Origin of the sequence: Desulfobacter curvatus DSM 3379 (assembly GCF_000373985.1) — a bacterium.
GTDB lineage: Bacteria > Desulfobacterota > Desulfobacteria > Desulfobacterales > Desulfobacteraceae > Desulfobacter > Desulfobacter curvatus.
In genome coordinates, this window is sequence record NZ_KB893051.1 from 1 (window position 1) to 57671 (window position 57671).

The window sequence follows — 57671 nt, forward strand, 5'->3', positions numbered from 1 at the left end:
TTTAAAAGCAAGGCGCTCAGTCGATTCGTATACCCAAGTATTTCACGTTCTACCTGCTCCAATTCTTGAGCATTGCGAACCAACCTCGGATCGTCCTCCAGTTCTTTCAGGCAGGCATAGACTTCTTCAACAGTATTGCAATCTTCAGCTTTTTTCATCAGCACAGTCCAATTTTATAGTCGTCTCAGCGAGAAGAAACTATCACGTTTTTTGTTCTCAAAGATAGGCTTTTTTCAAACCGGGAAAATGGGAATGCGCCCAGGAGTATTGTCCCAGGTGTCAATCTGATTTAAAATGATTTCTCTGATTTTGGATTGGTAATTTTTACGAAATGCAAGAAAATTAGGGATATAGCGTTGGGATGTGCCCACAATTTTAAGTTGACGTGAAATCTGGGGATTGAGTTCCGCCATAATGTCAAAGCTCTTTCGGGTCACCAGGCAGGCATCTTCCTTGCCGAAAAAAACAGGTAGAAGGGCCTCATTGACCTTGCCCACCGGCACCATCCGGCTAAAAAAATACGCCGCTGCGGACAGCCCTGCCCGTGCCAGTGTAACATCCAGCCAAATAACAGACAAAACGGTTCTTGGATTCTTCGGATATATCAGGGAGCAGCCTTTGAGATCTTTGATCTGGGCAATAGAACTATTATTGCGGGCAATCAAAAGATATTCTTCGGTCATGCTCTGTCCAAGCACGGGAAAAATGAATTTTTCCTGGTACAACAAATGCTGCAAATCAACAAACTCCATTATGGTAAAGCAGAGAAAATCAGTCCTGTTCTCTTTAAGCGCGGTTTCCATTTCCCTGACATCCCCATAAATTTGGGGCTGAACGTTAACCAAAAGATTGGCAGACACCATCAATTCCGTGGCCCAGACCTTTATCACGGCCATGGCATCGTTCTCGTTAACCGCACCGATAATCGACCGGGAAAACCCGATATTAAGACGCTCATTAGACTGTGCCATACCGGCCTGGAGGCAGACGGCGGAGACCAGCAGCGCTATGATCCACCGTTTGAATCTCACAGGTTTTATTGCGTCATTTCTCTGCATTTTGCTCTTTCATCAAATCAGGGCATCGACCAATCTGCTGATCGCATCGCCCCTTGGGCAGCAAATGAAAATGGGGAAGTCTTCTTCTGGCCGTTTAGAAAAGGGAGCGTTGGCCCTGGTTTGATTCAACTTATTTCTTTTGGTTTTTACGTCCAAAAGGTTGGTTCTGGAGGTTAGAAATTCGAAAAAAAGCCCCCATCTTGTTCGTCCATAGCATGTAAACGCGGTACTGACGTCAGCACCGCGATTTGTTCGGCAATTATTATCCTTTTTGTATTAAATTTTGAGGCAAAATTATTCGGCCATTGCTTCCATGGCTCTATCGGGATTTGCCTCAACTTTCTTTAGGATTTCCATGGTTTTTGCTTCAGGCAACCAATCGATTTTTCCATTTGATACGTCATAAATCGCGCCGACAACTTTGGCTTTCCCTGCGTTCACCAGATCGCGGGAAGAAGGGCTTGCCATGAACAGGTCTTCAATGCCCTTCCAGATATTTTCCTCAATTGCATAAGGTATTATATCCGTACCATGGACATGTGGGTTGTCTGACATCGCCTTTTTCACTGCCGGAATGATGTTATCAACCAGCGGGGGGATATTTCTTTCCAATGGGTGGCCGTGACCTTGAACCGCCTTTGTCACAGCGGTTACAGCACCACATTGGGTATGTCCAAGCACGACAAATACCGGGGTCTTTACATGGGCAAGGCCATATTCAACAGACCCGATCTCATCAACATCCAAAACATTACCGGCAACACGAATCACAAAAATGTCCATAACACCGGCATCAAACAGAATTTCAACCGGAACCCTGGAGTCCGAGCAGGTGATTACGGTTGCATAGGCGTGATCGCCTTGATCTTCTTTGCCGGCAAGTGCAAGGCGGGCAACGTCCGTATGAGGCTGGGTTGCTTTACCGGTTACAAAACGCTCATTACCCGCTTTCAGCATGGCTATTGCTTCATCCGGACTGGGTTTGGCTGCTTTGCTGCCACTGGCGAAAACAGGGCCACTGGTTAAAGCTAAAAAACAGCTGACAGCTACAACAAATTTCAAAATTTTTTTCATCATTGTACGTCCTCCTCTGAAAGAATAGATTTTGTGGCAAACACTTAGCCTCCAATAGGCTATCTCACCTGTTAAAAAACGGTGTATGGGAGATTATCTTGACCGTTGCCGGGATGACAAGGAAAAATTTAATATATTAAAATTTTTCCTTGTGTCTTTACCAGGAAAAAAAATTATAATATAGCTCACTTACCTACGGTACCCCCGCCGTCCGGCCTTGAAGCCATTGACTTTTTACCCAGGCCCGCTGTAATAAAACCACATGAATATCCAAATAACGATCAGCCGGGATACCGGCCTTAAAGAAAACCAGGTGGCCGCAGTTCTGGATCTACTGGACCAGGGCTCCACAGTGCCGTTTATAGCAAGATACCGAAAAGAACGCACAGGCAGCCTGGACGAGGTAGCCATATCCGATATCCGGGACCGGGCAACGGCGTTAAAAGAGCTGGAAGCCAGAAAACAGGCCATTATCAAATCGTTGGAGGAAAGGCAGCTTTATACCAAAGCATTAGGCCAACTCATCGAAAATGCCGATTCCATGACCCGGTTGGAAGATGTGTATGAAAAATATCGGCCCAAGCGGCGGACCCGTGCCACCATCGCCCGGGAAAAAGGGTTGGAGCCCCTGGCCCGGCTGATTCTGGAACCTAAAAGCGGCATCGACCTTCAAAAAGAGGCAACCGGATTCATCGGGCCGGATGTGGCAAACCTGGAAGCGGTATGGGCAGGTGCCAGGGATATTATTGCCGAAATCATTAACGAAGATGCGTCCATCCGGTCAGGGATCAGGGATCTGTTCGTCAAAACCGCCATAATCCGCACGACGGTAATCAAAAGCAAAGCCGAAGACGGTGCCAAATTCAAGGACTATTTTGACTGGGGGGAACCGGCATTTAAAGCGCCGTCCCACAGGATACTTGCCATGCTCAGGGGCGCTGCTGAAAAAATTTTGCGTGTCCATGTCCTGCCCGATGAAAAAAAGGCGTTGAATATCATCCATGGACTTTACCCGGGTAAAAGAAACATCACGCCCCAAAGCCGGGAACAGATCCTTGACGCCGCCGAAGATGCCTACAAACGCCTGCTGTCCAAATCCATTGAAAATGAGGTATTGAGAATGCTCAAACAAAAGGCCGATGAGAAGGCCGTGGCGGTTTTCTCGGACAATTTACGGCAGGTGCTTCTTTCCCCTCCCCTTGGCGGCAAGCCCGTGCTGGCGGTTGACCCGGGATTCCGAACCGGCTGTAAAATCGCCTGCCTGGATACCACGGGAAAGCTGGTTCACCATGATGTCATCCACCCCCATACCCCAAACGGGAAAGCATCCGCCGCACAACTCATCCCCAAACTTGTCTCCAGATACGAAATCCGGGCCGTCGCCGTGGGAAACGGCACAGCCGGCCGGGAAACGGAAAACTTCATCAGAGAGCTGGCGCTGCCCGAAGATGTGGATGTGATCATGGTGGATGAAAGCGGGGCCTCTATCTATTCAGCATCTGAAACAGCCAGAGAAGAATTTCCTGACCATGACATCACGGTCCGTGGAGCTGTTTCAATCGGCAGACGGCTCATGGACCCCTTGGCGGAACTTGTCAAGGTGGAGCCCAAGTCCATTGGGGTGGGACAGTACCAACACGATGTGGACCAGAACATGCTTCAAGCAGCCCTGGACGATGTGGTAGTTTCCTGCGTCAACCAAGTGGGTGTGGAAGCCAACACCGCATCAAAGCAGCTTTTATCCCGGGTATCCGGCCTGAACGCCGGCATCGCCGCCAACATGGTCAAATACAGGGACGAAAATGGTGCATTTGACTCCAGAACCGATTTTCTCAAGGTGCCCCGCCTGGGCAAAAAAGCATATGAACAGGCCGCAGGATTTTTAAGGATCCAAAACGGAAAAAATCCCCTGGACCGCAGTGGCATCCATCCCGAATCCTACGCCGTGGTTAAACAGATGGCCAGAGAGCTTGGCTGTCGTGTGGAAGAGATGATGACGGCAAAAGCGTCGGTGCAAACTATGGACCTTACCCCCTATGTGACGGAGACCACAGGACTTCCCACACTCAAGGACATTGTTGCCGAGCTGGCAGCCCCGGGCCGGGACCCAAGAGAGCCGTTCCAGGCGTTTTCCTTTGACAAAAATATCCATGAGATGAAAGACCTGGCGCCTGACATGGTTGTTCCCGGCGTTGTAACCAATGTCACGGCATTTGGCGCTTTTGTGGATATCGGAGTCCACCAGGACGGACTTGTCCACATCAGCCAGTTAGCAGACCGGTTTGTCAAGGATCCCAATGAGGTGGTCAAAGTGCGGCAGCAAGTAAAGGTTCGCATCCTTGCGGTGGATATCCCCAGAAAAAGGATATCCTTATCCATGAAAACACGCTGATTAGAACACTTAGGCACCCAGGTACGCCTTTTTCACCTCCGGATCGTCAAGCAGTTGATCTGCCGGGCCTTCAAGCACAAGCTTGCCATGTTCAATCACATACCCCCTCTGGGCAAACTTGAGCGCCAGCCGGGCATTTTGCTCCACAAGAAGGATGGTGGTGCCGTATTTATTGATCTCTTTGAGGGCATCAAACATTTCAAGCATGAGCAAGGGTGCAAGTCCCATGGAGGGCTCATCCAGGATCATGAGTTTTCGACCGCTCATATAACCGCGGCCCACGGCAAGCATCTGCTGCTCTCCGCCGGACAGGGTGCCGGAAATCTGATTTTTTCGTTCTTCAAGGCGGGGAAACAGATCAAATACCCACTTTTTATCCTTTTCAATCTGCTCGGTATCTTTTCTGGCAAAACAGGCCAGGGTTAAGTTCTCGGTTACCGTGAGGTTGCCGAAGATTCTTCGGCCTTCGGGCACATGGGAGATGCCCAGCCGGCTGACCACCTTGTCAGTGTTATAGGACAACACATCTTCGCCCTCAAATTCAATGACGGAACCCGGCTCACTGGGCACCATCCTGGAAATGGCCCGGAGGGTGGTGCTTTTGCCGGCACCGTTGGCACCGATAATGGTGACGATTTCACCGGCATTAATGCTGAAATCCAGCCCGTGAAGCGCCTTGATATTGCCGTAGGACACTTTAAGATTTTTAACTTTCAGCTGCATCAGGTCAAATCCTCCTTGCCCAGATAGGCTTCAATCACTTGGGGGTTGTTCTGGATCTCTTCGGGAGGTCCCTGGGCGATCACTTCGCCGAACACCAGGGTCTGGATATGCTGGCAAAGTTCCATCACAAATTTCATACGGTGTTCAATCAAAAAAATCGCCACCCCGAAATCCCGGTGTACCTGCCTGATAATTTTAATCATCTGGATCAGCTCGTCAGGGGTCATGCCTGCAGTGGGTTCATCCAGAAAAAGCACCTTGGGATTAGTGGCCATGGCCCGGGCCATCTCCACCCGCCGCTGGGCCCCGTAAGGCAGGCTGGTCACCAGCTGGTCGGCATGCTGCTTAATATCAAACAGTTCCAGAAGCCGGTAGGCATTCTCTTCGGCTTTGGCCTCCTGCCTGCGGCATTTGCCGGTGTTGAAGAATGCGTCGAACAGGCTGTAGGAGAGTTGGGAATAGTGGGCCATTTTAATATGATCCAGAACATTCATATGCCGCCACAGGGCTAAATTTTGAAACGTTCTGCCAAGCCCCTTGGCCGCAATCTCATTGGTTTCAAGTCCTACAATATTTTCATCTTCAAGTGTAATCCGGCCTTCGGTGGGGGTATAGACCCCGGTGATCAGGTTGAAAACGGTTGTCTTGCCCGCCCCGTTTGGGCCGATCAAGCCGACAATCTGATTTGGCCCAACCGAAAGATTATAGTTGTGGACTGCCCGTAATCCACCGAAATAGTGGGTCATTTTATCTACATGAAGCAAAGGCGTCATGGTGCCCTCCTTATTTGTTCTTTTTGGCCGCAAGCAGTTTTCCGGCGTTGATCTCCCTGAAAGAGATCAAGCCGTAGGGCCTGAAGATCATGACAAAAATCAGTATCAGCGGAATAATGATCCACTTGAACAGCTCCAGGGGCCGCAGGGCTTCGCCTAAAATATTGATGGAAACGGCGCCCACAATGGAACCCACAATTGAATTCAGGCCACCGAAATAAACCATGGCAAGGATTTCGGCAAGCCGGTTAATGCTGAACATGCCCGGGTTTATATAGGTCAGCACATGAGCAAAAAGACCGCCGGCCACACCGGCCCAGAATGCACCGAACATAAACGCAGTCATCTTGGTTTTCCGGGTTTTTACAGTCATGGACTCGGAAGCGGCCTCATCATCGCGCACGGCATTCAGGGCCTTTCCCATGATGGAGGTGACGAAATTATGAATCACCCAGATGCACAGCATGGTCCAGATAAAAATCACAGGGAGCGGGGCCAGATCAGGTTGCCCACCCATGCCTCTGGCACCGCCGATGACATTAAGATTTTCCACCGCACTTTTGACGATGAACATGAATGCCAGGGAGATGATGGCCAGGTAATCCCCCCGGGTCCTAAATGAGGGTATGGCCACTAAAAGCGAAGCAATGGCCGCTGCGATCCCACCCATGATTAGAGCAAAGGGGAAAAGCCACGGCCCGAGGGTTGGCGGCAGCACGGCAGCCCCGAAAATCTTGTCATTGGCAAACAAAACCAGGGTAATCACGGACGAGACATAGGCCCCCACCGCCATGAAGCCTGGATGGGAACAGGAGAACTCACCCTGGTAGCCGTTGATAACGTTGATGCTGATGGTCAGAATAATGGAGATCAGCGTCAATTTCACCACAAGCACGCGATAGTCGTTGATTCCGGCCCAAAGGGACAAGATGCCGTAAAAACAGCACAAATGAATCAGCACAGAGAGCCATAAAGGCAGCTTCTCCATGGCACCTGCCAATGGGTTGGTAAAAAATGCAGACGCTTTTCCCACAATACAGACCGGCAGCATATAAACAACCAGGTCATAGGCCAGGGCCCCGGGAATCATCACCGGATCTTTGAGCATGATAATGGCACCGAATAGCACCGGGATCTTGGGCAGGCCCAGGTAGTAGGAAATATAGTCGTATCCCCAGAAATATTCAATCAACACGGCAGCCAGCATCCCTAAAAGCCAGCCTGCCATGGGTATGTTCGATAGGAAATTTTTTATTGATTGTACAATCTTCATGGCAACGTTTCTTTCTAAAAAACGGGTAAAGAAAAAATATTACAGCCTCAGTTTGGTGCTGTGCTCCATGCCGAAAAATCCCCTTGGCCTGAAGGTCAGGATCAAAAGGATAATGGAATAGGCAATGAGATCACGTAAGGTTGACGGAAATATGGTGGCGACGAATATTTCAATAAACCCGAGAAGGTAACCTGCCAACGCTGCGCCCTTAATGGAACCGCGCCCGCCAAGAATTGCGGCAACAAAGGCTTTCCAGCCAATCAGCACTCCCATGTACGGATCCAGGATGGGATATGCCTGGCCGTAGAGAATGCCGGCCACCGCCGCCAGCCCCGCACCAATGGCAAAGGTTAAAGGCGCCATGATGTTGATGGAGACCCCCATGAGGGGTACGGCAAGAAAATCAAAGGACATGGCCCGCATGGCCATCCCCCATTTGGTTTTCTGGATAAAGGTGTGCAGCGCCAGCATGAGCAGCAAGCTGATGATAATGATCATCACCTTGATATTGGTAAAATAGACCCCGCCCACATTGTAGGAGACCGATTCAATGAGCGGTGGAAAGCTTAAGCGTTTGGCACCCAGAAGAATCAAAATACCGGTTTCGAAAATAATGCCGATCATAAGGCCCGTGATGGCGGCAGAGGCCCGGGGTGCTTGGCGCAAAGGGCGGTAACCTGCCACTTCCACAAACACCCCGATCCAGGAGGCTAAAAACATGGTCACCACAATGGTGGCTACAAAAATAACAGGCCCGGGTAAAACGCCTGCAAACAACGCAAGAAAAAGCGTTGCAATACCAAAACCGATATAGGTGCCCAGCATGAAGATATCACCATGGGCAAAGTTAAAAAGCATCAAAACGCCGTAAACCATGGAGTACCCGATGGAGATCACGGCGTAAAAACTTCCTCGCTGGAGTGCATTGATAAAGTTCTGAATAAAAAACGGTATCAGATCTGTAAACGATTCCATGCAGCAGTTCCTGTTAAAACACTGGAAATTAAGTTCAAAAAATAACTGCCGCAACATATGGCGGCAGTTATTTTTTTTCCAACTAAAAACGTATTAACGAATATCTCCCATACGCCTGTTAGGGGCATACGGATTTGTAGAACTCGTATTCACCCTTATCGTTAATTTTTACGATAACCGCACATTTAACCGGGTCACCCTCTTCGGTAAAGGTCATGTTGCCGGTGATACCTGCAAAATTTTTAATTTTTGCAAGGGCATCCCGGACAGCTTGACGGTCTTTTTCAATTTTGCCGGTCAATTTGCCGGTATCTTGAATGGCCTGCTGGGCCAGACGAAGGGCATCCCAGGTCAGGGCTGCCACATCATCGGGGATATATCCGTATTTTGCATTGTAGCGGTCAATGAATTCCTTGGTTGCGCCTTTGGCACCGGCGGCTGCGTAATGGGAAGAGAAAAACTGGCCGTAGCAGGCTTCGCCACACAGCTCAACGGTCTCGGCAGATCCCCAGGAGTCGGAACCCACAATGGGTCCTTTCCATCCAAGCTCTTGGGCCTGTTTGGCAATCAGGGGCACTTCATTGTAGTACTGCGGGGTAAAAAGGACCTGGGCACCGGACTGGATGATTTTGGTCAGCTGGGAAGAAAAATCCGTATCTTTTGTGGTGAAGCTTTCAAAGGCAACGACGGCGCCTTCACCATGTTTTTTCTCCCATGCTTCCTTGAATACCTCGGCTAACCCTTTTGGATAGTCAGAGGCCACATCATAAAGGACAGCCGCCTTGGTGAACCCGAATTCATCGGTAATAAAATTAGCCACAACAGGACCTTGGAAGGGATCCAGGAAACAGCCGCGAAATACAAAGGGGCGGTTCATGGTGGTGTCCGGGTTGGTGGACCAGGGGCTGATCATGACGGTTTTGTATTTGTTTGCCACTTCACCGGCCGGCACAGCCTGTTTGGAAGACTGGGGACCTACAATGGCCAGAACGTCATCCTGGCTGATCATTTTAGTGTTGGCTTTTACCGCAGACTCCGCTTTGGATTCATTGTCTTCAACGACCAGCTCAACCTTGTACTTCTGGCCGCCGACTTCAAGTCCGCCGGCCTTTTCAATGTCTGACAGCCACATTTCAGCGGCATATTTTGTGCCTTCACCAACCTTTGGAATATCGCCGGTCAGGGGCGCATTAATGCCGATTTTAATGACAGTCTCTCTTTTGCAGAACGCAGATGAAGAAAAAACCATGGTCATTGCAATGACAGCCGCCAGACAACAAATAATTTTTTTCAATGTTTCCTCCTATATTTAAACCTTTTAACAATAGAATTAATGTATAAGAAAATAAAAAAGCGAAGTAAAGCAGAATAATCTATTGTTTGTATTTCTAAACATACAATAATGTAAAAAACAAATCAGACGTTTAATTTTTTCGGTAAGCGTAAAAAATTAAAAAGGAGTGCCGATCATGGAAATAACAGACCATATGTATGATGTCGCAGCGGATATTCCCACCCCTTGTTTGATCATTGATGAAAACAGACTTGAAAAGAACATCGGCCGCATCCATGACTATGCTGCCCGCCACAGTTTCATGGTCCGGCCCCATGTTAAAACCCATAAATGCATTTATATTACAAGGATGCAGATGGCGGCCGGGGCAAAAGGGATTGCTGTGGCCAAGGCAGGCGAAGCACTGGCATTGGCAGAAAACCCCGGCACAGACATTACCGTGGCCTATCCTGTGCTGGGAAAACAGCAGATAAAAATGATTGCAGATATGGCAGCCCGGCACACGATTCGGGTGGCGGTTGATTCCCGGCATTTGATGGCGTGCCTGTCAAAAGCCGCACAGGCAAACCAAACCCGGATCGGCATCCACATCATTTTTGATGCCGGGCTCCACCGATGCGGCACTTCAGATCCCGAAGACGTGGTGGCACTAGCCCGGTATGCAACAAAAGCACCCGGCCTGCACTATGAGGGGGTTCAGCTTTATCTTGGCCACCTGTACGGGGATGCGGCCCGGGATCCAGCGCATTTTAGACAGATTAATACGCTGTGGGATCCCACATATAAGGCACTGTGCCGGGCAGGACTCACACCGGAAACCGTATCGTCAGGATCTAGCCCCTCCCTTTTCAATACCCATCTGGTCAATCATGTCAACGAAATCCGGGTGGGGACCATGTATCTCAACGACTATTTTGAATTAAAATTCAACCATTGCGAAATTTTAGACTGCGCGGCCCGGGTTGTGGCTACGGTCATCTCAGACAGGGTTGAAGGCCAGGTGATCATTGATGCAGGCTCCAAAGCCCTTTGTGCCAAACAGCTGCTTGCCGGTAAAAATCTTGAAATGGGTTATGTGTGTGAATACCCCGAAGCGAAAATTTTCAGACTCCATGAGGAGCATGGATGGGTGGACGTCAGTCAGTGTAAAAAGCCGCCCTCCCTTGGTCAGCGCATCAGCATCATCCCCGTAAACATTGCTTTATGCATGAACTTATTCAATGTGTTTTTTCTTGCCGGAAAAGACGGTTCCCTTCGCCGGGAACCCATCCAAGCCAGGGGGTGTTGTGTTTAGCTTTTTATTATCCGGAAAGTATTCCTCTTGACTATTAGATATTGGATTTAATATAGAGGCATGAAATTTTGCCTGAAGGCGACTATTTCACAGCGGTTTTTACCTGTGACATTTCCGGAAGAATCCCGGAAAAAAAATAATAAGGCAGTATAAAACTGCCTTAATACAACCACATAAACAACAATAACCACGAAGGTTCAACGTGCTTAGCTGCATGCCGGACCTTTGTGGTTTTTTTTTGGCATGCGGCTCAAAACAGACCCGAAAAAGGAGAGATCAATGGCAGCCGGCGGCATGAACCTGCTCAAAAAACGCATTGAAAAATACTGGAACTGGAGAAGCTCAAGTTACGAACTGGATCAGGCAAAATCCATTGAAACGGTAAACGACTGGGAATCCACCATCAACGCCTTGGTGACCCATGTAAAAGGAAATGACATGCGGGCACTTGATGTAGGTACAGGGCCGGGGCAGTTGGCCTTTTACCTGGCCAAAGCAGGTTTCAAAACGACCGGCATAGACATCTCACCGGGCATGATTACGCGTGCCGAACAAAAAGCGCTGCAGGATGGCCTCTCCTGCGATTTCCGGACAGGCGATGCAGAACATCTTCCCTTTGAAGACAACACCTTCGATGTGGTGGTGACCAGAAATCTTGTCTGGACCCTTCCCGATCCCCAGGCCGCTATCCGGGAATGGCACAGGGTGCTTAAACCCGAAGGCCGCATTATCATCTCCGACGGATACTGGCAGAATATTACCTGGTCACGCATCCACATGCTGGTCCTGAAAGGGATCAAGGGATTTTTAAAAACCCGCAGTTTTATTTCCTGCCGTTTTTTCTCCCACTATGCCGGGCTGATCAAAAGTCTTCCTCTTTATAGAGGCGTGACCATCAATGATGCCGGAAAACTCATGCACAAGGCCGGGTTCAAGGATATCCTTTCCTGGGACATTCCGCGGCATTTCAGCAAAAATCCATACGGTGCTGGCCAGCTTTCGGCTCCAGTTTTTTTTATCGTCTATGGAAACAAATGAGCGGGTCATTTGTTATTTTTTAGTTTAACCCCTATATCAAGGAAAAAGAAAAATGAGAGTTGTAAAACATGTTCTGTTCACCGTTGCCGTCACAACGACTCTTGCGCTGTATTCACCAGCCTGGGCTGCCGGGGATGCTGCACAAGATACCATTGACACGGCATCTGCCCGGACCGAAACCAGTGAAGAACTGGAGACCATAACGGTGATTGCCACCAAAACGCCCAAGGCGCCTCTGGATTCACCGGCCTCTGTTTCAATCATCTCCGAAGAGGAAATTAACGCCTTTAATACAGATCATCCCTTTGCCCCGTTGTTCCGGACAGAAGGCATCTACCCCCGCCATTATAACGGCCTGGCAGATTACTGGTCCCGCCCGATGATTCGTGGACAAAAAGCCCTGGTTCTGGTAGACGGCCTGAGCTGGTATGATTACGCCCAATACTATGACACCGGCGCCATCCCCATGAAGGATATTGAAAGGATTGAAGTGGTCAGAGGTCCTTTTTCCGCCCTTTACGGCACCCTTGCCCAAACCGGTGTGATTAACTACATCACCAAAATCCCCTATGAGATGGAAGCGCAGGCCTCTTTTACTTATGGTTCCGACAACACCCAGTATTACAGTGCCCGCATTGCTGATCGGCCATTTAGCCCTTCAAGTGATGCAGAAAACCTGTCCTGGGCTGAAAAAAACCTTGGGGACAAATTTTTCTACTCCTTAAGCTTTAAGTACCGGACCACCGACGGGTATGAAAACTATCCTGTCACTACGACCCCGGGGGCCCCAGTTGTTCCAGGCGCAGGCGCCCAAATTGCCGCCAACGTAGCAACGGATATTGACCCCGAAAAGGATACGACCCGTGCGTATTTAGGAACAATGGGGGAGAACTGGTATGAAGACCATAGCGCATTTTTGAAAACCGGCTATGAAATTTCCGACTATTCTAAAATTTGGTATAGCTTTAACATCAGCGAGTTAGAGTATGGATGGCGGGGCGGCGGAAGTTCTTTAAGCCAGGCTGACGGCACCCCCATTACATCTGGCACCGCATATTACCGGATTGGTTCCGACTATTATGAGGTTGATCTAGACGATGTTGCCTTCCAAAGGACAGGCTACCAAAAAGAATCCTATGTCCACACCCTTCATTATGATTACTCTGTACCCAACAAGGTCGATATCAATGCCCTTATCGGCTACAGTGATAAGGAGAACCAGGAACACTCGAATACATCGACAACAACCACAATAAAAGACAATGATCTGCTGCAGGGAGATTTGTCCGCCACTTTCCATATCCTGGACAACCAGCTGCTTTTGACCGTGGGTACCCAGGGCGTTAAAGAAACCGCTGAAGATACCGTTTATAATTTATCCAGCGCCAGTGACTGGGACAGCTGGACCACTGTCAGTTCCCGGAATTCAGGGGAAAGCCTGACCTGGGGTACTTTTATCCAGGCCGAATACACCCCCGTTACCCCCCTCACCCTGTATCTTGGGGGCCGGTATGACCATTGGTGGGCTACGGATACATCCTATTACACCAGTGCCGCCGGCACGTCATCTGCGGAAGATATTGATGACGGCCAATTCAGCCCCAAGGCTTCCATCCTTTACCGACTGACAGATAATGGCGTTCTACGGGCGTCTTACGGCAAATCATTTACTGCCCCCACCCTGTATCAAAGAATGGGAACATATAACTATACCGACAGTGACGGCATCCCAACGGTTGGCCAGGGGAATCCGGATCTGGACCCATATACAAATACATCCTGGGAAATCGGTACGGAGTGGCAGTTTCTCAACAAACAATTGCGTGTCAAGGCCACATATTTCCAGAATGATTTTGACGGTATTATTTCAAAAGTCGAGAAATATTCATCCCTCAGAGATGAATATATAAGGACATATTTTAACGTTGCAGAAGCCGAAGTAGATGGCATTGAACTGGCTTTAGAGGCGGATCTGCCCTGGAATTTCAAAGGCGGTATCCATTATACCCATAACTGGTCTGAATATCACGACCCCAATAATGAGCTTGGTAAAGATAGTTGGATAGTGGATGAAACGCCGGAGAATATTTTCAACTTCTGGCTAGGATATTTCAGCCGCTATTGGGACGCGTCTGTTAACCTAAGATATTCCGACATCGTATATGATGACCGGAAAAACCCCTATTCCAGCTCCACATTCAAGGATTATACGGACTCCTTTGTTGTGGATGCCCAAGTCACATTCAGGCCGGTTAAAAAAGTGTCCGTGACCCTGTCGGTGGACAACCTGTTTGATGAGGAATATTATGAATACTATATTCAGTCCGGCCGGACAGTCATGGCCACAGTGTCTGTAACCCTGTAATGAGAACTTAAGAGTATTCTATGACTATTTTACATATAAATCCTTCCCCTGCCGGACCGGGCGTTTCATCCCGGCCCGGCAGAGCCGTTTTTTGTCTGATGCTCTGTCTGATCTTTTGTTTGGGGACAACCAAGGCGTTTGCCACAGAGCCCTTCACCATTGCCAAGCCCTTTGGCCCTTCGGGCACTGATCTTGATCCGGCCAAGGGGTCCAACGGGTGGTATGCAAGCGAAGCCGGCATTACAGAGACCCTGTTTGCCCTGGACTTTAACATGAACCTGATTCCCTGGCTGGCCCGGGGATTTAACAATCTTTCGCCGGTATCCTGGGAAATCCGATTGCGGGATAATGTTTTTTTTCACAATGGTCTGCCCATGACGCCCCAGGCAGTGAAAATCTGCCTTGAACGTCTGATCAATGAAAACAGCGATGGGTTCAATAAACGAATCCAGGGACTTTTAGATATAAAAACCATTACAATAAAAAATCCCCAAACCCTGATTATCGAAACCCTTCACCCCAATGCCGGTTTTATTTACAATCTTTCGTCTCCTGAAACCGGAATCATTGATTTGTCAGGCAACACCCTTGCCGGAACAGGGCCGTTTCAGCTCAAAAAGGTGGTGCCCAATGAAAAAACCGTTGTAACAGCTTTTCATAGGTATTGGAACGGAACACCAAAGCTTGCACAGGCCGAACTTTATGTGATCAAGAGCCCGGTTTCCCGTATGTTGGCCTTTGAGTCGGGAAAAATTGACATCGCTACCAATTTTCCGGAACTGGATGCCCTGCGCCTGATGAAACAGGATAATGGTGTTAAGACCAGAATCAAACACCGGCCAACCGCCAGGCTCTGCTTTTTCTTTGTCAGGGTAAAAGATGGTCCATTAGCAGATCCCAATCTGCGAAAAGCGTTGAATTATGCCATTGACCGCAACCGGATTCTGGCATCAGTGCTTGGCGGCATTGGCGCTGAGATCGGGGCATCGGTTTTCCCCAAAGTTATGCCTTGGTGCAACACTGCGCTTTCAGCTTATGCCTATTCGCCTGAAAAAGCAGCCGCCCTGCTGGATGCGGCCGGCGCAAAAGATCTTGACGGCGACGGTATCCGGGAAATAAACGGCAAGCCGCTGCACCTTGAGATGTGGACCTATGAAAACCGGGCCGCCTTAAAACCCACCTTGGAACTGATTAAATCTCAATTGTTAATGGTGGGGATCGATACCGGAATCCGGGTGACAAAGAAAGGTTCTCCTATAAATCAAGCTATGAAGCAGGGACGGGTTCATCTGAACCTTCAGATGTGGAACACAGCCCCCCAGGGAGATCCGGATGCCTTTTTGTCGGATGTGTTCATGACCCATGCCAGATCCAACGTCATGGGCTATGCCAATCCAAAACTGGACCAGTTGCTCCAGGCGGCCAAAACCTGCTTTGATCAAAAAGAAAGGACCCGCCTGTACAACCAGGCCCAGCAGATTATCCATGATGAAAATCCTGTGATCGTGCTGTTCCATAAATCCATGGTAACAGCCATATCAGGCAAGGTTAAGGGCTACCGGATTCATCCGGCGGAAAAATATCTGTTAACCCCAAATATTGGCAAAGAATAGCCACATGCCCTGCCCTGCCGGCCAAAACATTCTCAGCGTCAGGCGCCTTAAGGTCTCTGTCAGCACCCAATCGGTTGACCGGGAACTGCTCCGGGATGTAAATTTCACCCTTAACCGGGGAGAAATCCACGGCCTTGTGGGAGAATCCGGGTGCGGAAAAAGCCTTTTTGCACGCACCCTTGTCCGGCTTGAAGCCCCTGCCCGTATTGTATCCAGCACTATTTTTCTGGACAATACCCAGGTGTCAGCCCTGCCTGCCGGTGCCTTTGCCCAGTTTCGCGGCAAAAAGATCAGCCTGGTGCTTCAAAATCCGGCATCGGCCATGGACCCGGTGTTCACCATGGCAAGCCAGTTCAAAGACGCATTGTCTATTCTACCCAAAGGCGATCAATCCATGAACCGGGTATATCAGCTGCTCAAAGAGGTAGGAATCCCGTCACCCGAACAGCGGTGCCGGCAATACCCCCATGAATGGAGCCGGGGCATGCTCCAGCGAGCCCAATTGGTGATGGCGCTTTTGGGCAACCCTGGGATCATGATTTTAGATGAAGTCACGTCAGGTCTGGACCCCACCATTGCCCTGCAGATCCTTGAACTAATTTCCCGGCTCAGGCAGACCCGGAACACAGCCTTTATAATGATTACCCATGACCTTGCCATGGCCGCCCATATCTGCGACACAATTTCGGTTATGCGCCATGGCTCCATCCTTGAAACCAATGATGTGAAAACCTTGTTTAATCATCCGGAGCATGCCTATACCAGGGAATTCATATCCGGAATGGGACAGGAGGCATTGTGCCCGAACCTTTGATCCGGATTGAAAATTTAGGCGTGGCCTTCAGGGATCGATCCAGCCGGTTTGGCCGCGGTTCACTGTTCTGGGGCGTCAGGCAGATTTGCTTTTCCCTGGAAAAGGGGGATTCATTCTGTCTGATCGGCGAAAGCGGCTCCGGGAAAAGTACACTGGCCCTTGCCCTGGCAGGTTTTCTTCCCTTTCAGGAAGGATGTATGACATTCAAGGGTAAAAAAATCGTCAAACCCAGGGACAACGCCCATAAGGCTCTGATAAAACAGATTCAAATGGTGTTCCAAGACCCGATCCAGGCGCTGAGCCCGTTCAGAACCCTGGGCCAATCCATGGAAGAACCCCTGGCAGCCAGGGGCATTTGCAAAAAAGAACGTGACGTAATCCTTGCCCGGCTCATCCGCGACACCGGCCTGACCCAGGACCTTTTAGATCGGAAACCGTTCCAGGCCTCCGGGGGACAGAACCAACGGGTCTGTATTGCACGATCTCTGTCCACCCGGCCGGATCTGCTCATTTTGGACGAACCGCTCACTGCCCTGGACAGCCTGACCAAAAACCGGATCACGCGTCTTTTGTCCCAAATTAAAAAAAAATATCCGGTCACATCCTTTATCATTACCCACGATATGGCCTTGGTCAAGGCCATAGCCACCCGGGTGGGAGTGATCTATCTTGGCCGGATGCTGGAAACCGCAACCAGGCAGGAAATCCTGTCCGAACCGGCCCATCCCTATACCCGGGCGCTTTTATCCGCCTCTTTCACACCAGGTATCTGGAAAGGAGAGCGCCTGGTGCTCAAAGGCGATGCACCGTCAGCCATGAATCTGCCCCGGGGCTGTATCTTCCATCCCCGGTGCCCGGAATCGGCCACGATCTGTCAAAAACAGCCACCTCCCCAGGCAAAAATTTCACCCGGCCACACGGTCTTTTGCCATATGTATACGACTGCATCCGAATATAATAAGGAAAAAGTATCATGCCCGGCTTTATCATAAAAAAAACAGCCGGTATGATTCTGGTGCTATTCGGCGCCACGTTCCTAACCTATGCAATGATTTTGCTGGCACCGGGAGATGCGGCAAGGGAGATCGCCGTGGCCAGGTACGGCGGAGAAGCCCAGCTGGACCAGGCCACCGTCGCATGGATCAGACAAAAAGAGGGGCTTGATCAGCCGTTTTTAATCCAATACGGCAGGTGGCTGTTCCATGTGGTGCAGCTTGATTTCGGATATTCCTTAGTGGAAGAGGCAAAGGTAGACAAGCTGATCTGCACCCGGTTTGCCAAAACTTTTGAGTTGGCGGCTGTGGCCATTCTCTTTGCCCTGGCCGTGGCCCTGCCCCTGGGAACCCTGGCAGGTTTAAGACAAGGATCATGGATGGATTCAGCATCAATATCCCTGTCCGTGCTGGGCCTCTCCATCCCCAATTTCTGGCTTGGCCTGCTGTTGATAACTTTTTTCAGTGTTCACTTTCATTGGCTGCCCAGTTTCGGCACAGGCACCTGGCAGCACCTGATTATGCCGGCCCTGACCCTGGGCACATCCATTACCGCTTATATTGCAAGGCTTTTGCGCCTGTCCGTGATCCAGAGCCTGGCATCAGACCATGTTCTGGCACTGCGCGCCAGGGGAACGGATTCTTTTAAGGTGCTGTCAAAACATGTGGTCAAAAACACGCTCATCCCCTTGGTCACCATTGTGGGACTGGAATTCGGCCTGATTCTTGAGGGTGCGGTAATAACGGAAGTGGTCTTTTCATGGCCGGGGCTCGGCAGCCTCATGGTAGATGCCATCTGCAACCGGGACTATCCGTTGATCCAGGGGGTGGTGTTGTTCACCGGGGCGATTTTTGTTCTGATTAATTTTGTGGTGGATCTGATCTGCAGCGCCCTGGATCCAAGGATTGGCCTGAAATGACTTTTTTTAAAAAAAGCCTCTCCCCTGCCCGTCTGATGACTTTTTGGGTACGCAATCCCGTCACCGGCATGGCTGCCGGGGTCCTGGTTATTTTAGCGGTCTTCACTGTGGCCGGACCTTTGTTTGCCCCCAATAATCCGTTTACCCCCCATCCGGACATGCGGTTGAGCCCGCCCTCTATCCACTTCCCCATGGGCTGCGATGTTTTGGGCCGGTGCCTGTTTTCCAGAATTCTATGCGGGGCCAGGGCATCCATCGGCATCGGCTTTGCCGCAGTGGCCATATCTGCATGCCTGGGCACGGCGATCGGCCTTGTGGCAGGCTTTTTTAAAGGCTTTGCCGACGAATTGTTCATGCGCATAACAGACATGTTTCTGGCCTTTCCTGAAATGGTGGCAGCCATTGCCCTGGCCGGCATCATGGGGCCGGGCAACCTTAACCTGATCTTTGCAATCAGCTGCATCTCCTGGACAAAATACGCACGTCTTTCCAGAAGTATCGCGTTAAGTGCCAGGGAAGCCCTTTACGTAAAATCGGCACGTCTTTCCGGGGTATCCCCGGTGACAATCATTTTTCGGCATATTCTGCCCACGGTGCGGCCTTCCATGACGGTCCTGGCAACGGTAGGCATGGCCAAGGGAATTTTAAGCGTCTCGTCCCTTGGGTTTCTCGGATTTGGGGTCCAGCCCCCGGCCACGGAGTGGGGAACCCTGCTTATGGAAGGAAAAGACTACCTGTTCACCGCCCCCTATCTCTCCATATTTCCAGGACTTTGCATCATGGCTGCGGTTCTCTCTTTCAACCTTTTAGGTAACCGGTTTGAACACAAAACCTGATAATTGCCGGCCCCATACCAAAACAATCAAAAAAGCAATTTTTCAATTTAGCGATCATAAGTTGTTTGACGCCCACCTTGAGTTCAGATACATACTACTTCCAGTTGAAAACAAAGAGGATTACAGTTGGGAAAACACGATATATATATACGGATAATCTGTTGAAACTCTACTTTAGGCGCTATTTAAAAAGGATCATAACGATGACGGCACTCATCATGGGACTGTCGTTCATTAATCCTGCATATTCCCATGCCCAAAACCCAGGAGATAGTACAGCCGGCACCCTTCAGCTAACCCCGGCTGAAAAGTCCTGGATAAACAAGCATCCCATAATCACCATTGCAGGCCCGCGATCCTTTCCCCCTTTTCACTATTATGAAAAGGGTAAACCAAAAGGCATCTCAGTCGATTACACCACCCAAATAGCGGCAAAATTAGGACTTCAACTGCGTATTCAGGCAAACCTTCCTTGGTCCCAGGTGCTGGAACGTGTCCGGCAAGGAGACATTGACCTGATCACCTGCATTGCAAAAACGGCTGAGCGGGAAACCTATCTTGATTTTTCCGAGCCCTATCTGACCGTCCCCCTGGTTATTGTCTCCCGTTACGACAGCCCTTTTATAGGCGGCCTTGAAGACCTTCATGGGAAAACACTGGCTATGGTATCCCAAACCCTTGCACAGGAATGGCTTTCCAGGGACAAAATTGACTTCTCACCCCTTTATGTGCAATCCCCATTACATGGGCTTGAAGCGGTCTCCTTTTCACGGGCAGATGCCGCCATAGAGAACCTGGCAGCAGCTACCTATCTGATTCACAAAACCGGACTTGCAAATCTTAAAATTGCAGCACCGACGCCCTATGACAATTATCAGCTGTATATGGCCGTCCCCAAGGGGCACCAGGAGCTTCTTACAATCTTTAACAAAGCGCTTGCCGCCATGTCTCCCCGACAAAAAAGTGATATTCGCAACCAGTGGCTGTCCGTTAAATACGACTATGGTGTCAACCCCAACGATGTGTTTCTATATATTATTTTGGTTCTTTTGTTCTCTGTCAGCATCATCTTTATTGTGCTGCTCCGAAGCCGAAGGCTTTCAAAGGAAACCCGGGAAAGGATCGTTACGGAAAAGGCGCTGCGGGAAAATGAAGAAAAACTTCGAAACATCCTGGAAAACAGCACCAGCATGTATTATACCCACACACCTGACCATAAAATCACTTATGTCAGCCCCCAATGCAGACAGATTTTGCACTGCGAACCCGAAGAGGCCATGACGAGATGGACTGAATTTGTCACGGACAACCCCATCAATCTCAAGGGTTTTGAATATACCGAAAAAGCCATTAAGACCGGGCAGCGTCAGCCCCCGTATGAACTTGAATTGAAAGGAAATAAAGGGCACAAAATTATGGTGGAAATCCGGGAGAACCCGGTGGTGGAAAACGGCAGGACCGTGGCCATTGTGGGTTCCGCAACCGACATTACAGAACATAAAAAAGCTGAGAAAGACAAAGAAGCCCTGCAACACCAACTTATGCAGGCCCGCAAAATGGAGTCCATCGGCACCCTTGCAGGCGGCATATCCCATGATTTTAACAACATCTTGGGAATCATCCTGGGAAATGCCCAACTTGCACTGTTGGACCTGCCCGAAGAGAATCCAGCCCGGTCACGCATCAAAGAGATTCAGGCCGCCTGCCTAAGGGCCAAGGATGTTGTCCTGCAACTGCTTAGTTTCAGCCGACAGGCGGAACAGAAAAAACAGCTTTTAAACCCGGCCAAACTGGTGACCGATACGGTCCGGTTTTTAAGGGCATCCATTCCCTCGTCCATTGAAATTGTGTGCCAAACTGATGAGCCGATACAGACAATCAATGCCAATCCCACACAGGTCCAGCAGGTCATTATCAACCTGTGCAACAATGCAGCCCAGGCCATGGAACCCGGCGGCGGCACCCTGACAATTTGCCTTACAACGGCAAAAACCCATGACTTAGAAGCGCTGGAACTAAAGGCACGTGCGGCAACGGAGGCTATTCGACTCACTATTGAAGACACCGGCACAGGCATTGATCCTGCCATCCAGGACAGAATTTTTGATCCCTATTTCACCACCAAGGAGGTCGGCAAGGGATCGGGCATGGGACTGGCCATTGTCCATGGTATTGTCCACAACCATGGCGGCGCCATATCCGTTAAAAGTGGAATGGGGTGCGGCACTGTGTTTACTGTTCTGTTTCCGGCAAACCCCATGCCCCCGGCAGACGAGGAACCCGATGATACCGGCCCCGTACCCGGGGGCACGGAAAGCATTCTTCTGGTGGACGATGAAAAAGGACTCACTGACATGCTGGGGACCATGCTGATGAACCTGGGTTACACGGTGAAGGCCGGCCAGGATCCGGAAAAAGCCCTGGCCACATTCACGGCCTCACCTTCCCGGTTCGACCTGATCATAACGGATATGACCATGCCGCGCATAAACGGTCTTGAACTCTGCGCCGCAATAAAAAAAATCCGCCCGGACATTCCGATTATTATCTGCACCGGACACAGCAGTCAGGTAGATGCCGCTTTTTCCAACAGCGTTGACATAGCCGCAGTCGTCACGAAGCCTGTGACAATCCTGGAAATTGCACAAACCATTCGCAAGGTTCTGGATTAATTTCGATGGTCTTACTCAAATTTTTCATTCGCCAAAAGAGGGACGTAACCCCAGACAATTCAGGCAATTGATGTTCAGATCGGGACTTAACCCGATACCGTAAGTACCGGCACCACAAGATTGGCAGGCAACCGGGTCCATGTCCTTGGTCACAGGATTGTAAGTCAGGGTAAAATCGGTATTGTTGCGACCGGAGATCAGCCTGGCAAACACCGTCACACAGGCAGATGTCAGGTACAGGGCTGCTGCCGGTTTAAAATCAATACAAATCCCGTATTTATTGAGCAAATCTTTTTTTTTGGCGGCAAGTTCGGTTGGAATCATGGCAATCTTTTCTTCCCGTTCCCTGACCAGCTCCTGGGAAAGCCCGCTTCTGCTAAGGTTTTGCCGCATCTCCTTTTCAAGTGCCTGGTAATATGCGTCAAGACTTGCCGTGTCCCTTTGAAACCGCCGGTTCATGCTCTCCACGAATGAAGCCAACCGGTCTTTTACCAGGTTTTGTCCATATCTGGATACAACCGTCCGGATCGCTTCAATTTCTTTGTCGTTCAGCCCTTCGGCATTTTTAATGCTGAATTCCTTTTGAACATGGGAGAGGCCCTGGGACATGTCCGGGATAACCACACCGGTATCCATGTTAACACAGATCTCCACAAGACCTTGTTTTATCTCATCACTCTGGGCGGTATACCGGCAGGTAAGTACAAGATACCGGGTTCTTGCCTCTCCGGTCTTCATCACCCGGACCTTGGACTTATAAAATTGAAACCGGTCTGCAATCAGCCGGGCAAACCCTTGAGTTTTAATATAATCAAATTTCAACTCGGCCCGGGCAAAAGGCGCGGACTTTCCTGCCAGGGTGAGCATCCGGTCAAGCAACGGGGTATGCAGCTGCACGGCATGAACCTTTGAGCGCCCCTCTTCCACAACTTCTTCAGGCCCCACTCTAAAAAAATCATCCATGCCAAGGGTTTGGGCCGCAGCTTCAGGCAGCAGAATATCCCGGATTAGGCCCTGATCTTCCACCTCCCCTCCCCGGGCTTTAAAAAACCGGCAGGCAAAATCCATGGCATCAATCTGTTCATGCCTATCAGAGTTCATAACTGTCTCCAAAAAGCTTGCCGTCCAGTTCCCTTGTTTTCACATATCCTGTTTTGGCCCGTTTCAGCTTTGTACCCAGTTTGGCGAAACTCTGGTCCCGCTCTTCAGCATTTTGTGAATCCACCCAGATGTCGCACACCATATCCGAAAACTCCTTTTCCCCCCGGACCCGGCCCAGGATCATGTCAATCTCTCCGATGACCATCTCAAACATATTGATTTTCCGGTCCAGGATATCCAGGATATAATCCTCAATGGAGCCCTGGGCGCAAAAATTATAGATCCGCACCTCCTTTTCCTGGCCGATGCGGTGGATACGGCCGATTCGTTGTTCAATTTTCATGGGGTTCCAAGGCAGGTCGTAATTGACCATCCGGGAACAAAATTGGATATTGCGCCCCTCCCCGCCTATTTCCGTAGTGACCAGCACTTGGCTATTATCCTTAAATGCCTGGATGGCAGCATCCTTTTTCTCATTGGCCATACCGCCGTGGAAAAGAACAAATGAGACATCATTCCACTCCAAAAATTCAGCCAGGTGCTCCATGGTCGCCGTATATTTCACAAAGACAATGAGCTTTTCACCGTCCGCTTTGACCAGCTTGAGCAACGCCGTATTCTTTGGTGTATCCACAGTTGTCCGACACAGATTTCTAACAGCTTTGATCTCTTTTTCAATCTCCAGCAGCCATGACCGATTTTCAAGCATCCGGTTCAGTGTGGCTTCCACTGCCTTGGGGGAAGACCCGGCCTGGGCCAGCAGATTTTTAATCATCAATTTTGCCTGCCCCTTTTTCTGATCGTTAAGCAAATGCAAAAGGACCTGGAGGCGTTCATAAAAAACGATCTCGCCCTTTGTGGGTGCAATACGGATGGTGGTGGCAAACCTGGGCGGAATATGAATCCCTGCCAGAGCCCGGGTATTACGGATCATCACCTGGCCGAGCAGGTGCTTAAGCTTTTCCCTGTTTTGGGGGTCTGTGGGGTCACCGCGCTTCATGAACCGCTCCCTGAAGGAGGTAGCCGTCTCAAGCTGCCCCGGCTTGAGCAGAGTGATCAGGTTATACAACTCCATGAGGTTATTTTCCACGGGCGTGGCCGTCAGCAAAAGGATAAATTTTTTCTTCAGGGCATTGACCAGTTTGAAATTTAAGGTGGACTTATTTTTTAGATGATGGGCCTCATCAACAATCACCATGTCGTACTCCCGGCTGGTGATCAAGTCCCAATTTTTCTTTGACTTGGCCTGGTTGATGGATGCCACCACCACCTTGTGTTCCCAGAAATTATCGTCCCCTGATTTAAATTCCGGACTGTCCGTTGACGGCACGTTGAGGTTGAATTTGGATGCCATTTCAGTCTGCCACTGGGAGACCAGAGGGGTCGGGGTCAGAATCAAGGCAGTTTTTACCATCCCCCGGCGCAAATATTCCGACAGGATGATCAACGCCTCAATGGTTTTGCCCAACCCGACCTCGTCGGAGAGCAATGCCCGTCCCCTGAATTGCTTGAGGACTTTTTTGGCGGTTTCCTCCTGATACCAGAACGATTGGATTTCCGTAAGCCCCGGCAGGCAAATCAAGGTTTCAAAGGATTCCGCAAATCGAATTTCGTGACTCATGAGCGCCAGTTCATATAGCTCAGGCCCAGCGGTTTCAGTTCCGGCCAAGGCCTTGACAAACGCATCTTTGTCAATATTTATGGTCACAGGAACCGATGCCGGTTTTTCAGGCGCCTTACCTTTAACCGGCTGAACAGTTGATGATTCGGATGCCGGGGGCGGTGGGGCAGCTTTATCTGCCGGGCATTTTGGATCTGCCCCTGCCAAACTCTCCTGCCGTCTGTAAATTTCTGCCATTTGCCGGATGGTTTTCTCGCGCTCCCGGGTTTCGGCAATTACATCTTTGCAATAGGCAATGATATCTTTGATGGTGGCCCGTTTTCTGCGCTTATCGTCAATCTTAAGTTGTGTAAAATTTTCAAGCAGATCTTCAGCGGTTTTTAAGCAAAGTTCATATTTTTCCGAATTTATCAAAAAAACGACCCGTTCATAACGCATGGAATCTGTTATTTTTCCGATTTTCTCAAGGCAATCCATGGCATCCAGCTGTACCTGAGAGTCACCCAACGTCTGGCCGATCTGCCCTAAAAGGTGAATCACCGCTTCTTCTTTGGGAAGCAACTTGATTGCTTTTTTGACGAACTTAAGCGCCTGGGAAGAATCAGCGATATCATGATAATAAAAGGCTTCTTCATAGTAAAACCAGCCTTTGTCTGCGACTGCTTTTCCCGCCTTAGCCCGCCTGACCTGCACTTGCTTTTGCTTGCGTTTCTGTTTGCGTTTTTCCGCTTTTGATTTTGCCAACATCCCTCCCTGTTTTTTATCCGCCGGTATTGTTTACAGACAATTTCGCAAAACGCCGGAGTGGAATGATATATAATAAGGGATTTATTTTTCCGCGGTAAAGGGATTAAAATCTTGATTAAGCAAATTTTTCAGTGACAAAAACAATGGTGTTGGGAATTCATTCCAGGAAAACCATTGCCATTCTTCACATTTATCAGGCTCTTTGATTTCCGGTTCTCCGGATTCGTATTCACATACAACAAACAACGTCACATAGTGCTTGTTCTTGTCCTTAAATAAGTCGTTGGTACAGGTGGCATATCGGCAATTTTTAATACAAAGACCGGTTTCTTCACAAACCTCCCGGGCGGCGCAGCCTTCAATGGATTCGTTAAATTCCAAATGGCCGCCGGGAAACGCCCAGCAACCGGCCCCATGTGCGCCCTTCCTCTTCCCCAACAGTACTTTTTTATTTTGGGTAATGATTACTGCGACACCGACAAAAGGTCTGTTCATCATTCCTCTTGTCCGTCAGAACTCTTTATGCCTAAAAGTTCATCCTCCTCTGCATCAATCAGCTTTTGACAGTGTGGACATGTCATTTTTAACCGTCTTACATTCCCCTTCATCAAAAATTTTTGGCAATAAGGACATGAATATGATTTAAATTCTGAATTGCTCCGTATCGCTTCTATTTTATCCTGGTCCAAGTCCAATCCCTTCAATTCAATATCAGTTAAAAAAATACAGCCGATCAATTTAACGATCCAAAATTCATCATTTCTAATAGCATCTATTCCTCAATCTTACCAGTTCAGAATGTGTCTTACCCGAAATCGAAAAACAATCCCATTCTCTTTTTTCCACCGGACACTGCTCAGGTCATCTCATTTTCTTTAGAGATTTACATCACCTCTTCAAACCGGCAAAATTGAATATTCCGATACTTAAAACACAAGCACATAAGGATTTTCAATTTGCCAAAAAACCTTATTTTATATAGGTCTTGAATCGTTTCTGGTCTAGGGTGGATAATTGTTGTCGACCGGAAAGGGAGGGGTATGATGACATATTTTCCCAGACAACACTAAGGTATTTTGAAGGCACTGCCCGTGACCGGCTGGTGCAGGAATTTAGATGGTTGAATACTTAATTGTTAAACCAAAAATTTTTAAACCACCCTGCCAATTTTGTATTTAAAGGAGTCAGTTAGATGATTAACGTCAGTAAGCCTGCCCAGGAACAGGTCAGGATGTATTTTGAAGGCAAAGAAATTGAGCCCATCAGAATCTTTCTCAACAGCGCCGGATGCGGTGGGCCAAGCCTTGCCATGGCTTTGGATGAGAAAAAAGAGACGGATGCCGTATTTACCTTTGATGATGTGGAATACATCATGGAAAAGGACCTTCTGGAAAAGGCAAGCCCGGTATTTATTGATTTCGAAGGTGCCGGCTTTCGCCTCGAATCCGGTCTGAAACCGGCAGGCGGATGTTCAGGTTGTTGCAGCGGCGGGACATGCGGCAGTTAACCGGAGGCAAAGAATGGCTGACGAAGTTCACCTTCACCCCAAATTAGAAAAACAGCTCACAGCAATGGAAGGGCAAGCCAATGCCCCTGCCATTGCTGCATATCGTGCCGGAAAAATCATTGAGGCCATGATCCAAGGTCAGACCTCCCAGGCATCCGGACTTTTTAAAGCGCGCTCGGATGCCCGGGTGAAAAATTCCTGGAAATATGATCTTGGCGCAGGATACCGTCTGATATGTATCCGCACCAAACAAATCATTTACATCATGCATGTAGGGGATCACGAAAGCTGTGATGCCTGGCTGAACAATAATTCGAAAAAACATCCCCAAAACGCTAAAATTGAGATGACCGCCTTCACCATTCGCAACAACGTGAAACCCTTTGATTTTCAAACAGCTCGGTCCCCGGACCGGGAGCCGGATTTTGACGATCAGTACTTGACACCCATTCCCCAGGAATACCTAAGAAAGGTATTCTGCGGGCTTGTAGCCGGTTGATACGCTGACTGTTAGCGAAAAACATCGGGAATTTTGAAGCAATACTGATGCAGAAAAAATTTAGACCTAAAAGCAACCCTTTTCAAAGGAGAACATTATGACCGAGGCAGTAAAACTTAATAAAGGAAAAAAGGCAGCGTTTAAAGAGAAACTGATGAACAAACTGCCTAATGGTGTCAACCTCAATATGTGCCTGACATGCGGTGCATGCGCTTCCGGTTGCCCGGCAACCGGTCTTAAAGATATGGATCCGCGCAAATTTGTCAGGATGGTGGCTTTGGGCATGGACGAAGAACTGCACATGCACCCATGGGTATGGCTGTGCTCCCAGTGCCAGCGCTGTGTTTATGTCTGCCCGATGAATATTGATATTGCGGCAATGGTGTTTGAGGCCCGCGCCTCATGGCCCAGAGACGAAAGACCCAAAGGTATTTTAGGTTCCTGTGATATGGCCATGAGAAACGGCAGCGGCAGTGCCATGGGTATTTCCGAAGAGGACTTTGAATGGGTTGTTGGCGACATTCTTGAAGAAGTCCAGGAAGAACAGATAGGCTGGGCAGAACTTGAAGCACCGGTCAATAAAGAAGGCGCACACTTCTTTTTAAGCCAGAATTCCCGTGAACCAGGCACGGAGCCCGAGGAAATGGTTCCCCTGTGGAAAATCCTGCATATGGTTGGGGCAGACTGGACCTATGGCACACGGGGCTGGGGTGGAGAAAATTACTGCATGTTCCTTGCCGATGACGAGAGCTGGGAAAAAGTCACAAGAAACTCCATTGAATCTGCCATGGAATTGGGTTGTAAGGTCTACTTGAACACCGAATGCGGCCACTCCACTTTCTCCGTATGGAAGGGCCAGCAAAAATTCAATATAGATACCGATCTTGAAATCGCTCCCATGGTTCAGTATTACGCCAAATGGATCCGGGAAGGTAAACTCAAACCCAGTTCCGACTGGAACAAAGACTTAAAAGTAACATTTACCTGCCAGGACCCCTGTCAACAGGTTCGTAAAAGCTTTGGTGATCCATTAGCCGCAGATTTGCGCTTTGTTATCAAATGCTGTGTTGGTGAAGAAAACTTCATTGACATGCAGCCAAACTTTTCCAACAATTTCTGTTGCGGCGGCGGCGGCGGATACCTTCAGTCCGGCTTTAACGAAGAACGTTTGAAATACGGCGAAATCAAAAAAGATCAAATTGTGGCCACCGGTGCAGACTACTGTGTAACCCCCTGTCACAACTGCCACGATCAAGTCCATAAGCTGGCGGATCACTATGAATGTAAATACCATACCATTCATTTATGGACACTGCTTGCGTTTGCATTAGGCGTGCTTGGTGGCAGGGAACGGCTATATCTGGGACCGGACCTGAAACCACTTAACATGCCGGAAGGCGAAGAATTGGAAGAAGAATATTAAAGCATTATGTGACCTCTTCAGGTTGTTGTTTATAACAGCCGTGGGCTTAAGTTGATTTTCCACCTTCTGCTCTTAAGGTCACAATAACGGTTAAAGTCTATGTAGATTAAACAGACTTGGCTTCTAAAAAAAGCAAAATTTTCGGGAAGCAGGATATGATTTATATCTTGCCTCCCGTATTTTTTATCGAAAACATCAATCCAATTTCATATTCTCTATTTTTGTATTTTTACCTTGATCTAAATTTGCACCGTCTTTATACTGAGCATTTTCAGCGCAGATAAAAGTTCGTAATAGTAGTCATTGAACATTTTATCTATCGCAAAAAAATAAGCAAATGTTGAAGTCAAAAAAGGAGAGTACAATGAGCGAAGATTATACACCCATGTGGGAAAGCCTTGGCATGGATTTAAAAGCCCATGACGCATTGCTCGGCGTTTTGGAACAAGGATACAAAAATATTTACCTGTCCCAAAAGAATCGCCCCGAAGGTATGGGATATTTTGATTTTGTCATGAGCGAGGTTCATGGATTGCGGATCAAGGAGCTTCTTGACGAAAAAAAACAGAATCGCAAAATCATCGGCAGCTATTGTGTATTCGTCCCCGAAGAGATCGCTCTTGCCGGTGGTGCCACCTTGGTAGGTTTGTGCTCAGGCGCAGACTTTGCCGTTGAGGAAGTCGAGAAACATCTACCAAGAAACACCTGCTCATTGATTAAGTCCTCCTTTGGCTTCAAGCTTGGACGGGTCTGTCCCTATCTTGAGAGTGCGGATATGATCGTAGGAGAAAATACCTGTGACGGCAAGAAAAAAGCCTATGAGACCTTTGCCGGCATGGTGGATAACCTTTATGTCATGGATCTGCCCCAGGTCAAATCCAGTCAGGGGCGTGCGCTTCTCAAAGAAGAATATGAACGGTTCAAAACAGCGGTGGAAGAATTGACCGGCAACACAATCACCGTGGAGTCCCTTAAAGAAGGAATTAAGGTAGTCAATGCCAAGCGGGCCGCAATGCACCGACTGGCAACATTACGAAAGGCAGATCCCGCCCCCATTTCAGGCCTTGATGCACTTTTGGCCAATCAAGTTTTCTTTTATGACAATCCAGCCCGATTTACCGAATCCGTGAACAAAATATGTGACGAACTTGAGGTTCGCATCAAGGAGAACCAGGGCGCATTTCCAACCAAAACCCCAAGAATCCTTATCTCGGGCTGTCCCATGGCTGTACCCAACTGGAAACTGCCATGGATCATTGAATCCAGCGGCGCTGTGATCGTGGGCGAGGAAGCCTGTGTGGGCGAACGGGGCACCCGGAATCTGACCGACGATTCAGGGCAGAGTATGGAAGAATTGATGGAGGCCATCACAGACCGATACTTCAAAGTGGACTGCGCTATTTTTACCCCCAACCAGGAAAGAAGCGACCATATTATTGAAATGGCCAAAGCCTATGGCGCAAATGGTGTGATCCATTACGGTCTGCAGTTCTGCCAACCTTATATTATGGAATCCATCCCCGTGGAAAATACACTTGAAAATTTAGGCATTCCTTGTATGAGGATTGAAACCGATTACGGCATGGAGGATGTGGGGCAGCTTAAGACCCGGGTGGAAGCCTTTATAGAACAAATATCCGATTAAGGTAAATAATGATTTACGCAGGCATTGATATTGGATCCAGAAGCATTGAGCTGGTACTGGTTGAAAACAACAAGGTTATTGAAACCCGCCAGACCGATACCGGATTTGATCCGATTTCCCAGGCTAAAAAAGTGATGGAAGGGGTAAAATTTGACCAAATCATGGCCACGGGATATGGACGGAACCTTTTTGAGGTGGCATATGATGACGCATCAACAGTCACGGAAATAAAAGCCCATGCCGCAGGTGTCCGGCTTGAATTCCCTGAGGCCCTTGCCATTCTGGATATTGGCGGCCAGGACAGTAAATCAATCCGGCTCAACGAGCAGGGCCGGGTAGTAAAATTTGAAATGAATGACCGCTGTGCTGCGGGCACCGGCAAATTTCTTGAAATCATGGCACATAATCTGGGCTTCTCCTTGGATGAATTCGGTCCGGCCGCCCTTGATGCCCAAAAAGATCTTCAGATCAACAGCATGTGTACTGTCTTTGCAGAGTCTGAAGTGACATCGCTTATTGCCAAGGGCCAAGACCGGCAGGAGATTGCCCGGGGTCTTCACTTAAGTGTGGTTAAGCGTGCCGTGGGCATGCTGAACCGTGTGGGGGCCCAAGGGCCCATCGTATTTTCCGGCGGGGTGGCACAAAATCCATGTATGGTGCAAATGGTGTCAGATGCCCTTGCAAAAGAGATTCTTGTCCCCGAACATCCCCAGATGATGGGCGCCTTGGGTGCAGCCATGATCATGGCCGAAAAACGATGATTCGACCTGTGATGGAACCGGATGCCGGACTTTTTCCTTTGAAATCTTACGAACTTCAGCATCCGGTTCCAGGCAGGGTAAAATTCTGCCAAGCCAGACACTGGCCCCAAAAAATACGACTGCGCCTGCAACATTGAGATACGGCATCAGCGGCCCTTCACTGCCGGCAAGCAATAGCCCGGCTATCCAGATTATCACCGGTAGAATAACGCAAATTCTCTTTTCTACGGGGCGCTTTGTTTTTTTATTCACTAAATTTTTCCGGCATAACAAAACCGACTGTTGCATAATCCACCTCTTCCCTCTTTTATAGTTGTATATAATACCAACATATGTTGAAAAAAATAAACACCGAACACAAAAAATTTTATCGGTATTCCCGACAGCTCCAAATCACCCGCCCAAGCACCCGGACCTTCTCAAGGGCATGAATATCCAGATGAATGGGCGAAAAATCCTTGTTATCACTGCAGAGCACCAAGGCATCCGGGTGTTTTTCCAGCCGTTTGACAAGAATGGTATCATCCACCCCCACGGCATAAATGGCACCGGCCATGATACGGGTCTGGGACTGATCAATTAAGACGGTATCCCCCTCCCGGATTAAAGGTTCCATACTTTGGCCAAACACCTCCATGGCCACCATGGCAGCCGCAGACCCTTTACGGGAAAGCCAGGCAGAGGGAAATGAAAGAAATTGCGAGATATCCGGATCACATTCGAAGGAACCTGTGCCGGCTGACAGGCGGGCAGCAACCTTTGGAATCCGGCGAAAATCGCCACCTTCATCCGTATGTTTCTGATCCCAGAAAACAGGCCCCTTACCCGTATCCACCCAATCCGGATTCACCCTGAAACGCCTGAACAATTTTATAATCCAGTTATCGGGGATATGATTCTTGTTTCTGGCATGGGTAATCCCAGATCGATTAATACCAAGTTCCTTGGCAAGTTCCGCCTGGGACGATATCCCGGTAGCGTCCATGATCCGGCTGATCAATATATCAACTTTATTTTCCGTCACACCTGCTGTCCTTTTTTAAGCTTTTCTTTATACATGCCAGGCTTGTTGAAAAAATGCAACTATTTTATTTGTATGTTAACCAAAAATTTCTTTTATTCGTTCACCATCCCGCCAGACAGCATCCGTATCCTCATAGAGATGCTTAAGGACTTGGGCCACACGCGTCTGCATCTTCTCAAATCCATCTGACCCCATATCCCGGGGTACATGGATGGGAAAACCAAAACGGATGATCACCCGGGAAAAGGGTTTGGGTACCATGAAACGGTCCCAGGAATTAAAAACCCACCGGTTCTGCCCGGAGGTAATAACGGGAACAATAGGTGAATCCGCATACTGGGCAATACGGATCAAACCGGGTTTCACCGTACCGAACGGTCCCTGGGGGCCGTCCACAATATGGCCGATCTTATAGCCCTGCCCGATCAGATTTTTAATGGTTTCAAGGGCCTGCCCGCCTCCACGTGATGAAGATCCCCTCACGGCCCGCCAACCCATAACAGTCACAGCCCGGGCTGCAATTTCACCGTCACGGCTCTGGGATATCATAATGGCGATGGGCTTTCGTTTAGAAAAGAATGTAATGCCCGGAAAAAATCGCTGGTGCCATGAGGCATAAACCACCCTGCCCCCGGCCTTTAAAATATTCTGTTCATTGTCCGGATCAACAATCTTGATCCGGTAGGTGGCGGACAAAAGCCGGACAAAAAATAATCCCGTATAGGGAAACAGATAATAGTATAGAAAATGTCTGAATCTTTTTTTTATCATTCAATTACTCCGATTACTAAAAACCGAAACAAAAAAATACAAGTCAACGTTTCTTTGGCCCCAATAACTTGTTATATTTCCATCACTTTTTCATTGCGTGGCGACTCTGGAAAACGACAGACCAGATCAGCCCCGGCTGTTATTAACACGAAAACTTCTGCCTGCCAAGTATCTTTCAAAGTGGTATTTGAATATCCGAAATCCTAAAAAAAGCATGTTCCAAATTTTTTACATATGCGTTAACATCGTGTATCGTTACAGCGCAACCATATGCGTTACAAGGTCGTTACAAAGGTAACGAATATTTTTTTCCTATATTTATTGATGGAAATAGAAAAAAAATATACCGTATAAAATCAATATAATAGTTAAATTTCATCTTCATATTAAACCCGTGGTATGAATTTTGGATTCTAAAACAAATGCGGGCGTTATTTACTCATAATTATAACACAAAAGGATGATCTAATGATTTGGAAACTGCTGAGAAAAATAAGTCAAAATCTGACCCTGGCAATTCCGGCAATGATGCTGGCCGGATTTATATTCGGTATTTTCATGGATGCCGCTTTTTTAAAAAGCCTGATTATTCCGTTCACCTTTTTAATGGTCTACCCCATGATGGTGACGCTGAATATCCAGAAAGTGTTTGAGGGAGGAGATGTCAAGGCCCAGGTACTTACCCAGGCGATCAATTTTGGTGTGGTCCCTTTCCTGGCCTATTTTATGGGTCTGATCTTTTTTAAAGACCAGCCCTACATGGCCCTAGGTTTGCTTCTGGCAGGACTCGTCCCCACGTCTGGCATGACCATTTCCTGGACCGGATTCGCCAAAGGCAACCTGGCGGCGGCCGTAAAAATGACGGTGATCGGTCTGACCCTGGGCTCCATTGCTACACCTTTTTATGTCCGCATGCTCATGGGCACAACCATTGAAATTGACATGGCCGCTATTTTCAAACAAATCGTGGTTATAGTTTTCATTCCCATGGCAGCCGGTTATCTGACCCGCAGGGCCCTGGTAAAAAAACACGGGGAAAAGGGCTTCAAGACTTCTGTGGGACCCAAATTCCCACCGCTGTCTACCTTGGGTGTTGTGGGCATCGTGTTCATTGCCATGGCGCTTAAGGCCCGGGCCATTGCCGCAGCCCCCAGTATGCTTGCTTACATCCTTATCCCTCTGGTCATCATTTACGGATTCAACTTCACCTTCAGCAGTTTAGTGGGCAAAAGGCTTTTGCCCAGGGGTGATGCCATTGCACTGGTTTACGGTTCAGTCATGCGCAACCTGTCCATTGCCCTGGCCATTGCCATAAACGCATTCGGCAAACAAGGGGCCTCGGCTGCCCTGGTTGTGGCTGTGGCTTATATCATCCAGGTACAATCTGCTGCCTGGTATGTCAAACTGACCGATAGAATATTTGGGCGGGCGCCTTTGGACGGCGAACAGCCTTTGAAAAAAGCCGCCCAGGCAAAGGCAGAGCCTGTCCCTGAAGCAGTGGAGGAAGCCGAAGGTTCCATGGTCGCAAACATTCAAAAAATCCTGTTTGCCACGGACATCACTCCCACGGCAAAATATGCGGCCCGCTACGCCTGTACCATCGGCAACAAATTCAATGCAAAGGTATGGGCCATCCATGTGGTCCCGGATCTTTTAGCAGAATATTCCGCAAACGCCGGTGTCACCATAAAGGATCCTGAAAAACAGGAGGAATTCAACCGGGATGCTGTTGAAAGTGCTGAAAAAATTCTTGGAGAACGGATTCGGACCACATCGGAAAAAGTGATCAAAGAAATCTCAGCCTGCCCCTTATCCAAGGACCGCATAATGGTCAAAACAGGTGATCCGGTGGAAGAGATCACAAATGCGGCGGTCCAGGGAAATTTTGATTTGATCATCATGGGTACCCATGGAGATCAGGGCTTTGATGATATCCTTTTAGGCAGCACAGCCCAGGGCGTCATCCACGAGTCAAAAATTCCCGTCCTTGTAGCGCGTCCCTCCTAATAATACGCGTTTAAACTCAATCGTCCCGCATTTTTCAGCCATGGGCTGATCTGGTCTATCAGCACCCAGACTCAGCCCATAACAAAAGTTGAAAAATCTGTGTTAGTTACACAGACTTTCTGATAAAAAATGCGGGACATTTTTAATTACGAAATCCCGCCTCCCATGCGAATTGTTCTGTTGACAAGCCGGAACAAGCTACGATATGGTTCTACACACTTTATCTCTCCTAACAACCTAAAAAGCGGCACATGGTATCATCATGAAAGTTATTACACTTGCAAACCAGAAAGGTGGCTGTGGAAAGAGCACCATCGTTTTAAATCTTGCCATTGAATTTGCATTGCAGCAGCACCGGGTCATCGTCTTTGACACGGACCCCCAGGGCAGTTGCTATGAAACGGCTGAAATTCGCAACGGTCAAGAAAAAATAGCGCAGATCAAAGTCGCCCCCGTTTACGAAAACCTGTATCAGATCATTGAGGAGTATGACGAGGTTTATGATTTTGCCTTTATTGATACCCCACCCCATGACAATGACGTTGTAACCGTTGCAACGGCATGCTCCGATCTTATCATCATTCCCGTACAGGATTCTCCGCTTGATATCCGCAGTACAAAAACGACGGTAGAGCTGATCAACGAAGCCGGGAAACTAAACCCGCGCCTTAAACCCTATTTTTTGCTCAGCCGTATTCAGACAAATTCGGTCATGGCGCGCGAGCTTGCACAAGTATTAAAATCAACTTATAAATTTGATATATTAGAAACCCAAATCGCAAACCGGATGGCATATAAATATTCCCTGATTTACGGCCAGAACGTGTCGGAATATTCAAACAAGGACATTGCCGCAACAGAGATACGCGCCCTTGCCAAAGAAGTTCTGTCTATTCTTGACCGGTAGGTGGCAATTAAGATTTGAGTGTGCGTTTTTTTTATGCAAAAGGAACCAGTGCTATGAAAAAAAAGAGACCTTCGTTACTTGATGTCGAAGTATTTGCCCAAAAAAGAGCTGACAGCAGACGGGATAAACTGAAAAAAATAGAGGAAGAGACCTTTGAAATTGTTGACCAGGAAAATGACCCCACATCTGATACCCAGGAAACCGGACAGCACAAAGAACAGGCTCCGGATGCATTTATGGACGAACTCGTTGACTTTGTCACAACCTATAGAAATGAAATTCTCACCTTGAAAAATGACCTGTTCAAGGTCAAGGAACAGATCCGAATATTCAGCACCATGATGAACAGCCAGCAAAAAAAGATCTCCCAGCTCATGGAATCTCTGCGCCAAGGGGCCACGGACAATTCCGTGGAAGATGATAATTATTATCGATTGGTGCTCAGAAATATCATTTGGCTGAAAGAAGAAAAAGGGTTTACCACCAATGATGTCATCCGACTCTTCCGCGCGGAAGGTTTCCAAACGCCTGCCCCCCATAAAGCCTGGAATAAAAAAGTTGTTGAACGGTTGTATGACGAAGCCAAGAGGACAATTTATTAGCGTTTATTCTGCAAATTTTTTGATTAGATGACACTTCCTGTACTGACGATGCCTCCTGACCAGATTGCAAAGCGGCATCAATTGTGGATGAAAGATATCGAAAGGTTCGGTCCGTGGGAACAGATACACCGGCAGGACTTTTCCCCGGCGCTTCAAGGGCCTGTCTGGTATCCATCGGCGGACGCAACGCGGCGTGAACCGGTGATCCTGATCTGCGATCAGTACGGTTCCAGCATGGATCCGGCCTGGGATCTTCTGCGCCGCCAAAAAATCCATATCTGGGATTCGGTCATCGTCACCGATCAGACAGCCGGCAGAGGACAGTTCCGGCGCAACTGGGTTTCCCCTGTCGGAAATCTGTATGCATCCTGGGTGTGGCCCGAATTTTCCGACTCTAATCCTTCCAATGCGTATCAGGAAAATTTATTACCCCTTGTCGTTGCCTATATAGTCGCCCACGGTCTTGAATTGCTGGGCATCGATGTTCAGATAAAATGGCCGAACGATCTTCTATACAAAAACCGGAAAATCGGCGGTATTCTGATTGAGCAGCAGGGCAAAAAAATTATTGTGGGAATCGGGATCAATATGGCTTCGGCGCCCTCTTTACAGGCAACCGGCACCGAAACATTTATGGCGGCGACTTGCCTATATAGCGAAGGTTTTGATGTCTCACCCCTGAAAGTCTGGCTTCACCTGGTGGAATCAGGCATCCATTATTTCCAGATGTTGATCAAACAGATCCAGGCATCCGAATTTATACACCTCATTACCGGCCGTATGGCATGGCGCGGCAAGCACGTCCATATTCTGAAAAATGATGGAGAAATTTATTCGGCAATTATCATCGGCATTGCTGAAAATGGCGGCCTGCTGATAAAAAAAAATACCCAAACACAGGTCATTCATTCCGGAAGGATTTTAAGAGTTGAATAACGGCCATTGGCTAAACAGATCTTTCGCCACGACGTTAAATGGAGTATGATGTTTAAAATTTTCAAGATTTAACCCAAACATATAGAATATTAAGGGGAACTTTAAAAGTCATGCAAACAAAAACGCTTGAGCAGGTTCTGGCTGAAAATAAGGGCAAACCCATCCTCGTTGCAAACCGGGGGATTCCTGCCCGTCGACTCTGCCGTTCAATTTCGGAGATGGAAGCCATCTCAATCATGACTGCAACCGATGTCGATAAAACGTCTCCTTCTACCCACAGTGCCCAGGAACTGATGCTGTTGGGGGAGGATCCCACGTCTTATCTTGATATTGACCGGATTATTGAAAAAGCTAAACAGCGAGGTGTTATTGCCATCCATCCCGGTTGGGGATTTGCAGCGGAGGATGCGGGTTTTCCCCTGAAATGTAAAAAGGCGGGGATTCATTTTATCGGTCCGCCCCATGATGCCATGCGCCTTTTAGGCAACAAGGTTGCCGTCCGTAAACTGGCTATGGAACTGGATGTTCCGGTCATCCCCGGAACCGAAGATGCCGTTACACTGGAAGAGGCCCGTGTCTTTGCCAAAAAAATCGGTTATCCGATCATGCTCAAAGCAGAAGGCGGCGGTGGCGGCCGGGGTATTTACGAAGTCTATTGTGAAAAAGAATTTGAATCCGCTTTTGTTAAAGCATCGACATTTGCCCAGGCGTCTTTCGGTAATCCCAAACTGTTCATGGAAAGATTATTGACCAACGTGCGTCATATTGAAATTCAGGTTGCCGCCGATCAGCACGGCAATGTTTTTGCTTTTGATGAAAGGGACTGCACGGTTCAAAGAAATCATCAAAAACTGGTCGAAATGACCCCCTCCCCCTGGCCGGGCATGACCGATGAACTTCGAAGCAAACTCAAGGAGTATTCGATCAAGCTGGTCAAGCATGTGAATTATTATTCTCTGGCAACGGTGGAATTCCTGGTGGATTTGGATGGAACACCCTATCTCATCGAGGTCAACACACGGCTTCAGGTCGAACACGGCGTTACGGAATGCCGCTACGGTGTGGATCTTGTGGCGGAACAGATCGCCATTGCATTTGGTGCAACACTCAGTTTCAACGAAAAAGAGACCAAGCCCTACCAGCATGCCATGCAGGTCAGAATAAACTGTGAAGATCCCCGGAACAATTTTTCACCCAATGCCGGTTTGATCACGCGGCATGCACCACCGGGCGGTACGGGTGTCCGGCTAAACACCTGCATCAGCACAGGATACCAATTCCCCTCCCAGTATGACTCGGCCGCGACCCTGCTGATCGCTTTCGGCCGCAGCTGGAACAAATGCGTCAAGGTCATGCGGCGTGCTTTGGGTGAGTATCATATCGGCGGCGTGAAGACAACCATCCCCTTTCATCAGCAGATTCTGAAACATCCGGACTTCAATTCAGGTATTTATGACACCAAATTCATAGAAAAAAACCCGGAACTGATGCAATATATTTATCAGGCACCGGAAACCGTAAGGCTGTCCCGTCTGGTGGCTGAAATTTCAGCCAAGGGATATAACGAGTTTGTCCAGTTAGGAGAATACCGCGGACGGGATGACAAACGCCTCGGGCCTTTCATACCTGTTTTTCCCCCTGAAGTACAAAACAACTTTGTCCACCCGTATCCCAGCAAAGACCGCCAAGCTATTCTGGATTTCGTTCGGGACAGCGGTTATATTCATTTTACGGATACAACGGCCCGTGATATGACCCAGTCCAACAGTGGCAATCGATTCCGCCTGGCCGAAGACAGGCTGGTCGGGCCGTATCTGGACAAATGCGGTTTCTTCTCTATGGAAAATGGCGGCGGTGCCCATTTCCATGTTGCCATGCTTGCCAACATGACCTACCCATTTACCGAAGCCGCAGAGTGGAATGAATTTGCACCCCAGACGCTCAAGCAGATTCTGATCCGCTCTACCAATATACTGGGATACAGACCCCAGCCACGCAACCTGATGCGCAAAACCGGTGAAATGATCTGTGAGCATTATGATGTGATTCGCTGCTTTGATTTTTTAAACCACATTGAAAATATGCGGCCCTTTGCAGAAGTGGCCTTGGATTCCAAAACCAATATTTTCGAACCGGCCATCTCCCTTTCCTATGCAGCGGGGTTAGACGTTAAACATTATCTGTCAGTAACCGATGAAATTGTGTCCATGGTCACCGGCGTTTCCGGCATGACAACTAAGAAAGCCCTTCGCACGATGATACTGGGCCTCAAGGACATGGCCGGTGTCTGCCCGCCACAATTTATGCGCGAACTGGTGGGTGCAATTCGCAAAAAATATCCTGAACTTATCATGCATTACCATCGGCATTATACCGACGGATTATTTGTTCCGGCCGTGGGTGAGGCGGCCCAAGCCGGGGCCAACATCGTGGACACCGGGATCGGTGCATCCGTGCGCTGGTATGGCCAAGGCGAAGTGCTTTCCACAGCAGCCTACATTGAAAATGAACTGGGCCTGAAAACCAACCTGAACAAAAAGATGATCCGCTCCTGCGGTTTCATGCTCAAACAGATCATGCCCTACTATGACCGCTACTGTTCACCCTATTTCCAAGGCATCGATTATGAGGTCGTCGAACACGGCATGCCGGGCGGCGCGACTTCTTCCTCCCAGGAAGGCGCCATGAAACAGGGATATATCCATCTTCTGCCGCATATGCTGGAATTTCTCAAAGGAACACGCAAAATCACCCGTTATCATGATGTTACGCCGGGCTCCCAGATCACCTGGAATACCGCGTTCCTTGCCGTTACCGGAGCGTATCAGCGCGGCGGTGAAGAAGCGGTTCAGCGCCTGCTGGATACCCTCAACGCCGTCAACACCATCCCTGAAAAAGAGTTGTCCTCGGGAATCAAGGCGGCACGGCTGGAGCTGTACCGGGACAGCAATGACGCCTTCCGGGATCTGCTGAGGGGCAATTTCGGTAAACTGCCGCTGGGTTTCCCACCGGACTGGGTTTATGAAAGCGCATTCGGCGAAAAGTACCAGGCAGCCATTACCGCCCGGACAGAAGACTCACCATTGAACACCCTTGAAGACATTGATCTTGACGCAGAGCGTGACAAACTTAAAAATCTGATCCACCGGGAACCCACCGAGGAAGAATTCGTTCTGTATCTGAATCATCCCGGAGACGCACTGAAAACCTTCGAGTTCACGGCAAAATTCAGTAATCCAAACAACATACCGGTGGATGTCTGGTTTGAAGGGATGCAAGTCGGTACGGAAATGGAATTTACGGACAGCAACGGCAAACCCCATCAGATGATCATTCTGGATATTTCCCCGCCCAAAGAGACCGGACACTGCGTGGTCCGTTACCTTTGCGATTCGGAAGTCTTTATTTATAAGGTCAAGGTCAGTGAGGCTACAGGCATTGGAACCGAATCCATTGAAATGGCCGATACGTGCAATCTTTGTCATATCGCTGCACCAAGCAACGGTGACCTGTGGGTCATGTATGCCCATGAAGGAGACGTCATCCAAAAAGGCCAAGAGCTTTTTAATATCTCGATCATGAAACAGGAAAAAGCTGTTCTCTCGCCGGTTGACGGCATAGTCAAACGGGTTCTCAAGACAGCCAATTATCAAGAAACCAAAAAGATGATCCCGGTTGTCAACGGTGAGCTTCTCGTGGAACTTTCAGCCACATCAGATACCTGTACGAACTGTAAAAGCCCCATTGATATCGATCACCAAAAATTCTGCCCAATCTGTGGGAACAAAATATGTGCCTGTATCGAAACATGTTAAAACTCAGGACACAGATGAAATAAAAAAGCACACCAAGGCCCAATACTTCTCTATTGGGCCTTGGTGTAACATGGTAGCGATCCTTAGTGTACCGATAAAATACCCGCGTCATTTTTCACATTTTTCTAATCCTGTCTTCACAGGGATGTAACACAATTTGGGTAAATTGCCTGATCAAAAAGATGTTCATCCCAATTAATAAGGATAGGAAATGATGAAAATAGATCTTCATGTGCACTCCAAGTTTTCCAAGCGGCCGTCCCAGTGGGTCCTGCAGAAAATCAGCTGCCCTGAAAGTTTTACGGACCCCATGCTGGTATATAATACTGCCAAGGCAAAGGGTATGTCCCTTGTCACCATATCCGACCATAACACCATTGATGGCGCCCTTGAAATCGCCCATCTGCCGGACACCTATATCTCCGAGGAGATCACCTCCTATTTTCCCGAAGACGGGTGCAAGGTGCATGTACTGGTCCAGAACATCACCGAAGCCCAGCATGATGAGATCCAGAAAATCCGGAAAAATATATTTGATCTGGCGGCTTATCTTAACGATGAAAACATCATCAATATCATTGCCCATCCCCTCTACGGCGTCAATTACCGATTGACCATCAAGCACTTTGAACAAATGCTTTTGCTTTTTAAAAACTTTGAACTCAACGGCGCCAGAAACGACAAACAGAACCAGATTCTTGCCCAGGTGCTCAAAAAGCTCACCCCTCTGGACATTGAACGACTCTCCAACCTATATGATTACCAACCTCTGTTCGACACCCCCTGGGAAAAGAATCTCACCGGCGGTTCCGATGACCACTCCGGCCTAAATATCGCCAGAACGTTCACGGCTGTTGATAATGCAACGGATCTCGATAATTTCATGGCCGGCATACTCAACGGCAAATCCCGGGTCATGTCCGATCCCTCCACGCCCCAAACCATGGCCCACAACCTTTACGGCATTGCCTACCAGTTTTACTCAAACCGGTTCAATTTTGGACGCCACACCGGCAAAGACCAGCTGCTCAAATTCCTTGACCAGTCCCTAATGCCGGTATCCAATGTGGATAATGGTCTTATATCAAGGTTTTACACCTTCTTAAGCAAACGTAAAAACCGCCGGGAGGATACCAAATCCGTTTCCTTGACAGATCTGATCAGAAAGGAGACTGAACGTCTGTTTGCGGAAAATCCCGACCTGTTAAATATTGCCAGGGCCCAGTCAAACAAAATACAGCTTGGCGCATCCCTGGAAAAACAGGAACAGCACAGGGAAAAATTATGGTTTGACTTTGTCAACCAGCTTTCAAACAAAGTTTTATTCCACACAGGCGACCATCTGCTTGGACAGGCATCCGGTGCAAACCTGTTCAACATATTCCAGACAATCGGTTCCCTGGGAGGGCTCTACTCTCTTTTAGCCCCCTACTTTGTGGCCTTTGTTCACTTTGCCAAGGACAATGAAATGAACACGGCTGTCCTGAATCGGTTTGCCAAATACAAAAACGGAATTCAGCCCTCTAAATCCAGGGTAAAGCTCGGGCATTTCACCGACACCTTCTACGATGTCAACGGTGTTGCCCAGACCCTTCAGCAGCAGGTGCAGGCAGCGCTGAAACATGACAAACACTTGACCATCATTACCTGTGATGCCCAGGCCCAAAAAACAGGCGAAGGGGTGAAAAACTTCACCCCCACAGGCGTCTATGAAATCCCGGAATATACGGAACAAAAATTATATTACCCGCCCTTTCTTGAGATGCTGGACTATTGTTACCACCAGGGCTTCACCCATATCCACTCCGCCACTCCCGGCCCCATTGGCTTGGCAGCCCTGGCCATTGCCAAGATCTTAAAGCTGCCCTTGACCGCCACCTACCATACCCAGTTTCCCCAATATGCCCAGTATCTGACCGGGGATGATTTTATCGAAGATCTGACCTGGAAATTCATGATCTGGTATTACGATCAGATGGATCAAATCTATGTTTCCAGTCAAAACTCCTTTGACGAGCTTACCGAACGGGGCATCAAAGCCGAAAAAATCCGCATCATGCCCCGGGGCATCAACACGGAAACCTTTCACCCCTCAAAACAGTGCAACATTCTGACGTCTAATTTCGGGGTCAATAAAGATGCGTTAAAATTTCTTTACGTGGGCCGGGTATCCAAGGAAAAAAACCTGCCGCTTCTGGTAGATGCGTTCAAAACGCTCTGTACGACCAATGACAAAGTGCATCTGACTGTTGTGGGGGACGGTCCCTATGCCGATGAAATGAAAGGGCTGCTTAAAGATTATCCCGTGACCTTTACCGGTTATCTTGCCGGAGAACCCCTATGCCGGGTGTATGCCTCGGCAGATCTTTTTGTATTCCCCTCCACCACGGACACATTCGGCAATGTGGTGCTTGAAGCCCAGGCTTCGGGCCTGCCCGTGATTGTGTCGGACCTGGGCGGCCCCTGCGAAAACATGCTGGATCAAAAGACCGGTATTATTGTTAATAGTGACGATGATGCGGCACTTTTATCGGCAATGCAGAAATTTTTGATCAACCCCGAGCTGCGCACTCAAATGGCCGAGCGGGCCAGGGCGTACATGGAAGACCGTTCCTTTGAAAACGCATTTATACAGTCCTGGGAGTTCTACAAAGAGATGGACATGCCGGCGTCCTTTGAAGAATTTTCCAAGGCAGTATGATTATGGCCCCTCTACAATCAGGACTGAAAACCGCCGCACTGATGCTCAAAGGCCGGATGCCCGGCCAGCTTGTGATCCAGATCACGGACCGGTGCAACGCCACCTGCCCCCAGTGCGGCATGCGTAAAACCAATAAATTTGAAAGAACCCGGCTCTCCCATGATCAGCTCAAAAAGACCATTGATGCGGCAGGGGAAAAGGGATTCCAGGCCATCTCTTTCACCGGCGGCGAGCCCATGCTGCTGCGCAAAGATCTGCCTGAACTCATCCGGCACGCCGGCAAAGCAGGGATTCCTTATATTCGCACCGGCACCAACGGATTCTTTTTTGCGGACCATGACGAACCCGGCTTTAAAGACAAGGTAAAGGCCATTGCGAATGAACTTGCCGATACCCCATTGCGCAACTTCTGGATCAGCCTGGATTCCTCCGTCCCCCACATCCATGAACAGATGCGCGGATTTGAGGGTGTTGTCCGGGGTATGGAAAAAGCATTACCCATTTTCCATGAGACAGGCATTTTCCCTTCCGTGAATTTAGGGCTGAACCGCAATGTGTCCCGGACCACCCGGGCCCTGGCATCACCAACCCCAAAAGATCTTTCGACCCCGGAAGCATCCCCCTTTTATCAGGCCTTTGCCAAGGGATTTGCCGACTTCTACCGCAAGGTGGTCAACATGGGATTCACTATCGCCAATGCCTGCTACCCCATGAGCATGGAAGACAGTGCCGATAAAGGGGACCTGGATGCGGTCTATGCCGCAGCATCTGCAGACCGGGTGGTCTGTTTTACCGGTACGGAAAAAGCACTTTTATTCAAGGCGCTTTCAGACACCATCCCGAAATACAGATCCCAGATCAGGATTTTTTCACCCCTTACCGGCCTGCACACCCTTTACAATGTCTATTCAGAAAAAAACACAGATACACCCTACGGCTGCCGGGGGGGCATTGATTTCTTTTACCTGAACTGCACCGACGGCAATACCTATCCATGCGGATACAGGGGCGCTGACAATTTAGGCCCGTTTCCGGACTTAAACGTCAATACGATTGATCCCAAAGGATACTGCCTGGCCTGCGACTGGGAATGTTTCAGGGACCCCACCGAACTTGGCGGGCCTTTCATGGAAGCCTGTGCCGCACCATGGCGCCTGGCGGCCAGACTGGCCAAAAATCCGAAATACGGTGCCTGCTGGCTCAAGGATCTTCAATACTATAAAGCCTGCGATTTTTTTGACGGCAGACGGCCGCCCCGGAAAACGGCTTTACACAGATTTTAAACTTTTTTATTTGGCGCACCAGTATGGTGGCCACCAGATAAAACAAGGCAAATCCGGTAAAGATAATCCTGAAATTATCATGGGTAAATTTTAGAACAACCCTGGACATCAATTTTATTCCAGCACGAAAGAAATAATCATATCGGCCAATTCTCTACTTGTTCCAGGGGAAAAAATATCGCCGGCCAGGATATGCTGTCCCGGATCTTCGGAACCGGTAAAGGGAACAATCTGCTTTCTAAGGCAGCCCATCTGATTAAAGGCATGTTCCAGGGACGGAATATGAATAATCTGATCCTGGGGAGAATAAATCACAAGGCTGGGCACATGAATTTTTGACAAATCCAGATCTCTGACAAGTTTAACCAAACCCATCATGGGCAAAAGGGCCTTCACAGGATACCGGGTAATCCAATACTGTTCATGGCCTTGATTTTCCGGTACCACCCCCCTTTCTTTTCCAATGACGATTTCGGTAATCTGACGCCCCCAGGGCCAGGCGAGCATAGATGAAAAGCTATTTCGAGGTCTGAAATTGGGAGATAAAAAAATGCAGGCATAGAGCGCGTCCATACCGCCCACGATTGCGGCCCGGTGGGCCAGCCAAGCAAGGCCGGTGCCGCCGGTGGAACAACCGATCATAATCACCTTTCTTCCCAGACGCTGACCAATCTCATAGGCTTCAACCACATCATTGAGCCAGTCATTGACACCGGCATCGGCCATGGCCCGGCCGGTCCGGCCATGGCCGGTGAGGCGTGTATAAAACAGATTAGCACCCAGGGTTTGTGCCACAAGGTCGCTTAAAGGGGCTGTCTCTTTGCGTGTGGCTGAAAACCCGTGGATATAGACCACACTGAATTCAGTCTGTTCATTGGGGGAACCTGCCCAGATAACGGTTTTCCGCGTGCCGGGTATGATGTCGGAAAATCGCTGTTCCTGAAGAATTAAATAGTCTTCTATATCCAAAGGAAGTTTTTTGGGGTGTATGGTTTGATCAATACGGACCCGAGGGCCGGATAAAAAAACGATTGCAGCAATGACCAAAAGACTGGCAAACAGAATCATTTACCCTATGTTCCTTTAAAGGCTGACGTTGTAATCTCTATTTAAATTGCATATCAGTATGGCTGGAACCTGTAAACAAGATTCAATGTAAAATGGTTTGGACTATGGACTGGACAGATACGTTACCTATCTTAATCTCGCCTGGATTATCGACCCGGCTCATCTTTTTAAAAGCTCCCTTGAAAGGTCCACAACAAGTTTCTTTTTTAACTTCTTTCGCATTTTTTCGCAAAGAAATCCGGCCCAACCCCACAATCCAACGATAGGTGCTAACCCAGGGCAATTCCGGATTTTTCCGGTTGACAACCATTCAAACAAAACGTATGGATGTCTAAAAATTTGAAAATTTGTTTCCGGGGACAGGGGGATAGGACTGGGCAAGCGCCTGTTTAAAAACGGTTTAAATCAAATCAAGTGACTACGGGAGTGGGGGGGCAAAAAAATAATGATAAGAAAAATTCTTTTGATTGTAATAATTTTGGGGATGGCTGCGCCTGCGTTTGCCGGGGGTATTGACAATAAGCAGAACTTTTCATCGGCATATGCCGGTACACTCAGCCGCAATGCCGCAACAGACGGCGCAGATGCCGCAGCGTACAACCCTGCCGGCCTGATGCTGCTCAAAAACGGGACCTACCTGGAACTCGATATCTTGCCCTTTACCTTCGACTATGACCATGAATATAATGGGGAAACCCAAACTTCCAGTCCTTACCTGGTCGCCCCCATGGCCTTCGGGGTCCACAAATGGGACAAATGGGCCTTCTGGGGGGCTTTTACCATTAACGGCGGTGGTGGAAAGACCGAATACGAAAACGGCAACATTATCACCCAAACCGTCGAGAACCAGTTGGCCGGAGGTGCGTTCGCACCTGTTCTCCCAAAGGGAAGAACTCTTTCCCAGCCCTATGCCTATGCTGAAAGCTACGATTATACCTTCACTGCAGGTGTCTCGTATGTTCTTCATCCCATGGTCTCCGTCGCCGCAGGCGTCAGGTACGTAACAACCGAGAAGGAAGTGGATCTCCACGGCACCTACAGCGGCGCCTATATCCTGGCTAAATACGACCAGGAAGCAGACGGCTTCGGCGGGGTGATAGGTATTGACATCCACCCTTCGGACAAGCTCAACATCGGTATCCGGTATGAATCAGAGGTCAATTTGGACTGGGAAACTGACACGAACGGATCAAACGCCCTCGGCATAGCCCTTCTCGAGCGGTATGGCCGAGTAGATGGTAAAAGTTATGCCAGGGATCTTCCGGCCCTACTGGCGCTGGGCCTTGAGTGGAAACTTCTTCCCATGCTCACGCTCAAACCTTCATTTTCGCTCTACTTTGAAAAGGATGCGGATTGGGACACCCAGAATGATGCCGTGGACGGCAACTCCTATGAACTGGCCCTGGCCCTTCAATACGATGTGAATGAGGACTGGTCCCTGACAGCGGGTTATCTTTACATTGATGTGGACATGAGGCCTGAAAACTTCGGCATCATTGAGCAGATGAATCCACCCCTTGACTGCCATGCCGTTGCCGTCGGAGCAAAATACAGAATGACGGAAAAAATGACCCTGATACTGGGCTTTTCCGGGTATTTTTATGTGGACGACACTGCCCCTGCCGACCCTACCACAGGCCGTCCCGAAGTTACCTACGACAAAACCCTGTATCAGGGAGGGATCGGTATCCAGTATCGATTCTAACACGTCGAAAATATTTAGAAGATCGTTGTGCCTGACCGAAAATCTACGGTTTTCGGTCAGGCACCTGATAAAAAAAGTACCAGCCATCCTGCAGTATCTTTCATCATGAATACGGGCTTGATACTTCCAATGATAACTCCGGCAGCAAGTGTGTTGAAAACACAGACCGTCCCGAACATCCCCCCTTCCCCCAAAAAAACAGAAACATGCTCCGGCCAAGGATGTCATGGGTTCCTAAATAACAACGACTTCCTGGTTAACCGCGGGATTAATAAATTGACAGGGTTGCTGAGACGGGTTAATTTCTATAAAATCTTAATGCCGGAATTAAGGCCTTCTATAAATTGAAGGAAACTTTTTTGACAGATAAGCATTGCAATCAAAACAAGGCGTGTTATGAACATTAAAAATTCAATTTTCCAGAACAAGCCCCTACTGATTATCATTACCATGCTGCTGATACTGGTTGAGCTTCAAATTTTTTTCGTTTTTTCTGCAAAATCCGGAAAAAAGAATACGCTGCAGGTGCTGAATGATTCAGGAACAGTTATTTACGAAACGGATGGAGAACATTTAACCAAGTTTAAAAAATATTATTTTGAAGCAACCTTCGGACCCTTTGAAAATTATCAAAAAAAATTGGTCACCCGGACAGTACCTTTTCCGTTCAGGGCATGGTTTGCCACGGCCGTTGGTCTTCCTTTAGGGTTTACCCTTTTACTTGCTTTTATTATATCTGCCTTCTCAACGCTTCTGGGCAAAAAGAAAAAAGTGCCCCAGGCAACCGTAGATGAGGATACAGATGCTGTACCTAAAGGAAAAGTGGATCTTTTTTTAGCCCAGATCAGCCGCATGAATATTTTTATACTTGGTGCCGGCGTTTTTCTGGTTGTGCTTGCCTTCTGGGTACTGCCGAATCTGGTTTCCCTTATCGGTCAAACCGGTCTTCAAATCATTGAGCAGTATGGATGGTTTATTGCCATTGCCGTCATGGCAGTTCTTCTGATTTTTGCCTGGTTTCTTTATTTACGATATCTTCTGGCCAAAAAAACGTTAGAAGCAGAAACCCATATCCGTGAATATCAATTGAAGTTAAGCGGCCCCCCCGGACCGGATCCGTCCGTTCTTAAAATAGAAAACAAATCTGATCCTGACGTATTTGAGGTTCCCTCCTCAGAAGATTAAAGTACCCGGAAAAAATAAATGCCACCGATTTTTATCCGTATTTAGGTCGCAACGACGAATACTGGCAAAAAAAGCGAATAAAAGGCGCATTTATTTTTTCCCGAATCCTTCCTCAACTCCAAAACACCTTCTCAATGAAACACAATCCGATTCACGCGGAATTTTTGCGCGTACTTTGGGTATAATTTTTACAATATTATTCACGAGCGTTGTTCATTTTGTGTAGCAGATCACTTCGTTATTAACAATTTTGTATTAAAATATTTTCGAAAATATTAGTGGGTTCGAAATCATAGTTGCCTTTTTATGTTTGACATCACAGACAAGACAGGAGTGGCGTGGAAACAGCCGTATAACGCGGAAATAGAAAGCTGATTGCTTGATATAGCCATAGCAACTTGTACCGGGCCCGGCCGGCAATTCAGATATATAATAGAGTTCAAATCGCCCACCTCATTTATTTCAATTACGTAATAATTATGAATATTTTTTATATACAAATATGAAATAAAACGTTTATTTACGGATCATATATAGATCGGCTGCATCCATCTACAAAAATTTAATACTTTTATTATAATAGGTTAGAAAAATTTAAACACTACAAACAAAATTTGGTATGTATATTGCGTTTATAGTTAAAATTTTTGAATAAATTACAATAATGGAGCATGATTATGGTAAACAAGCAGCATATTTCTTTCGGTTTTGTAATTCTTGGCTCTCCGCTGGCTGCATTGGCTGGAGACGGTACAGTAATTGACAGCGGTAACACGAGCTGGATGCTGATCTCAACGGCCCTGGTTCTACTCATGCTGCCGGGCCTGGCCATGTTTTACGGCGGCCTGGTACGGGCAAAAAATGTTCTGGGAACCATGATGCATACCTTTGTAGCCATGGCGGTTATCGGTGTACTCTGGGTGGTCTGCGGGTATTCATTGACTTTTGGAAAGAGCATTATGGGCGGAGTTGTCGGGTGGAACAGTGATTTCTTTTTTCTCAAGGGAATTGATGAAGCAGTAACCAATGGGATTCCGGAATATATCATTGCCATGTTCCAAGGTAAATTTGCCATCATCACACCGGCTCTGATCAGTGGAGCTCTGGCAGAGCGGGTCTATTTAAGGGGATACATCTTGTTTATTTCCCTCTGGTTCCTGGTGGTTTACGCGCCACTGTGTCACTGGGTGTGGGCACCGGACGGCTGGTTGTTCAATGCAGGTGCCGCCGGGGTGATTGACCTGGCCGGAGGGCTGGTCATTCATGTGTCAGCCGGTATCAGTGCTCTGGTGGCGGCCATCTACCTGGGCCCCCGGCTGGGGCATCCCAAAATTGCCACGCCTCCCAACAATCTGACCATGACCCTTATCGGTGCGGGGCTGCTGTGGGTCGGCTGGTTTGGTTTTAACGCCGGTTCCACCCTTCAAAGCGGACTGGATTCAGCCAGAGCCCTGACCATGACCCAGGTTTCGGCTGCAAGTGGTGCGCTGGTATGGCTGTGTATGGAAGGAATTATGTACCGGAAGGCATCTGCGCTTGGCTTTGCGTCCGGCACCCTGGCCGGTCTGGTGGTGATCACCCCGGCTGCTGCAGTGGTTCAGCCCCTGGGCGCTTTGTTCCTGGGTGCGGCATCCACCGTTGTCTGCTTTTATGCGCTTCAGCTCAAAATGAAGCTGGGATATGATGATACACTGGACTGTTTTGGAATCCACGGTGTCGGCAGCGCGCTGGGGGTTGTTCTACTCAGCTTTTTCATCCGCGATTCCTGGATGGCATCAGCCAGCGAAGCAGCCGGTCGAACCTGGACAGTTTTCGATCAGTTGTTGGTACAGCTCAAAGGACTGGGAGCAACAATCCTGCTCGCCGGCGTTGCAACCATTATCCTGTGCACTATTGTGGAAAAAACAGTGGGTTTCAGACTGGATGAAGAAAGTGAGTACAGAGGGCTTGACCAATCACTTCACGGCGAAAGAGGGTATGATTTTTCATCCTGATCGGTAAAAAAAAATCATTTGTTAAAAAACAAAATGCCCGGTGCCTTCAGGCACCGGGCTATGGCCTGCCAACTCAATCCGAAGCCGTACAGAGCCGGTATATCCGGATACACAACATTCGGTTCGATACGCAGCTATTCATACACGGTATGGCGTCGTGGATCAAAGGCGTCCCTGATGCCTTCGCCAATAAAGGTGACGGTTATCAGCGTCACCACAAGGGCTGAAACCACGGCAGCAGAAATCCACCATGCTTCCATGTTCTGCCAGCCCTGGGATAAAAGCTCCCCCCAGGAGGGGGTGGGAGCAGGCAGGCCGAACCCAAGGTAGTCCAGAGAGGTTAAGGCCACAATGCCGCCGGAAATGGCAAAGGGTGCATAGGTGACGATCACGGAAATGGTGTTGGGAATAATGTGCCTGAAAATGATCCGCATGTGCGAAGCGCCCAGAGACCGGACCGCAAGGATATATTCCCGTTCCTTTTCCCGGTAGGTCATGGTGCGCATGACCCAAGTAATGGAAATCCACCCGAAAAAAGCCATGATCAAAATCAGGATCATGAAGCTTGGCACCACAATGGAAGAAACAATAATAATGACATACAAAAACGGAATATTGCTCCAGACCTCAATGACCCGTTGAAAAAACAGGTCAAATTTTCCTCCGAAATACCCCATGGCACAGCCCAGGGAGATGCCCAGCGTATAATTAAGAAATAGCAGTCCCAGGGAAAAAAGAATAGCCGTGCGAAACCCGTACACAAGCCGGGCCAATACATCGCGGCCCACGTTGTCCGTACCCAGAAAATGCCGAAGGAAAAACGAAGGCGGAAACGGCGGATATTCATTTAAGCGCAGGTCATTTTCATAGGGATTATAGGGCACCGGCGGCATAATGACAAAGCCTCCCCCCTTTTTCCGCTCCAATTTCTGTTTCAATTCCCGGTAATTGGTCTCATAGGAGTAACCCAGATCAAAAGTTTTTCCCGGTATCATGTCTGTGTAGGTTGGAAAATAAAACTCCCCCCGGTAACAGACAACAAGGGCCCTGGAATTAATAAACACTTCGGCAAAAAAGGAGATAAACATCAAGACCAGAATGATCACAAGGGACCAAAAACCTCTTTTAACACTGCAAAAGCGTCTGAGCTGTTCCTGTGTCACCGGGTTCAATAATGCCATATTGTACTCCTTTTAGTACCTGAATGAAAAACGGTGTTTGGATGAAAAGTTGCCCAGATGCAAGGCGCAGACAAATTTGTAACCGGAGCAACCTTATGGTTGTGAGGATTACAAATTTTTCTGCAACGCCGCAGATGGGTAGCTTTTCGTCCAAACACTATTTAAATCGAACCCTGGGATCAACTACCGCCACACACACATCAGACAAGATATTCCCCACCATGAACAACAGGGATGAAATCACCAGAATCCCCATGACCACGGGATAATCCCGGTCCAGGATAGACTCATATCCGAGAAGCCCCATCCCGTCGATATTAAACACCTTTTCAATGAGAAATGACCCCATCAGAAGAATGGAAACATTGTTGCCGAAACTGGTGGCAATGGGGATCAGGCTGTTGCGAAGGGCATGGCGGAAAACAGCCTGTTTGAAACTTAAGCCCTTGGCAATGGCTGTACGCACGTAATCGGCAGACAGATTATCCATAAGCGTATTTTTCATTAAAAGCGTCATCACAGTAAAGGACCCGATCACATAGGAGAGAAGCGGCAGCACGGTATGCCATGCCACATCCCTTATTTTTTCCCAGATCGTCATATCAGCGAAATAGTCCGATGCAAGTCCACCCAGGGGGAACAGATCCAGGCGGGAGGCAAAAATCACCAGCATAATCACACCGGCCACCCAGCCCGGGATGGCGTAGCCTGCAAAAATAACCCCGGAGGTTATATTGTCAAATCCACTGTTGTGGTGCACAGCTTTAGCCACGCCCAGGGGGATACATACGCCGTAGATGACGACCATGCTCAACACCCCGAAATAAAGGGAGATGGGGATGCGTTCTTTAATCATGTCCCACACCGGGTCCTGATACCGGGTGGACCGGCCCAGATCCCCTTTAAGTACCTTGAGGAGCCAAACTCCATAGCTTTGGAGCACAGGCTTGTCAAATCCGTAATAGGCTTCAAGTTTTTTGATCTGGTCATCGGACAAAGGCTGGCCCTGGCCTGCCTGGGCCCTGGAGCGACCGCCCTGCTCCCCCATCTGCATGGCCCTGGTTTCAGCTATGATGCGCTCAATGGGGCCGCCGGGCACAAAGCGGGTGATGGTGAACACCATGATGGTGATGCCGATAAAGGTGGGGATTACCAATAGAAGCCGTCTGATAAAATACGCTGTCACAGGATGGAAACGCCCTCCCCTATTGGAATGTCTGTGTTTTGTAAGGTATCATGGCCAGAGGCGCAGAGATTTAAACGCTGGCCCCTGGCGTTGTTTAATCTGTTCAGGTTCTATTTGGATACAGCCTCAAAAACAGATTCCAGAGCTTTATCAAGGAGTTCAGGCTTAGTGCCGCCCGCCTGTGCCATATCCGGCCGGCCGCCACCTCCGCCGCCCACGATACCGGCAGCAATTTTAACAATGTTGCCGGCTTTAAAGGTTTTGGTCAGATCGTCGGTGACCATGGAAATAAGCAATGCCTTGCCGTTAGATTCGGCACCCAATAAAAGCACACCCGAACCCAGCTTAGTCTTGAATTTGTCTGCCAGATCCCGAAGCTGGGATGGATTTTCAATTTCCACCCGTTTGGACAGCACCTTAACCCCGTCAATCTCCTTGATATCATCTTCAATGTTTTCAACGGATTTGGACGCGATCTTGGCCTTAAGTGCAGCCAGTTCCTTTTCCGCAGCCTTTTTCTCGGCCATAAAGGTTTCAAGCCGGTCCACCACATCGCCCTTGGTACTTTTCAGGATATTAGCCGCTTTTTCTATAATGGCCTGATCTGAATGGACGGCCTCAAGGGCGGCAAGTCCCGTCACCGCCTCAATACGGCGTACACCCGAGGCAACACCCCCCTCGGACAGAATACGGAACAACCCAATGTCGCCTGTGGCACGGGTATGGGTGCCCCCGCACAGTTCCTGGGAGAAATCCCCCTGGGAAACCACCCGAACCACATCCCCGTATTTTTCCTCAAACAGGGCCGTTGCACCGGAACGGACAGCTTCATCCATGTCCATTTCTTTTGTGGTAACCGCATGGTTCTCAATGATACGGGTATTGACTTCGGTTTCAATGGCAGCAAGCTCTTCGGGCGTGGCGGCGCTGAAATGGGTGAAATCAAATCGCAATCTGTCCGGGGTAACCAGGGACCCTGACTGCTTAACATGGTCGCCTAAAACCTTGCGAAGGGCTGCATGCAGAATATGGGTGGCCGAGTGGTTTGCCGCCGTGGCCCGGCGAAGTGCGGCATCCACCTTGAGGGTAAATGTATCGCCTTTTTTGCAGGCGCCCTTGACGACTTTACCCTTGTGGATAAAAAGGCCGGAAGGATCCTTGACTGTATCCGTGATTTCAATAACGCAACCATCATTTTCAAACAGTCCTTTATCTCCGGCCTGGCCCCCGGACTCCGCATAAAACACGGTTTCCGGAGTAACCACTTCAATTTCATCACCAACACCGGCCGTATCGACTTCAGCATCATCCTTAACCACGATGAGCAGGTCACTTTGCATTTCAATGGCGTCATAGCCTTTGAATACGGTTTTCATACCTGCCGACGTCAAAGGTTTATACGCATCTCCCACGCCGGCAAACTTCTTCTTGGACTTAGACCGGGCTTTTTGTTCAGCCATGGCCACATCAAACCCTTCCAGATCCAGGGCAATATTCATCTCCTTGACATGGTCCTGAATGATGTCCACTGGAAATCCAAAGGTATCGTAAAGCTTGAAAATCACCTCGCCCGGAATAATTTTCTCATTATTTTTTCCAAGGTCCTCAATCGTTGCCTCCAAAAGCTTCATACCGGTTTCAAGGGTTTCCAGGAATTTTTCCTCTTCGTTTTTCACCACGTTGAGGATAAAAGCGGCAGACTCTTTAAGTTCCGGATAGGCTTCATCCATAATGGAAAACACGGTTTGAACGGTTTTGTGTAAAAAGGGTTTGGTCAGCCCTATGCTGCGGCCATACCGGATGGCCCGCCGCATGATCCGGCGAAGCACATAACCGCGTCCCTCGTTGGAAGGCAGCACCCCGTCACATATCAAAAAGGCAGAGGCTCTTGAGTGATCGGCAATGACCTTCATGGCCACTTCCACCTCCTTGGATTCCCCCCGTTTTTTGCCGGCCAGTTCCCCTACTCGATCCATAATCGGAACAAAAAGGTCTGTATCAAAGTTAGTTGGCACGTCCTGGAGTACGGAGATGATTCGCTCAAGGCCCATGCCCGTGTCAATACTGGGTTCTGGCAACGGCGTCATGGTCCCGTCTTCGCTTCTTTCAAACTGCATGAATACCAGGTTCCACAACTCCAACCACCGGTCGCAGTCACAGCCCACAGCACAGTTGGGGTCATCACACCCGAATGCTTTACCACGGTCAATATGGATCTCGGAACAGGGACCGCAGGGACCGGTGTCACCCATGGCCCAGAAATTATCCTTTTCACCTAACCGGGTGATACGGTCGGCAGGCACGCCGACCTGTTTATTCCAGATCTCAAAGGCGTCGTCGTCATCTTTATAAATGGATACATGAAGTTTATCGGCATCAAACCCGTACCCGTTGGTGAGCAGGTCCCAAGCAAAGGCAATGGCTTTTTCCTTGAAATATTCGCCAAAGGAAAAATTGCCCAGCATCTCAAAAAAAGTATGGTGGCGCGCCGTGTACCCCACATTTTCAAGATCGTTGTGTTTACCCCCGGCACGCACGCATTTCTGAGAGGTGACAGCGGTAGCGTAGTCACGTTTTTCATCACCTGTAAAAACACGCTTAAACTGCACCATGCCGGCGTTGACAAACAGCAGGGTTGGGTCATCCTGGGGCACCAGGGACGACGAGCGCACATAGCGATGGTTATGTTTTTTAAAATATTCGAGGAAAATTTTCCTGGCTTCATTACCTGTCATAGTATTATTGGCTCCTGCTCAACTGTACCGATTAGACTCCCGCTTCCGGCTGACTGTCCTTGCCGGTGTCGGCTGCAGTTTTGGTTTTGGCTGCATCCGGTCCGGCAATTCCAAGTTCGGTTCTCACTTTAAGTTCAATGGCATCAAAGATATCGGGATTATCATTTAAAAAGGCCTTTACATTCTCTCTGCCCTGGCCGATGCGCTCTTTGTCAAAGGAATACCAGGACCCGCTCTTGTTCACAATATCCAGCTCAACCCCCATGTCCAGAAGGTCGCCGGTCCTGGAAATGCCCTCCCCGTACATCAGGTCGAATTCAACATTTTTAAACGGAGGGGCCAGTTTATTTTTTACCACCTTGACCTTGGTCCGGGACCCGATCACATCTTCTCCGTTTTTAATGGCAGCCGCCTTTCTGATCTCAAGGCGCATGGAAGCGTAAAATTTCAAGGCATTGCCCCCGGTGGTGGTTTCCGGGTTACCATAGACCACGCCGATCTTCATACGGATCTGGTTGATGAAAATCAGGGTGGTGTTGGTTTTACCAATGGTGGCGGTCAATTTACGAAGAGCCTGGGACATCAGTCTTGCCTGCAACCCCATGTGGGAATCACCCATCTCGCCTTCGATTTCAGATCTGGGCACAAGGGCGGCCACCGAATCCACAATCATAATATCAACACCGCCGCTTCGCACCAGCATATCGGCAATTTCAAGGGCCTGTTCACCGGTATCGGGCTGGGAAACCAAAAGCTCGTCACAATCCACACCCAGCCGTTTGGCATAGGCCACGTCCAAGGCGTGTTCGGCATCTATAAACGCGGCAATACCGCCGTTTTTTTGGGCCTGGGCCACGGCATGAAGCGCAAGGGTTGTTTTGCCGGAAGATTCAGGGCCATAAATTTCAATGACCCGGCCCCTGGGGTATCCGCCCACGCCCAGGGCCTTGTCCAGGGCAAGGGAACCTGACCGGATTACGGGCACGGCTTCAATTTCCCGGCCGCCCAGCTTCATAATTGAGCCTTTTCCGAACTGGCGTTCAATTTGATTCATGGCGGTCTGGACAGCTTTTTCCTTTTCCTTATTTTTTTCCATCGTGTTTTCCTCCTAAGTCAAGCCTGAAAGGTAGATTGCTTTAAGCAGGAAAGCAGCCAGCACCC

At 48.7% G+C, this 57671-nt stretch carries 43 protein-coding genes (1 of these 43 running past the window's edge); 25 read left to right on the forward strand and 18 right to left on the reverse strand.

The window, feature by feature from the left end:
• Positions 1–233 precede the first annotated feature (233 nt).
• Positions 234–1058 (reverse strand): PhnD/SsuA/transferrin family substrate-binding protein, encoded by an 825-nt coding sequence (locus tag B147_RS0110620; protein ID WP_020587179.1) that lies wholly within the window; start codon positions 1056–1058, stop codon positions 234–236.
• Positions 1059–1352: 294 nt separating this feature from the next.
• A complete protein-coding gene (locus B147_RS0110625) occupies positions 1353–2135 on the reverse strand; it encodes a carbonic anhydrase (protein ID WP_020587180.1) in 783 nt (260 codons plus the stop codon).
• Between the two features lie 259 nt (positions 2136–2394).
• Between B147_RS0110625 and B147_RS0110635 the strand changes: the two genes are divergently transcribed.
• Positions 2395–4524 (forward strand): Tex family protein, encoded by a 2130-nt coding sequence (locus B147_RS0110635; RefSeq protein ID WP_020587182.1) that lies wholly within the window; start codon positions 2395–2397, stop codon positions 4522–4524.
• A gap of 9 nt (positions 4525–4533) precedes the next feature.
• Here B147_RS0110635 and B147_RS0110640 read toward each other — a convergent pair whose 3' ends face one another.
• From B147_RS0110640 to B147_RS0110660, 5 genes are all read right to left on the reverse strand, one after another.
• The gene (locus B147_RS0110640) at positions 4534–5247 is read right to left on the reverse strand and encodes an ABC transporter ATP-binding protein (protein ID WP_020587183.1); all 714 of its coding nucleotides are present in this window, start codon (positions 5245–5247) and stop codon (positions 4534–4536) included.
• Positions 5247–6020, reverse strand: a complete 774-nt coding sequence (locus B147_RS0110645; protein WP_020587184.1) for an ABC transporter ATP-binding protein — start codon at positions 6018–6020, stop codon at positions 5247–5249. Before B147_RS0110645 ends, B147_RS0110640 begins: the two co-directional genes overlap by 1 nt.
• Positions 6021–6030: 10 nt before the next feature.
• Positions 6031–7293 carry a branched-chain amino acid ABC transporter permease gene (locus B147_RS0110650; RefSeq protein ID WP_020587185.1) on the reverse strand — a complete coding sequence of 421 codons (1263 nt, stop codon included), beginning with the start codon at positions 7291–7293 and terminating at the stop codon, positions 6031–6033.
• Between the two features lie 39 nt (positions 7294–7332).
• Entirely contained in the window at positions 7333–8268 is a 936-nt protein-coding gene (locus B147_RS0110655; protein ID WP_020587186.1) for a branched-chain amino acid ABC transporter permease, read from the reverse strand.
• A gap of 118 nt (positions 8269–8386) precedes the next feature.
• On the reverse strand, positions 8387–9523 hold the full coding sequence (locus B147_RS0110660) for an ABC transporter substrate-binding protein (RefSeq protein WP_051085663.1): 1137 nt from the start codon (positions 9521–9523) through the stop codon (positions 8387–8389).
• A 214-nt stretch (positions 9524–9737) separates the two neighbouring features.
• On the opposite strand from B147_RS0110660, the gene B147_RS0110665 reads away from it, so the two are divergent.
• The 9 genes from B147_RS0110665 (at position 9738) to B147_RS0110705 (ending at position 22106) form a co-directional block, all read left to right on the forward strand.
• Positions 9738–10856 (forward strand): alanine racemase, encoded by a 1119-nt coding sequence (locus B147_RS0110665; protein WP_020587188.1) that lies wholly within the window; start codon positions 9738–9740, stop codon positions 10854–10856.
• A 279-nt stretch (positions 10857–11135) separates the two neighbouring features.
• Positions 11136–11894, forward strand: coding sequence for a class I SAM-dependent methyltransferase (locus B147_RS0110670; protein ID WP_020587189.1), 759 nt, complete (start codon positions 11136–11138; stop codon positions 11892–11894).
• A gap of 52 nt (positions 11895–11946) precedes the next feature.
• On the forward strand, positions 11947–14259 hold the full coding sequence (locus tag B147_RS0110675; protein ID WP_020587190.1) for a TonB-dependent receptor plug domain-containing protein: 2313 nt from the start codon (positions 11947–11949) through the stop codon (positions 14257–14259).
• 20 nt (positions 14260–14279) lie between these two features.
• Positions 14280–15872 (forward strand): ABC transporter substrate-binding protein, encoded by a 1593-nt coding sequence (locus B147_RS0110680; RefSeq protein ID WP_020587191.1) that lies wholly within the window; start codon positions 14280–14282, stop codon positions 15870–15872.
• Between the two features lie 4 nt (positions 15873–15876).
• Positions 15877–16686 (forward strand): ABC transporter ATP-binding protein, encoded by an 810-nt coding sequence (locus B147_RS28175; protein ID WP_020587192.1) that lies wholly within the window; start codon positions 15877–15879, stop codon positions 16684–16686.
• Positions 16671–17678: an ABC transporter ATP-binding protein gene (locus B147_RS28180; protein WP_020587193.1), complete on the forward strand. Its 1008-nt coding sequence runs from the start codon at positions 16671–16673 to the stop codon at positions 17676–17678. Before B147_RS28175 ends, B147_RS28180 begins: the two co-directional genes overlap by 16 nt.
• Positions 17660–18598 carry an ABC transporter permease gene (locus B147_RS0110695; protein ID WP_020587194.1) on the forward strand — a complete coding sequence of 313 codons (939 nt, stop codon included), beginning with the start codon at positions 17660–17662 and terminating at the stop codon, positions 18596–18598. The genes B147_RS28180 and B147_RS0110695 overlap by 19 nt, the downstream gene beginning before the upstream one ends.
• Entirely contained in the window at positions 18595–19434 is an 840-nt protein-coding gene (locus tag B147_RS0110700) for an ABC transporter permease (RefSeq protein ID WP_020587195.1), read from the forward strand. Before B147_RS0110695 ends, B147_RS0110700 begins: the two co-directional genes overlap by 4 nt.
• Positions 19435–19637: 203 nt before the next feature.
• Positions 19638–22106: a transporter substrate-binding domain-containing protein gene (locus tag B147_RS0110705; protein WP_020587196.1), complete on the forward strand. Its 2469-nt coding sequence runs from the start codon at positions 19638–19640 to the stop codon at positions 22104–22106.
• 24 nt (positions 22107–22130) lie between these two features.
• On the opposite strand, the gene B147_RS0110710 is transcribed toward B147_RS0110705, so the two are convergent.
• The 3 genes from B147_RS0110710 to B147_RS0110720 all read right to left on the reverse strand — a co-directional run bounded on the left by B147_RS0110710 (position 22131) and on the right by B147_RS0110720 (position 26073).
• Positions 22131–23207 (reverse strand): hypothetical protein, encoded by a 1077-nt coding sequence (locus tag B147_RS0110710; protein ID WP_020587197.1) that lies wholly within the window; start codon positions 23205–23207, stop codon positions 22131–22133.
• Positions 23197–25575: a DEAD/DEAH box helicase gene (locus tag B147_RS0110715; RefSeq protein ID WP_020587198.1), complete on the reverse strand. Its 2379-nt coding sequence runs from the start codon at positions 25573–25575 to the stop codon at positions 23197–23199. Before B147_RS0110715 ends, B147_RS0110710 begins: the two co-directional genes overlap by 11 nt.
• An 81-nt stretch (positions 25576–25656) precedes the next feature.
• A complete protein-coding gene (locus B147_RS0110720; protein WP_020587199.1) occupies positions 25657–26073 on the reverse strand; it encodes a nucleotide triphosphate diphosphatase NUDT15 in 417 nt (138 codons plus the stop codon).
• 694 nt (positions 26074–26767) lie between these two features.
• Here B147_RS0110720 and B147_RS0110730 point away from each other — a divergent pair.
• The 5 genes from B147_RS0110730 (at position 26768) to B147_RS0110750 (ending at position 31410) form a co-directional block, all read left to right on the forward strand.
• On the forward strand, positions 26768–27082 hold the full coding sequence (locus B147_RS0110730) for an IscA/HesB family protein (RefSeq protein ID WP_020587201.1): 315 nt from the start codon (positions 26768–26770) through the stop codon (positions 27080–27082).
• A 13-nt stretch (positions 27083–27095) separates the two neighbouring features.
• Positions 27096–27581 (forward strand): hypothetical protein, encoded by a 486-nt coding sequence (locus B147_RS0110735; RefSeq protein ID WP_020587202.1) that lies wholly within the window; start codon positions 27096–27098, stop codon positions 27579–27581.
• Positions 27582–27678: 97 nt separating this feature from the next.
• Positions 27679–29004 (forward strand): (Fe-S)-binding protein, encoded by a 1326-nt coding sequence (locus B147_RS0110740; RefSeq protein ID WP_020587203.1) that lies wholly within the window; start codon positions 27679–27681, stop codon positions 29002–29004.
• Between the two features lie 364 nt (positions 29005–29368).
• Positions 29369–30649, forward strand: a complete 1281-nt coding sequence (locus B147_RS0110745; RefSeq protein WP_020587204.1) for a double-cubane-cluster-containing anaerobic reductase — start codon at positions 29369–29371, stop codon at positions 30647–30649.
• A gap of 8 nt (positions 30650–30657) precedes the next feature.
• Positions 30658–31410 carry an acyl-CoA dehydratase activase gene (locus tag B147_RS0110750; protein WP_020587205.1) on the forward strand — a complete coding sequence of 251 codons (753 nt, stop codon included), beginning with the start codon at positions 30658–30660 and terminating at the stop codon, positions 31408–31410.
• A gap of 367 nt (positions 31411–31777) precedes the next feature.
• Here the strand turns inward: B147_RS0110750 and B147_RS0110760 are convergent, their stop codons facing one another.
• Both B147_RS0110760 and B147_RS0110765 read right to left on the reverse strand, forming a co-directional pair.
• Positions 31778–32434, reverse strand: a complete 657-nt coding sequence (locus B147_RS0110760; RefSeq protein ID WP_020587207.1) for a LexA family transcriptional regulator — start codon at positions 32432–32434, stop codon at positions 31778–31780.
• A gap of 75 nt (positions 32435–32509) precedes the next feature.
• Positions 32510–33205, reverse strand: coding sequence for a lysophospholipid acyltransferase family protein (locus tag B147_RS0110765; protein WP_020587208.1), 696 nt, complete (start codon positions 33203–33205; stop codon positions 32510–32512).
• Between the two features lie 468 nt (positions 33206–33673).
• Between B147_RS0110765 and B147_RS0110770 the strand changes: the two genes are divergently transcribed.
• From B147_RS0110770 to B147_RS0110800, 7 genes are all read left to right on the forward strand, one after another.
• The gene (locus B147_RS0110770) at positions 33674–35212 is read left to right on the forward strand and encodes a universal stress protein (protein ID WP_020587209.1); all 1539 of its coding nucleotides are present in this window, start codon (positions 33674–33676) and stop codon (positions 35210–35212) included.
• Positions 35213–35474: 262 nt separating this feature from the next.
• Positions 35475–36119: a ParA family partition ATPase gene (gene parA / locus B147_RS0110775; protein WP_020587210.1), complete on the forward strand. Its 645-nt coding sequence runs from the start codon at positions 35475–35477 to the stop codon at positions 36117–36119.
• 53 nt (positions 36120–36172) lie between these two features.
• Positions 36173–36721 (forward strand): hypothetical protein, encoded by a 549-nt coding sequence (locus tag B147_RS0110780; RefSeq protein ID WP_020587211.1) that lies wholly within the window; start codon positions 36173–36175, stop codon positions 36719–36721.
• A 27-nt stretch (positions 36722–36748) separates the two neighbouring features.
• Positions 36749–37657: a biotin--[acetyl-CoA-carboxylase] ligase gene (locus B147_RS0110785; protein ID WP_033397242.1), complete on the forward strand. Its 909-nt coding sequence runs from the start codon at positions 36749–36751 to the stop codon at positions 37655–37657.
• A 110-nt stretch (positions 37658–37767) separates the two neighbouring features.
• Complete coding sequence (locus B147_RS0110790) at positions 37768–41472, forward strand: pyruvate carboxylase (protein ID WP_020587213.1); 3705 nt, start codon at positions 37768–37770, stop codon at positions 41470–41472.
• Positions 41473–41683: 211 nt separating this feature from the next.
• Complete coding sequence (locus B147_RS0110795) at positions 41684–44173, forward strand: glycosyltransferase (protein WP_020587214.1); 2490 nt, start codon at positions 41684–41686, stop codon at positions 44171–44173.
• Positions 44174–44175: 2 nt separating this feature from the next.
• Positions 44176–45456: a radical SAM protein gene (locus B147_RS0110800; RefSeq protein WP_157237851.1), complete on the forward strand. Its 1281-nt coding sequence runs from the start codon at positions 44176–44178 to the stop codon at positions 45454–45456.
• 114 nt (positions 45457–45570) lie between these two features.
• Here B147_RS0110800 and B147_RS0110805 read toward each other — a convergent pair whose 3' ends face one another.
• A complete protein-coding gene (locus B147_RS0110805; RefSeq protein WP_020587216.1) occupies positions 45571–46524 on the reverse strand; it encodes an alpha/beta hydrolase in 954 nt (317 codons plus the stop codon).
• 445 nt (positions 46525–46969) lie between these two features.
• On the opposite strand from B147_RS0110805, the gene B147_RS0110810 reads away from it, so the two are divergent.
• The 3 genes from B147_RS0110810 (at position 46970) to B147_RS0110830 (ending at position 51408) form a co-directional block, all read left to right on the forward strand.
• Complete coding sequence (locus B147_RS0110810; RefSeq protein WP_020587217.1) at positions 46970–48229, forward strand: OmpP1/FadL family transporter; 1260 nt, start codon at positions 46970–46972, stop codon at positions 48227–48229.
• A 396-nt stretch (positions 48230–48625) separates the two neighbouring features.
• Complete coding sequence (locus B147_RS0110825; protein ID WP_020587220.1) at positions 48626–49414, forward strand: hypothetical protein; 789 nt, start codon at positions 48626–48628, stop codon at positions 49412–49414.
• Between the two features lie 677 nt (positions 49415–50091).
• Positions 50092–51408: an ammonium transporter gene (locus tag B147_RS0110830; protein ID WP_020587221.1), complete on the forward strand. Its 1317-nt coding sequence runs from the start codon at positions 50092–50094 to the stop codon at positions 51406–51408.
• 134 nt (positions 51409–51542) lie between these two features.
• On the opposite strand, the gene B147_RS0110835 is transcribed toward B147_RS0110830, so the two are convergent.
• The 5 genes from B147_RS0110835 to B147_RS0110855 all read right to left on the reverse strand — a co-directional run.
• Positions 51543–52589 (reverse strand): ABC transporter permease, encoded by a 1047-nt coding sequence (locus tag B147_RS0110835; protein WP_020587222.1) that lies wholly within the window; start codon positions 52587–52589, stop codon positions 51543–51545.
• A gap of 157 nt (positions 52590–52746) precedes the next feature.
• Entirely contained in the window at positions 52747–53775 is a 1029-nt protein-coding gene (locus B147_RS0110840; protein WP_020587223.1) for an ABC transporter permease subunit, read from the reverse strand.
• A 110-nt stretch (positions 53776–53885) separates the two neighbouring features.
• A complete protein-coding gene (gene alaS / locus B147_RS0110845; protein ID WP_020587224.1) occupies positions 53886–56510 on the reverse strand; it encodes an alanine--tRNA ligase in 2625 nt (874 codons plus the stop codon).
• A 31-nt stretch (positions 56511–56541) separates the two neighbouring features.
• The gene (recA, locus tag B147_RS0110850; protein ID WP_020587225.1) at positions 56542–57606 is read right to left on the reverse strand and encodes a recombinase RecA; all 1065 of its coding nucleotides are present in this window, start codon (positions 57604–57606) and stop codon (positions 56542–56544) included.
• Positions 57607–57618: 12 nt separating this feature from the next.
• On the reverse strand, positions 57619–57671 hold the final stretch of the coding sequence (locus B147_RS0110855) for a phosphatidylglycerophosphatase A family protein (RefSeq protein ID WP_245568992.1). 445 nt of this gene lie beyond the right edge of the window; 53 of the gene's 498 nt are visible here — the last part of the coding sequence; its start codon lies off the right edge, out of view; it ends in the stop codon at positions 57619–57621.

Bases quoted from the DNA above. Each gene is read 5' to 3' on its own strand.
- B147_RS0110620 (WP_020587179.1), bottom strand. From the start codon at position 1,058: ATGCAGAGAAATGACGCAATAAAACCTGTGAGATTCAAACGGTGGATC.
- B147_RS0110625 (WP_020587180.1), bottom strand. From the start codon at position 2,135: ATGATGAAAAAAATTTTGAAATTTGTTGTAGCTGTCAGCTGTTTTTTA.
- B147_RS0110635 (WP_020587182.1), top strand. From the start codon at position 2,395: ATGAATATCCAAATAACGATCAGCCGGGATACCGGCCTTAAAGAAAAC.
- B147_RS0110640 (WP_020587183.1), bottom strand. From the start codon at position 5,247: ATGCAGCTGAAAGTTAAAAATCTTAAAGTGTCCTACGGCAATATCAAG.
- B147_RS0110645 (WP_020587184.1), bottom strand. From the start codon at position 6,020: ATGACGCCTTTGCTTCATGTAGATAAAATGACCCACTATTTCGGTGGA.
- B147_RS0110650 (WP_020587185.1), bottom strand. From the start codon at position 7,293: ATGAAGATTGTACAATCAATAAAAAATTTCCTATCGAACATACCCATG.
- B147_RS0110655 (WP_020587186.1), bottom strand. From the start codon at position 8,268: ATGGAATCGTTTACAGATCTGATACCGTTTTTTATTCAGAACTTTATC.
- B147_RS0110660 (WP_051085663.1), bottom strand. From the start codon at position 9,523: ATGACCATGGTTTTTTCTTCATCTGCGTTCTGCAAAAGAGAGACTGTC.
- B147_RS0110665 (WP_020587188.1), top strand. From the start codon at position 9,738: ATGGAAATAACAGACCATATGTATGATGTCGCAGCGGATATTCCCACC.
- B147_RS0110670 (WP_020587189.1), top strand. From the start codon at position 11,136: ATGGCAGCCGGCGGCATGAACCTGCTCAAAAAACGCATTGAAAAATAC.
- B147_RS0110675 (WP_020587190.1), top strand. From the start codon at position 11,947: ATGAGAGTTGTAAAACATGTTCTGTTCACCGTTGCCGTCACAACGACT.
- B147_RS0110680 (WP_020587191.1), top strand. From the start codon at position 14,280: ATGACTATTTTACATATAAATCCTTCCCCTGCCGGACCGGGCGTTTCA.
- B147_RS28175 (WP_020587192.1), top strand. From the start codon at position 15,877: ATGCCCTGCCCTGCCGGCCAAAACATTCTCAGCGTCAGGCGCCTTAAG.
- B147_RS0110695 (WP_020587194.1), top strand. From the start codon at position 17,660: ATGCCCGGCTTTATCATAAAAAAAACAGCCGGTATGATTCTGGTGCTA.
- B147_RS0110700 (WP_020587195.1), top strand. From the start codon at position 18,595: ATGACTTTTTTTAAAAAAAGCCTCTCCCCTGCCCGTCTGATGACTTTT.
- B147_RS0110705 (WP_020587196.1), top strand. From the start codon at position 19,638: ATGACGGCACTCATCATGGGACTGTCGTTCATTAATCCTGCATATTCC.
- B147_RS0110710 (WP_020587197.1), bottom strand. From the start codon at position 23,207: ATGAACTCTGATAGGCATGAACAGATTGATGCCATGGATTTTGCCTGC.
- B147_RS0110715 (WP_020587198.1), bottom strand. From the start codon at position 25,575: ATGTTGGCAAAATCAAAAGCGGAAAAACGCAAACAGAAACGCAAGCAA.
- B147_RS0110720 (WP_020587199.1), bottom strand. From the start codon at position 26,073: ATGATGAACAGACCTTTTGTCGGTGTCGCAGTAATCATTACCCAAAAT.
- B147_RS0110730 (WP_020587201.1), top strand. From the start codon at position 26,768: ATGATTAACGTCAGTAAGCCTGCCCAGGAACAGGTCAGGATGTATTTT.
- B147_RS0110735 (WP_020587202.1), top strand. From the start codon at position 27,096: ATGGCTGACGAAGTTCACCTTCACCCCAAATTAGAAAAACAGCTCACA.
- B147_RS0110740 (WP_020587203.1), top strand. From the start codon at position 27,679: ATGACCGAGGCAGTAAAACTTAATAAAGGAAAAAAGGCAGCGTTTAAA.
- B147_RS0110745 (WP_020587204.1), top strand. From the start codon at position 29,369: ATGAGCGAAGATTATACACCCATGTGGGAAAGCCTTGGCATGGATTTA.
- B147_RS0110750 (WP_020587205.1), top strand. From the start codon at position 30,658: ATGATTTACGCAGGCATTGATATTGGATCCAGAAGCATTGAGCTGGTA.
- B147_RS0110765 (WP_020587208.1), bottom strand. From the start codon at position 33,205: ATGATAAAAAAAAGATTCAGACATTTTCTATACTATTATCTGTTTCCC.
- B147_RS0110770 (WP_020587209.1), top strand. From the start codon at position 33,674: ATGATTTGGAAACTGCTGAGAAAAATAAGTCAAAATCTGACCCTGGCA.
- parA (WP_020587210.1), top strand. From the start codon at position 35,475: ATGAAAGTTATTACACTTGCAAACCAGAAAGGTGGCTGTGGAAAGAGC.
- B147_RS0110780 (WP_020587211.1), top strand. From the start codon at position 36,173: ATGAAAAAAAAGAGACCTTCGTTACTTGATGTCGAAGTATTTGCCCAA.
- B147_RS0110785 (WP_033397242.1), top strand. From the start codon at position 36,749: ATGACACTTCCTGTACTGACGATGCCTCCTGACCAGATTGCAAAGCGG.
- B147_RS0110790 (WP_020587213.1), top strand. From the start codon at position 37,768: ATGCAAACAAAAACGCTTGAGCAGGTTCTGGCTGAAAATAAGGGCAAA.
- B147_RS0110795 (WP_020587214.1), top strand. From the start codon at position 41,684: ATGATGAAAATAGATCTTCATGTGCACTCCAAGTTTTCCAAGCGGCCG.
- B147_RS0110800 (WP_157237851.1), top strand. From the start codon at position 44,176: ATGGCCCCTCTACAATCAGGACTGAAAACCGCCGCACTGATGCTCAAA.
- B147_RS0110805 (WP_020587216.1), bottom strand. From the start codon at position 46,524: ATGATTCTGTTTGCCAGTCTTTTGGTCATTGCTGCAATCGTTTTTTTA.
- B147_RS0110810 (WP_020587217.1), top strand. From the start codon at position 46,970: ATGATAAGAAAAATTCTTTTGATTGTAATAATTTTGGGGATGGCTGCG.
- B147_RS0110825 (WP_020587220.1), top strand. From the start codon at position 48,626: ATGAACATTAAAAATTCAATTTTCCAGAACAAGCCCCTACTGATTATC.
- B147_RS0110830 (WP_020587221.1), top strand. From the start codon at position 50,092: ATGGTAAACAAGCAGCATATTTCTTTCGGTTTTGTAATTCTTGGCTCT.
- B147_RS0110835 (WP_020587222.1), bottom strand. From the start codon at position 52,589: ATGGCATTATTGAACCCGGTGACACAGGAACAGCTCAGACGCTTTTGC.
- alaS (WP_020587224.1), bottom strand. From the start codon at position 56,510: ATGACAGGTAATGAAGCCAGGAAAATTTTCCTCGAATATTTTAAAAAA.
- recA (WP_020587225.1), bottom strand. From the start codon at position 57,606: ATGGAAAAAAATAAGGAAAAGGAAAAAGCTGTCCAGACCGCCATGAAT.